Annotated in this window: 44 protein-coding genes (2 of these 44 cut by a window edge); 28 read left to right on the top strand and 16 right to left on the bottom strand. The window is 64.1% G+C overall.

Going from position 1 to position 57671, the window contains the following annotated elements:
- The 13 genes from FJ956_RS03880 to FJ956_RS03820 form a co-directional block, all read left to right on the top strand.
- On the top strand, positions 1 to 651 hold the 3' portion of the coding sequence (locus FJ956_RS03880) for an acetoacetate decarboxylase (protein WP_140677874.1). Its footprint begins 132 nt before the window's first position; 651 of the gene's 783 nt are visible here — the last part of the coding sequence; its start codon lies off the left edge, out of view; it ends in the stop codon at positions 649 to 651.
- Positions 651 to 1631, top strand: a complete 981-nt coding sequence (locus FJ956_RS03875; protein WP_140677876.1) for a C-terminal binding protein — start codon at positions 651 to 653, stop codon at positions 1629 to 1631. Before FJ956_RS03880 ends, FJ956_RS03875 begins: the two co-directional genes overlap by 1 nt.
- The gene (locus tag FJ956_RS03870; RefSeq protein WP_140677878.1) at positions 1628 to 2671 is read left to right on the top strand and encodes a Gfo/Idh/MocA family oxidoreductase; all 1044 of its coding nucleotides are present in this window, start codon (positions 1628 to 1630) and stop codon (positions 2669 to 2671) included. Before FJ956_RS03875 ends, FJ956_RS03870 begins: the two co-directional genes overlap by 4 nt.
- Complete coding sequence (locus FJ956_RS03865) at positions 2668 to 3486, top strand: sugar phosphate isomerase/epimerase family protein (RefSeq protein WP_140677881.1); 819 nt, start codon at positions 2668 to 2670, stop codon at positions 3484 to 3486. Before FJ956_RS03870 ends, FJ956_RS03865 begins: the two co-directional genes overlap by 4 nt.
- The gene (locus FJ956_RS03860; protein WP_140677883.1) at positions 3483 to 4295 is read left to right on the top strand and encodes an SDR family NAD(P)-dependent oxidoreductase; all 813 of its coding nucleotides are present in this window, start codon (positions 3483 to 3485) and stop codon (positions 4293 to 4295) included. The genes FJ956_RS03865 and FJ956_RS03860 overlap by 4 nt, the downstream gene beginning before the upstream one ends.
- Complete coding sequence (locus FJ956_RS03855) at positions 4292 to 5077, top strand: SDR family oxidoreductase (RefSeq protein WP_140677886.1); 786 nt, start codon at positions 4292 to 4294, stop codon at positions 5075 to 5077. The genes FJ956_RS03860 and FJ956_RS03855 overlap by 4 nt, the downstream gene beginning before the upstream one ends.
- Positions 5074 to 5820, top strand: coding sequence for an SDR family NAD(P)-dependent oxidoreductase (locus FJ956_RS03850; protein WP_140677888.1), 747 nt, complete (start codon positions 5074 to 5076; stop codon positions 5818 to 5820). The genes FJ956_RS03855 and FJ956_RS03850 overlap by 4 nt, the downstream gene beginning before the upstream one ends.
- 282 nt (positions 5821 to 6102) lie before the next feature.
- Positions 6103 to 7623: a trimethylamine methyltransferase family protein gene (locus FJ956_RS03845; RefSeq protein WP_140677890.1), complete on the top strand. Its 1521-nt coding sequence runs from the start codon at positions 6103 to 6105 to the stop codon at positions 7621 to 7623.
- A gap of 42 nt (positions 7624 to 7665) precedes the next feature.
- On the top strand, positions 7666 to 10083 hold the full coding sequence (locus tag FJ956_RS03840) for an FAD-dependent oxidoreductase (protein ID WP_140677892.1): 2418 nt from the start codon (positions 7666 to 7668) through the stop codon (positions 10081 to 10083).
- 103 nt (positions 10084 to 10186) lie between these two features.
- Positions 10187 to 11086 carry a LysR substrate-binding domain-containing protein gene (locus FJ956_RS03835; protein WP_181170213.1) on the top strand — a complete coding sequence of 300 codons (900 nt, stop codon included), beginning with the start codon at positions 10187 to 10189 and terminating at the stop codon, positions 11084 to 11086.
- 111 nt (positions 11087 to 11197) lie between these two features.
- The gene (locus FJ956_RS03830) at positions 11198 to 12874 is read left to right on the top strand and encodes a thiamine pyrophosphate-dependent enzyme (RefSeq protein ID WP_140677898.1); all 1677 of its coding nucleotides are present in this window, start codon (positions 11198 to 11200) and stop codon (positions 12872 to 12874) included.
- A gap of 19 nt (positions 12875 to 12893) precedes the next feature.
- Positions 12894 to 14252, top strand: coding sequence for an MmgE/PrpD family protein (locus FJ956_RS03825; protein ID WP_140677900.1), 1359 nt, complete (start codon positions 12894 to 12896; stop codon positions 14250 to 14252).
- Between the two features lie 157 nt (positions 14253 to 14409).
- Positions 14410 to 16062, top strand: coding sequence for an ABC transporter substrate-binding protein (locus tag FJ956_RS03820; protein WP_140677902.1), 1653 nt, complete (start codon positions 14410 to 14412; stop codon positions 16060 to 16062).
- Positions 16063 to 16172: 110 nt separating this feature from the next.
- On the opposite strand, the gene FJ956_RS03815 is transcribed toward FJ956_RS03820, so the two are convergent.
- On the bottom strand, positions 16173 to 17318 hold the full coding sequence (locus tag FJ956_RS03815; protein WP_181170214.1) for an ROK family transcriptional regulator: 1146 nt from the start codon (positions 17316 to 17318) through the stop codon (positions 16173 to 16175).
- Positions 17319 to 17523: 205 nt separating this feature from the next.
- Here FJ956_RS03815 and FJ956_RS03810 point away from each other — a divergent pair, with 205 nt between their 5' ends.
- The 7 genes from FJ956_RS03810 (at position 17524) to FJ956_RS03780 (ending at position 24452) form a co-directional block, all read left to right on the top strand.
- Complete coding sequence (locus FJ956_RS03810; RefSeq protein WP_140677909.1) at positions 17524 to 18789, top strand: ABC transporter substrate-binding protein; 1266 nt, start codon at positions 17524 to 17526, stop codon at positions 18787 to 18789.
- A gap of 65 nt (positions 18790 to 18854) precedes the next feature.
- A complete protein-coding gene (locus FJ956_RS03805; RefSeq protein WP_140677911.1) occupies positions 18855 to 19790 on the top strand; it encodes a sugar ABC transporter permease in 936 nt (311 codons plus the stop codon).
- Positions 19783 to 20688: a carbohydrate ABC transporter permease gene (locus FJ956_RS03800; RefSeq protein ID WP_140677913.1), complete on the top strand. Its 906-nt coding sequence runs from the start codon at positions 19783 to 19785 to the stop codon at positions 20686 to 20688. Before FJ956_RS03805 ends, FJ956_RS03800 begins: the two co-directional genes overlap by 8 nt.
- Positions 20689 to 20740: 52 nt before the next feature.
- Positions 20741 to 21847, top strand: a complete 1107-nt coding sequence (gene ugpC / locus FJ956_RS03795; protein ID WP_140677915.1) for a sn-glycerol-3-phosphate ABC transporter ATP-binding protein UgpC — start codon at positions 20741 to 20743, stop codon at positions 21845 to 21847.
- Between the two features lie 12 nt (positions 21848 to 21859).
- Positions 21860 to 22627 carry an SDR family oxidoreductase gene (locus FJ956_RS03790; RefSeq protein ID WP_140677917.1) on the top strand — a complete coding sequence of 256 codons (768 nt, stop codon included), beginning with the start codon at positions 21860 to 21862 and terminating at the stop codon, positions 22625 to 22627.
- Entirely contained in the window at positions 22624 to 23640 is a 1017-nt protein-coding gene (locus FJ956_RS03785) for a sugar phosphate isomerase/epimerase (RefSeq protein ID WP_246672075.1), read from the top strand. Before FJ956_RS03790 ends, FJ956_RS03785 begins: the two co-directional genes overlap by 4 nt.
- The gene (locus tag FJ956_RS03780) at positions 23640 to 24452 is read left to right on the top strand and encodes an SDR family oxidoreductase (protein ID WP_140677920.1); all 813 of its coding nucleotides are present in this window, start codon (positions 23640 to 23642) and stop codon (positions 24450 to 24452) included. Before FJ956_RS03785 ends, FJ956_RS03780 begins: the two co-directional genes overlap by 1 nt.
- Positions 24453 to 24844: 392 nt before the next feature.
- On the opposite strand, the gene FJ956_RS03775 is transcribed toward FJ956_RS03780, so the two are convergent.
- From FJ956_RS03775 to FJ956_RS03755, 6 genes are all read right to left on the bottom strand, one after another.
- Entirely contained in the window at positions 24845 to 25606 is a 762-nt protein-coding gene (locus tag FJ956_RS03775; protein WP_140677927.1) for an SDR family NAD(P)-dependent oxidoreductase, read from the bottom strand.
- A gap of 68 nt (positions 25607 to 25674) precedes the next feature.
- The gene (locus tag FJ956_RS03770) at positions 25675 to 26445 is read right to left on the bottom strand and encodes an SDR family NAD(P)-dependent oxidoreductase (protein ID WP_140677929.1); all 771 of its coding nucleotides are present in this window, start codon (positions 26443 to 26445) and stop codon (positions 25675 to 25677) included.
- A 110-nt stretch (positions 26446 to 26555) separates the two neighbouring features.
- Complete coding sequence (locus tag FJ956_RS03765) at positions 26556 to 27389, bottom strand: GNAT family N-acetyltransferase (protein WP_140677931.1); 834 nt, start codon at positions 27387 to 27389, stop codon at positions 26556 to 26558.
- A 106-nt stretch (positions 27390 to 27495) separates the two neighbouring features.
- A complete protein-coding gene (locus FJ956_RS30420; RefSeq protein WP_181170215.1) occupies positions 27496 to 27639 on the bottom strand; it encodes a hypothetical protein in 144 nt (47 codons plus the stop codon).
- Positions 27640 to 27648: 9 nt separating this feature from the next.
- Positions 27649 to 34029 (bottom strand): MBG domain-containing protein, encoded by a 6381-nt coding sequence (locus FJ956_RS03760; protein WP_181170216.1) that lies wholly within the window; start codon positions 34027 to 34029, stop codon positions 27649 to 27651.
- 8 nt (positions 34030 to 34037) lie between these two features.
- A complete protein-coding gene (locus FJ956_RS03755; protein WP_281405608.1) occupies positions 34038 to 35846 on the bottom strand; it encodes a ShlB/FhaC/HecB family hemolysin secretion/activation protein in 1809 nt (602 codons plus the stop codon).
- Between the two features lie 351 nt (positions 35847 to 36197).
- On the opposite strand from FJ956_RS03755, the gene FJ956_RS03750 reads away from it, so the two are divergent.
- Together FJ956_RS03750 and FJ956_RS03745 are read left to right on the top strand one after the other, a co-directional pair.
- A complete protein-coding gene (locus FJ956_RS03750; RefSeq protein ID WP_140678047.1) occupies positions 36198 to 37064 on the top strand; it encodes a hypothetical protein in 867 nt (288 codons plus the stop codon).
- Between the two features lie 84 nt (positions 37065 to 37148).
- Positions 37149 to 38042, top strand: coding sequence for a hypothetical protein (locus FJ956_RS03745; protein ID WP_140677941.1), 894 nt, complete (start codon positions 37149 to 37151; stop codon positions 38040 to 38042).
- A 6-nt stretch (positions 38043 to 38048) separates the two neighbouring features.
- Here the strand turns inward: FJ956_RS03745 and FJ956_RS03740 are convergent, their stop codons facing one another.
- Positions 38049 to 39251, bottom strand: coding sequence for an ROK family transcriptional regulator (locus FJ956_RS03740; RefSeq protein ID WP_140677943.1), 1203 nt, complete (start codon positions 39249 to 39251; stop codon positions 38049 to 38051).
- A gap of 224 nt (positions 39252 to 39475) precedes the next feature.
- Between FJ956_RS03740 and FJ956_RS03735 the strand changes: the two genes are divergently transcribed.
- From FJ956_RS03735 to ugpC (FJ956_RS03710), 6 genes are all read left to right on the top strand, one after another.
- The gene (locus FJ956_RS03735; RefSeq protein ID WP_140677945.1) at positions 39476 to 40714 is read left to right on the top strand and encodes an extracellular solute-binding protein; all 1239 of its coding nucleotides are present in this window, start codon (positions 39476 to 39478) and stop codon (positions 40712 to 40714) included.
- A gap of 186 nt (positions 40715 to 40900) precedes the next feature.
- Positions 40901 to 41785, top strand: a complete 885-nt coding sequence (locus tag FJ956_RS03730; protein ID WP_140677950.1) for a sugar ABC transporter permease — start codon at positions 40901 to 40903, stop codon at positions 41783 to 41785.
- Positions 41785 to 42630 carry a carbohydrate ABC transporter permease gene (locus tag FJ956_RS03725; RefSeq protein ID WP_140677952.1) on the top strand — a complete coding sequence of 282 codons (846 nt, stop codon included), beginning with the start codon at positions 41785 to 41787 and terminating at the stop codon, positions 42628 to 42630. Before FJ956_RS03730 ends, FJ956_RS03725 begins: the two co-directional genes overlap by 1 nt.
- Before the next feature lie 2 nt (positions 42631 to 42632).
- Complete coding sequence (locus FJ956_RS03720; RefSeq protein ID WP_140678050.1) at positions 42633 to 43649, top strand: SIS domain-containing protein; 1017 nt, start codon at positions 42633 to 42635, stop codon at positions 43647 to 43649.
- A complete protein-coding gene (locus FJ956_RS03715) occupies positions 43649 to 44584 on the top strand; it encodes a PfkB family carbohydrate kinase (RefSeq protein ID WP_140678052.1) in 936 nt (311 codons plus the stop codon). Before FJ956_RS03720 ends, FJ956_RS03715 begins: the two co-directional genes overlap by 1 nt.
- The gene (gene ugpC, locus FJ956_RS03710) at positions 44571 to 45647 is read left to right on the top strand and encodes a sn-glycerol-3-phosphate ABC transporter ATP-binding protein UgpC (protein WP_140677954.1); all 1077 of its coding nucleotides are present in this window, start codon (positions 44571 to 44573) and stop codon (positions 45645 to 45647) included. Before FJ956_RS03715 ends, ugpC (FJ956_RS03710) begins: the two co-directional genes overlap by 14 nt.
- Before the next feature lie 86 nt (positions 45648 to 45733).
- Here ugpC (FJ956_RS03710) and FJ956_RS03705 read toward each other — a convergent pair whose 3' ends face one another.
- The 8 genes from FJ956_RS03705 to FJ956_RS03670 all read right to left on the bottom strand — a co-directional run.
- A complete protein-coding gene (locus FJ956_RS03705) occupies positions 45734 to 47248 on the bottom strand; it encodes an aldehyde dehydrogenase family protein (protein WP_140677956.1) in 1515 nt (504 codons plus the stop codon).
- A 185-nt stretch (positions 47249 to 47433) separates the two neighbouring features.
- On the bottom strand, positions 47434 to 48708 hold the full coding sequence (locus FJ956_RS03700; protein WP_140677958.1) for an RNA polymerase sigma factor: 1275 nt from the start codon (positions 48706 to 48708) through the stop codon (positions 47434 to 47436).
- Entirely contained in the window at positions 48705 to 49079 is a 375-nt protein-coding gene (locus FJ956_RS03695) for a YciI family protein (RefSeq protein ID WP_140677961.1), read from the bottom strand. Before FJ956_RS03695 ends, FJ956_RS03700 begins: the two co-directional genes overlap by 4 nt.
- Positions 49080 to 49290: 211 nt before the next feature.
- Positions 49291 to 50382: a DNA topoisomerase IB gene (locus FJ956_RS03690; RefSeq protein WP_140677963.1), complete on the bottom strand. Its 1092-nt coding sequence runs from the start codon at positions 50380 to 50382 to the stop codon at positions 49291 to 49293.
- Positions 50383 to 50473: 91 nt separating this feature from the next.
- Positions 50474 to 51349 carry a transglutaminase family protein gene (locus tag FJ956_RS03685; protein ID WP_140677965.1) on the bottom strand — a complete coding sequence of 292 codons (876 nt, stop codon included), beginning with the start codon at positions 51347 to 51349 and terminating at the stop codon, positions 50474 to 50476.
- 124 nt (positions 51350 to 51473) lie between these two features.
- Positions 51474 to 53885, bottom strand: a complete 2412-nt coding sequence (locus FJ956_RS03680; protein WP_140677967.1) for a circularly permuted type 2 ATP-grasp protein — start codon at positions 53883 to 53885, stop codon at positions 51474 to 51476.
- Positions 53886 to 53891: 6 nt separating this feature from the next.
- Positions 53892 to 57251 (bottom strand): transglutaminase family protein, encoded by a 3360-nt coding sequence (locus tag FJ956_RS03675; RefSeq protein WP_140677969.1) that lies wholly within the window; start codon positions 57249 to 57251, stop codon positions 53892 to 53894.
- A gap of 104 nt (positions 57252 to 57355) precedes the next feature.
- Positions 57356 to 57671, bottom strand: partial view of an acyl-CoA dehydrogenase gene (locus tag FJ956_RS03670; protein WP_140677972.1) — the final stretch only. 881 nt of this gene lie beyond the right edge of the window; 316 of the gene's 1197 nt are visible here — the last part of the coding sequence; its start codon lies beyond the right edge, outside the window; it ends in the stop codon at positions 57356 to 57358.

The raw sequence follows: 57671 nt of genomic DNA, 5'->3' as shown, positions 1-57671 counted from the left end.
GTGTTCTGGCGCACCGATCCCTCGGCAATGCGCTTCCTCGCGCCGCCACCGGTGGAAGCCGTTGGCGACATCGTCTGCGTCCACATCTACCGGATGAATGACACGAGTTGGCTCGGCCCCTACGACGAAGCCAACGTCATGTTCGGCGCGAAGCTGCCGAACGGCAGAAGCGGCGCCTATTCGCCATATCTGTTTCTTGCCTCGGATGGCGGCGTCGCACACGGGCGCGAAGTGCACGGGCAGCCCAAGAAACTCGCCAGTCCCTTCTTCGATTTCCGCGGCGACCTGGTGGTTGGCGGCGTCGAGCGCAACGGCATCGACATCATCACGGTGACCACACCTTACAAACAGAGACCGGCCGACCCCACCGAGATGCGCCGGTATTTCGACTTCAGCACCAACCTGAACCTCAAGGCGATCGACCAGATCGACGGCACGCCGGCGATCCGGCAGATCACGTCGCGCAAGCTCACCGACGTGGTGGTGCACGAATGCTGGCGCGGGCCAGCGACCGTGGAGCTCAGGCCCAACGCCCAGGCTCCCGTGTTCCGGCTGCCGGTGATCGAACCCATCGAAGCCTTCCACTGGCGCGCCGACCTCACGCTAGTGCCAGGCGAGATCGTCCACGATTATCTCGAAGCGGGTGCCTGATGCGCGTCGTGGTGACCGACTACACATTCCCGGCGCTCGACGCGGAAGCCGACGCCGCCAGGGCCAGCGGCGCGGAATTTTATGCTTTCCAATGCAAGACCGCCGACGATGTGGTCGAAGCAGTCAGGGGTGCCGATGTCGCGGTGGTGCAGTTCGCGCCGCTCGGTCGCAAGGCGATCGACGCGCTGGCGCCGGGTGCCGCGGTGATCCGCTACGGCATCGGCTTCGACAACATCGACATCGAAGCCGCCAACGACCGCGCCATGCCGGCGGGCTATGTGCCCGACTACTGCCTCGATGAGGTAGCGGACCACACCACCGCGCTCATCCTGGCGCAATTGCGCAAACTGCGGCAGCTGGACTCAAGCGTGCGGCGCGACGAATGGGCGGCGGTCAAGGTTGCGGCGCCCCTGCCCGCCTATTGCGAAACGACGATCGGCTTCCTCGGCCTTGGCCATATCGGCCGTGCCGTGCTGAAGCGGCTGGCGCCTTCCGGATTTCGCTTCATCGTGGCCGATCCGATACTGGACCAGGACATGGCTGGCTCACTCGGCGTCGAGCGCGTTTCGGCAAACGAATTGGTGGAGCAGGCAGACGTGCTCAGCCTGCACGCACCGGCAACGCCGCAAACCATCGGCTTCGTCAATGCCGAGCGGCTTGCCCGCATGAAGCCGAACGCCGTGATCGTCAACACGGCACGCGGCACGCTCGTCGACGAAGCCGCGCTGGCGGCAGCGCTGAAGGCCGGCCGTATTGCAGGCGCAGCACTCGATGTCTTCGTCACCGAGCCGTTGCCGTTGGACTCGCCGCTTCGCGACGCGCCCAATCTGATCCTGACCCCGCACGCGGCGTGGTATTCCGGGCAAGCGATCACCCGGTTGCAGCAATTGGTGGCCGACGATATCGCGGCGCATCTGGCGGGCCGGCCGCTGCGAAAACCGGTGCCCGGATCGATCGCGGCCAAGGGAGGCAACCGGTGAAGATCAACATCGGTGTCATCGGCGCCGGCTGGTGGGCGGCGCTCGGCCACATCCCGGCGCTGCGCGACAATCCACATGTCGGCATCGTCGCGGTCAACCGGCCCGACCCCGACGGCATGGACAAACTGCTGGCGACGTTTCCCGGCGTAAAACCTTATTTCGATGCCGCAGAGATGCTGGCGGAGGAAAAGCTGCACGGCGTCGTGGTGGCGTCGCCGCATACTCTGCACGCCGAGCATGCCCGGCTCGCGCTCGCCAAGGGCCTGCATACGCTCATCGAAAAACCGATGGCAACCTCGGCCTCGGACGCACGGGCGCTGGTCGCCCTGGCGACAGCGAACGGCGCCGAGATTATTCTGCCTTACGGCTGGAACTTCAAACCTATCGTCGAAGAGGCCCATCGCCTCATCCGCGACGGATGGATCGGCGAGGTCCGGCACGTTGTGGCACAGATGGCCTCGGCGCTGGCCGATCTGTTCGGCGGCGAACCGATGATCGAGACCAAGGATCACCTGTTCCGCCCGCCCGTCTCCACCTGGGCCGACCCGAAGAAGTCGGGCGGCTATGGCTGGGGCCAGCTGACGCATGGGCTCGGCGCCCTGTTTCGCATGGTCGACCTCGATCCTGTCCGGGTCTTTGCCAAGACGGGTCTGTCGCCAGCCAGCGTCGACTATTACGACGCGGCGGTGGTCGAGTTTTCGAACGGCGCGACGATGGCGCTCTCCGGCGCCGCGACAGTACCAAAATCGCGCGGCTATCAGATCGACATCCGCATTTTCGGCACCGAGGGCATGCTTTTGTTCGACATCGAACGTGCCCGTATCGAAGCCATAAGGCACGACGGCAAGTCCCATATCGCCGACCTCGGCGCGAACGCGGGCGACTATGAGGTGGTGGCGCCGGTCAGCCTTCTGGTCGATCTCTGCCGGGGCGTCGAGGCGGCAAACCCGGCCGACGGCATCGTCGGAATGCGCTCGGCCGTGCTGCTCCACGCGATGTACCGTTCGGCGCGCAGCGGCCGGATGGAGGAGGTAGAATGAGGCTCAGTGTTACCAGCTGGTCGTTTCCGCAGCTCACGCTCGACGAAGTCGGCGGGCTTGCCAAGGTGCTTGGCATCGAAGCCATCGATGTTGGCTATTTCTATCGCTCGGCGCTCGACAAGGCACGGTTGCTCAAGAAACCGGAGGCTTATGGCGAAGAGATCCGCAAAGCCTCGCCGGTCGCCGTGTCGAACCTCTACCACCTCTTCGGCAATTCCGTCGCGGGGCGAAACCTCGCCAGTCCCGCGCATCGCCGGGAAAACCTCGCCGACTTCCAACAGGCGCTGAAATTCTGCGTCGCGGTCGGGTCGCCCACGGTGTTCATCCTGCCTGGCGTCATCAACGGCGCGCAAAGCCGCAAACAGGCGCTCGCGGAAACGGTGGAATCGCTGAAGCCTCTGCTCGATGCCGCGGCGCCGACCGGGGTGAGCGTCTGCGTCGAGCCACATGTCCACTCCTATCTCGAGAGCCCGTCGATTACAGCCGAACTGTGCGAACGGGCGGCGGGCGTGAAGCTCGCCATCGACTACGCGCATTTCGCCGTTTCCGGCTACCGGCAAGAAGAGATCGACGCGCTTGCGCCATGGTTCGGGCACGCGCATCTGCGCCAGGCGCGCCCTGGCGCGCTGCAGACCAAGCTCGAGGAAGGAACGCTCAACTTCCCGGCGATGTTCTCGACTTTTCGCGATGCCGGTTTCGGCGGCTGGCTGGCTTGCGAATATGTGCACCAGGGCTATTTCGATACCTTGCATGACGATGTTTTGACGGAAACCGTAAAGATGCGCGATCTGTTTCGTGCCTGGAGTGCCGCATGAGTTCGGGTGCCATCATCGTCACCGGCGGGGCCGGCGGCATCGGCCGTGCCATCGCGGCGCGGCTCTCCCTCGACGGTTATCGTGTCATCATCGCCGACCGTGACGGCACTGCCGCGGAAGCGGTCGCAAAAGCCATCGGCTGCGATTTCGAAGTCATCGACATCGGCGACGAGGCTTCGGTGGTAGCGGGCGTGAGGGCCGCCGCCGGCCGGCATGGCGGGCTCTTCGGCCTGGTCAACAATGCCGGTGTCCACATGCAGGCCCTGGTCGTCGAGACAGCCGTCGACGACTGGGACCGGATCTTCCGCATCAACAGCCGCGGCACCTTCCTGATGTGCCGCGAGGCCGCTCGCGTCATGGCGGCGCAAAAAGCTGGCCAGATCGTCAACATCGCCACCAAGCTCGGCTTCGGCAATCCGTTCTCGTCGGCCTACATTGCGTCGAAGAACGCGATCTGGGGGCTGACCCAGTGTCTCGCCATCGAGATGGCTTCCAGCGGCGTTCGCGTCAATGCGGTCGCGCCGGGGCATGTCGGGCCGGGAACCGGCATGGAAGCGCTGTTCCGGCAGAAAGCCGACAAGCTCGGCAAAAGCTGGGAGAATTTCGAGGCGGATGTGGTCGCGACCATCCCACTGCACCGCTGGTGCAAGCCGGAGGACGTGGCCGGCGCGGTGGCGTGGCTGATGGGGCCGGACGCTAGCTTCGTCACCGGCGAGCTGATCAACATCACCGGCGGCTTCCAGGCCTATGCCGCGACCCCCGCCAGTGAGGCGGTGCGCGAAGCCGGCTTGCGAGGGCCGTCGAAATGACCCGTTTGCTGGATGGCAAAGTAGCGCTCGTCACCGGCGCGCGAACGGGACTTGGCGCTGCGACAGTGGTCGCGCTCGCGAAGCTTGGCGCCACCGTCATCGCCTCCGGGCGCCACGCCGGAGATTGTGGCGCTGTCGTCGATGCGGTGACGGCGAACGGCGGCGTGGCGTCGGATTTCATGCTCGACGTCGCCGATCTGGATACGATCCCACATCGGGTCGCCGAGGCACTCAAACTGCACGGGCAGATCGACATTTTGGTCAACAACGCCGCGACCATTGCGCCGATGGCGCGCCTGGCCGAGCTTGACGCCGGGGCTTTCGACGCCGCGCTGACCCTCAATGTCAGCGGCCCGGCCGCTCTGACCGCGGCGCTCTGGCCCCACTTCGGCGGTGGCCGTATCGTGAATATAATCAGTGGCGCGGCAACCCGCGCCATGTCCGGCTGGGCCTCCTACTGCGCTTCCAAGGCGGCCTTGTTGATGTTGACCAAGTCGATCGCGCTCGAAGGCCAAGCCGCCGGTATTCGCGGATTCGCGCTCGCGCCAGGGCTCGTCGACACCGGCATGCAGGCCGCCATCCGCGACGCGAAGATCAATGCAATCTCTGACATTCCTCGCGAAAACCTAGATCCCCCAGAGCGTGCGGCGCAAACCATTGCTTGGATCGCAACCGGTTTGGCCGACGACCTTGCCGGCGACTACATCGACGTACGGCAAGCAGGACTGCAAGAGCGTGTCGCTGCGGACCTATCAAATACCGCCAGGAATGGAACGGAATGAACAGAATAGATCTTGAAGGACAGGTTGCCGTCGTGACCGGCGGAGCGCAGGGGTTGGGTCTGGCCTTTGCCAGGCGGATGATCGCATCCGGCGCAAAGGTGAGCCTGTGGGACATGAACCAGGCAGGGCTGGAAGCAGCGGTTGACGCGCTCGGGGATGCAGCCAGGGCCGTCGTGGTGGACATTACCGATCACGAGGAGGTGCTTGCCGCGCACGCCCGCACTGAAAGTGAAATCGGGGGCGTTTCGATCCTGGTTAACTCGGCGGGGATCGCCGGACCCAATCATACGCTCGACGAGTATCCACTCGACGCCTGGCGGCGCGTCATCGATATCAATCTCAACGGAACCTTTCATGTGAACCGCGCCGTCGTGCCCGCCATGAAGGCGCGCAATTACGGCCGCATCGTCAACATCGCCTCGATCGCCGGCAAAGAAGGCAATCCCAACGCTTCGGCCTACTCGGCATCCAAGGCAGGCGTCATCGGGCTGACCAAGTCGCTGGGCAAGGAGCTTGCCGGCTACGACATAGCGGTCAACTGCATCACGCCGGCGGCGGCGCGCACGCCGATCTTCGACCAGATGAAGCAGGAGCATATCGACTACATGCTGTCGAAGATCCCGCGCGCGCGGTTCCTGGAAGTGGACGAGGCGGCAAACATGGTCGCCTGGCTGGTCTCGAAGGAAAACAGTTTTACCACCGCTTCGGTCTTCGATCTGTCAGGCGGTCGCGCCACCTATTAGCTCTGAAGGAAGTTTGATATGAGGCAGCTACGTTATGGCGCTCGACTTCGGCCTGTGCGACTGCATCGCGCCGAGCTGAAGTTTCATAGGCTGATTTTGAAGGTCCGCTCCCTCTACTGAGATCCATCGCAGACCGTCCGTCTTACGACTGCACAAAGCGTCCTGCTGTCGCGAGGTCGCGTTGGCGAAATCGCCTCATCATCGAGTGAAGGGTTTTCAATTGCCCTGCACGCGCAAAGCCCATCAACTCCTCACCGACGATCGAACCTTTGTGGGGCGGGCATGCGAGCAACGGCCAGGGTGCGCAGGGTGCGCGACGGCAGGCTGGAATTCTCCAAGGAGTGGTTGCAACTGCGCAACCCGCATGCGCCGATCTCGGTTCTGGACGAGGATCAGGTCGAGCGAATTCACGACGCCTCCATGACGGTGCTCGAAGACGTTGGCATGCGCATCCAGGACGAAGAGGCGCGCAAGCTGTTTGCCAGCGCTGGCTTCACCGTCGACCATGCAAGCGAGCGCGTGCATTTCGATCGCGAAGGCCTGCTCGAGCTCGTCGCCAAGGCGCCGTCCATCGCGACGGTTCGCGGTCGCGATCCACTGAAGAAGCTGTCCATGGGCGAAGGACGTGTCGCCTTCACCGCAGTCAGCGGCCCGCCCTTCGTTTCAGATCTGGATCACGGTCGTCGCGCCGGCACATTTCGCGATCAGGAAAACTTCCTGAAGATGACGCATATGACTGACGTGCTGCAGATCGAAGGGGGCACCAGCGTCGAGGCCCAGGATCTGCCGGCGGACACCCGCTACCTGGATTTCTACCTTGCCTGCTGCAAGCTTTCGGACAAGCCGTGGAAGCCACTCACCATCGGCCGACACCGCGCCCGCGATGCCATCGAGATGGCCAAGATCTGGTATGGCGAGGACGAGGAAAGTCTCGCCGCAAATCCGGTGTTCTTCGTCAACACCAACACCAACACGCCACTCGTGCTCGACGGCGAGATCGCGCAAGGCGTCATCGAATATGCGCGGCTCGGGCAGGTCGTCTGCGTCACGCCGTTCGGCCTGGCAGGCGCCATGGCGCCTGCGACGGTGGCCGGGGCGTTGGCCATGCAGAATGCCGAGACGCTGGCCTGCTGCGCGCTGACCCAGATCATTCGTCCCGGTTGTCCGTATATCTATGGCGGCTTCATCTGCAACGCCGACATGAAGACGGGGTCGCCTGCATTCGGCACGCCCGAATTCACTCTGGGCGCTCAGGCGACCGGCCAGATGGCGCGGCGCTACGGTCTGCCCTGGCGCTCGTCCAACGTGAACGCGTCGAACGCGCCGGACGCCCAAGCTGCCTATGAATCGATGATGTCTCTCTGGGGGGCGCTGACCGGTCATGCCAGCGTCTTCAACCACGGCGCCGGCTGGCTGGAAGGCGGACTGGTCGGTTCTTACGAGAAATTCATCCTGGACATCGAGATGGTGCGCATGATGTGCGCCTGGATGACGCCGCTCACCGTCAATGACGACACCATCGGTCTCGACTCGATCAGGGAGGTCGGGCCCGGCGGCCATTTCTTCGGCACAGCGCACACGCTCGCCCGCTACGAGAACGCCTTCTACAAACCGCTGGTTTCCGACTGGTCGAATTTCGAGAACTGGCAAGACAAGGGCAGCCCGGATGCCGCCCGGCGCGCCAACGGCATCTGGAAGCAGATGGTCAACGAATACGAAGCGCCCCCGATCGACCCATCTGTGATCGAGGAGCTCGAGGACTATGTCGCGCGGCGCAAGATCGAGTTGGAAGCCCTGCGCTAGCAGCGGTCCGTGGAAAACCACCCAAGATGGAATAACGACCTGATGGATACAAATGCCCGCGTGGTGGTGATCGGCGGTGGGATAACAGGCTGCGCCATTCTCTATCATCTGGCCAAAAAGGGCTGGAGGGATGTCGTGCTGCTGGAACGGTCGGAACTGACATCCGGCTCGACCTGGCATGCGGCCGGCAATTTGTTCTCGCTGACGCGGCCCTCCAACGCCCAGCGGTTGCAGGTCTACACGATCAATCTCTATCCGGAGATCGAACGGGAAAGCGGACAATCCGTAGGCTACCATCCGACCGGCGGCATGCATCTGGCGGCATCGGACGACGAGGTGACGACGCTTGCCATTGCCCGCGCCCGCGCCCGGCGCAATGGTGTCGAGGCGGAATGGATCACCTTCGAAGAAGCAAAAGAGCGTGCGCCGGTTCTTCAAACTAAGAACCTCAAAGCGGTGCTATGGGAGCCGATCAAGGGGCATGTCGACCCGTCGTCGGCGACCAACGCCTTCGCTACCGCAGCCCGTAAACTCGGCGCAAGGATTCACCGCCACACACCGGTGATCGCGACGACGCCGCGCGCCGATGGCGGCTGGGACGTCGAGACGCCGGGCGGCACCATCCATGCTGATTTCGTCGTCAACGCAGCCGGCTTGTGGGCGCGCGAGGTTGCGACCCTGGCCGGGATCAAGCTCCCGCTGCTGCCGGTTGAACATCACTATCTCGTCACCGAGGCGATCCCGGAGATCGAGGCGATGGATCACGAACTGCCGACGATCGGTGAAAGCGAGGCCGGCTATTATTCGCGTCAGGAGGGCAAAGGCATCCTGCTTGGTGCCTATGAGACTACCTGCCATCACTGGTCGCTCGACGGCACGCCGCTCGATTTCGGCCATGAGCTCCTGCCCAACGACCTGTCGCGGATGGATCGCAATTTCGAAGTAGCGATGGACCGCATGCCGTGTCTTGGCGAAGCCGGCATCAAGCGTGTCATCAACGGGCCGATGATCTTTTCGCCCGACCTCGGCCCGCTGCTCGGGCCGCATCCGGAGTTGAAGAACTATTTCTGCGCCTGCGGCGTGATGAGCGGCCTCAATCAGGGCGCCGGCATCGGCAAGGTGATTTCGGAATGGATCGTCGATGGCGAGCCTGAAATGGATGTGAACTTCTGGGACGTGGCGCGCTTCGGGCGGTGGGCCGGCAAGCGCTTCACCTTTGAACGAACCAAATACTATTACGAGAACCGGCAGGAGCGGCCCTATCCGCATCTTGAATGCGCGGCCGGCCGCCCGGTGCGGACCTTTCCTGCCTATGCGGCGCAAAAGGCAAGGGGTGCGGTGTTCGGCTTCAACAATGGCTGGGAACAGCCGCTGTGGTTTGCCCGCGAGGGCGACGAACAGCACGACGTTTTCAGCTATGCCCGCCAGAACTGGTGGAAAACGGTCGGCGAGGAATGTTTGGCCGTGCGTGAAGCCGCCGGCCTGTTCGAGATATCGACATTCGCCAAATACAGGATTTCGGGAGACGGCGCGCCCGCGTGGCTGAGATGGCTGCTGGCAGGCCGCATTCCGGAAAAGCCGGGAAAAGTAGCGCTTTCGCCCATGCTGTCCGAAAAGGGCCGGCTCATCGGCGACCTGACTGTCTCGAAGCTCGATGACGAAAGCTACCTGCTGCTCGGTGCCGGAACCATGCAAGGCCAGCATATGAGCTGGTTCGACACCCACCAGACACCGGGCATAGCGGTCGAGAATCTTTCGGACGGCTGGACCGGCTTGATGCTTGCCGGGCCGAACGCGCGCCAGATTCTGGCCAAGGTCACCACTGGCGATGTGTCTGACGGCGCGTTGCCGTTTCTCTCGGTCCGCCGCATGGAGCTTGAGGGGGCGGCCGACACTATTGTGCTGCGGGTCTCATTTTCCGGCGAACTCGGCTACGAGATCTATACGCCTGCGATGTATCAGGCCGGCCTCTATGAGGCACTGTTTCGTGCTGGCGTCGATCTCGGCCTGGTGCCCGCCGGCAGCCGGGCGTTGACCAGCCTGCGTGTCGAAAAGGCCTTCAAGAGCTGGGGGCTCGAACTCGCATGCGATTATACGGTTATGGAAACCGGCATGGACCGTTTTGTCGACTGGAAACGCTCAGGCTTCATTGGCGAGAACGCAGCCCGAGAACACCGTGAGCAAGGCGCTGCGGAACGCTTCGTCACGCTAAGCGTAGACGCGGCCGAAGCCGATTGTTCGGGCGGTGAACCGGTGTTTCGCGATAATGTCTATGTCGGCTATGTCACCTCGGGCGCCTATGGCTATTCGACGAAAGAAAGCCTGGCGCTTGGCTATCTCGCGTCACATGTCACGGGGAACGGCGCTGGCTTCGAGGTCGAGATCAACGGCAAGCGCCGCGCCGCTTCGGTCTCTGGCGGTCCGCGCTATGACCCCAAAGGGCTTCGCATGCGGCTTTGATCGCGCCGATGCGGCCTGCAAACTTCCGTCGCTTGCCGAATGCGCCTATAGGTTCATAAGGCGTCGCGCCGACAGTCGCGTCCGGTGGGTAGGAGTTGCAGAAATGGCGAGGCGGTTACCTCCCTTTGCCGCGTTGCGGGCATTCGAGGCAGCCGCACGCGCCGGCAGCCTGGCCGATGCCGCTGAAGAATTGCTGATTTCGAGCTCGGCCGTCAGCCACCAGATCAAGTCGCTGGAGACTTTCGTCAGCGCCAGGCTTTTCCTGCGCGAACAGACCGGCCTGAAACTCACCGAGATCGGCGAGAAATATCTCGACGGTTTGGGCGATGCGCTCGACCGCATCGAGGCGAGCACGCTGTCGGTGATGCAGGACACCAAGAATGGCGGCCTGACCATCCATCTTTTCCAGTCGCTGGCGCAGATGTGGTTGATCCCTCAACTGGACGATTTCCTGTCCTCCAATCCGGAGATCAGCGTCAAGCTCGTGACCAAGCCGGATGAGATCGAGTTCTCCGGCTCCAGCATCGACATCGACATCCGCTACGCCATGGACGTACCTGCGGAGCACATGTGCGAGAAGTTGATCGACGAGATCATCGCACCTGTCGTCTCGCCAGACTATCTGCGCCACCACGGCCCCATCGAAACGCCGGAAGATTTGCTTGGACGGCGGCTGATCGGCTGCGAATACGTGCCGCATGAGTGGGATTTCTGGTTCGATAAGATGGGCGTGCAGGGCTCGAACCAGACACCAAAACTGATGTTCGATTCCCGCTCGCACGCTTTGCTTGCCGCCAGTGAGGGCATGGGCGTGGCGATGAACCGGCGGCCTTATGGCGACATCCTGTTGAAGCGAGGCTCGTTGATCTCACCCTTTACCGACGAGGTCGGAACCGGCGGCGCCTACTATTTCATTGCGCCCAAACGCTCGGCCAGCCTCGCTCGCGTCAAGCATTTCAAAGCCTGGCTGCAGTCGCTTTGTACGGGTCTTCGGGCCGAGTAAGACGCCACGCCGGGTCCGCCGCCCGCGCGAAATGAAATTCATCGGCGCCGAAATTTTATTCGATTGAGACGTTGAGGACGCGCCCCTACGGTCCCGCGAAAAGGCGGGGCGATGGTGCGAAACGGCGGTCGAATTCTGGTAAGCGCGCTCCTGCAAAACGGCTGCAAGGCTATCTTCGGTGTGCCGGGCGAAAGTTATCTGCCGGCGCTCGATGCGCTGTGGGAGGATGCCAACGCCATTCGCTACGTCACCTGTCGTCACGAAGGCGGCGCCAGCTTCATGGCCGCCGCCTATGCCGATGCGACCGGCGAGCCCGGTGTGTGCTTCGTCACCCGTGGGCCCGGGGCGATGAATGCATCGATCGGCCTGCACGCCGCCTACCAGGGATCGACGCCGCTCGTCCTTCTGGTCGGCCAGATCGCTTCCGCGCACCGCGACCGCGAGGCTTTTCAGGAACTCGACTATCGCCAGATCTTCGGGCCGATGACGAAATGGGTGGCGGAAATTGACCATCCTTCGCGCATTCCGGAATATGTTAACCGGGCCTGGCGAACCGCGATGACCGGCCGGCCTGGTCCGGTGGTGCTGGTGTTCCCGGAAGACGTGCTCAAAGTGGAGAGCGACGCCGCCGATCTGAAGCCGGCCATGTTGACGTCGGTCGCACCCATGGCGTCTGATATGGCTCGGATCGAGACAATGCTGGCGCGCTCGTCGCGGCCGCTGTTGCTGCTGGGCGGCGCCAACTGGACCCGTGCTGGCCATGCCGCCATCATCGAGGCAGCGGAGCGTCTCGCCATTCCCGTCGCGGTCGGCTTCCGTCGGCAAGGCTTGTTTCCGAACGACCACCCTAACTATATCGGCAACCTCGGTTTCGGGGGGACGCCAATGCCGAACGATTATTGCCGAGAGGCTGATCTCGTCATCGCCGTCGGCAGCCGGCTGGGCGACGGCACCACGCTGAAGTTCTCGCTGATCGCGCCGGTGCCGAATTGCGCGCTCATCCATGTGCATCCGGGCGCCGAAGAATTGGGCCGACTCTACCAGGCCGATCTTCTGGTGCAGGCCGATCCGAATGCGTTTGCGGCCGCACTCGCCGCCTTGCCTCCGCAGGGAGATCCCAGACACGTCGTGGCATGCGGCACAGCGCATCGCCGGCACGAAACGATGCTCGATCTGGTGCCGCAGCCGGGTCCTGTCGACATGGGGGCGGTCATGCGTTTTCTGAGCAAACGATTGCCGCCAAATGCCTTCATGACCACCGGCGGCGGCAACGCCTCGGACTGGCCTAACATCCATTTCCGATATCGGCGTTTTCGCGGCGGGCTTGCTCCGGTGTGCGGCGCCATGGGGTTTGGCGTGCCGGCGGCGGTAGCAGCCAAAATCGCTGATCCTGATGCTCCCGCCGTCTACATCGGCGGGGACGGCGACTTCCTGATGAACGGCCAGGAATTCGCGACCGCGATCCAATACGGGCTCGACCCGGTCTTCATCATCGTCGACAACCAGTCCTACGGCACGATCCGCATGCATCAGGAGCGTGCTTTCCCGGGCCGCAATTCCGGAACCGGCCTTACCAATCCGGATTTTGCCACCGTGGCGATCGGCTATGGTGGCCATGGCGAGACGGTGGAGACCACCGGTGATTTTGCGCCGGCCTTCGAACGAGCGTTGGTGAGCGGCAAGGCGGCGATCATTCACATCAAGGTCGGCTCCGACCATCTTGGACCAAACATGACGGTATCCGCCTTGAACAGCCGCCGAACCGTCAGGCAGCGCCTGTCAAATTGAACCTGCGGGAGGATATTGCGTGATCAGTTTCTCAAAGTTTGCCTGCACCTTGGCCTATGACGCCATTCCCGAGGAGGTCCGCGCTATCCTCAGGCGCAGTTTTGCCGACACGCTCGGCGTCGCGGCGGTGGGCTCGACCACCGAGATCGCGTCGATCACCAAAAAGATTGCCGATCGGCTGTGGCGTTCGTCACCCGAAATCGGCGCGGCGCGCATGATCTTCGACGGGCGGCCGGTCAGCCCGGCCGGTGCGGCCTTTGCCGGCGCCTTCACCATCGATTCCATCGACGGGCATGACACCACCAGCCCGTGCAAGGGCCATGCCGGTTCGGCGGTGTTTCCGGCGCTGCTCGCCGTTGCCGATTCGCTCCGGGCCTCGGGCGCCGCAATCTCCGGCAAGGAATTCATGGTTGCGCTGGCTATCGCGTATGAGATTTCCTATCGCGCCGGCCTGACGCTGCATGGCACCGTTTCCGACTATCACACCTCCGGAGCGTGGACCGCTGTCGGCGTGGCGGCCAGCGTTTCCCGGTTGCTGATGCTCAGCCAGGAGCAGACCCGCCATGCGGCGGGCATTGCCGAATATCACGGGCCCCGCAGCCAGATGATGCGTTGCATCGATTTCCCGACCATGCTGCGCGACGGCGTCGGCTGGGGCGCGCCGTCGGGCGTCATGGCGGCCTACATGGCTGAACTCGGCTTCACCGGCGCCCCAGCCATCACCGCCGAGGGCGAGGCCGCCGAGCCCTGGTGGCGCGACCTCGGACAGGCCTGGCGTGTCGCTGAAGACACCTCGTACAAACCCTATCCGGTCTGTCGCTGGGCGCATCCATCGATCGATGCCGCACGTGACCTGATGCGCGACAACGGACTTTCCAGCAAGGATATCGCGCGCGTCCGCATCCAGACATTCCACTATGCCGTCCGGCTTGCCGGCCACAATCCCAGGACGCTGGACGAAATGAGCTATTCGATCGCGTTCCCGGTCGCGACGATGATCGTGCGCGGCAAGATAGGGCCGCAGGAGCTTTTGCCGGAGGTTCTGCAGGACGAGGAAATCCGCCGCATTTCCAACGCCACCGAGCTGGTCGAAACCGAGCACTACACCCGCATCAGCGTCGGCAAGCGCTGGGCCGACGTGACGCTTTACCTCAGGGACGGCCGCGAACTCATGTCGGAGCCCCGCACACCGAAAGGCGACCTCGACAATCCGATGAGCGCGGAGGAGTTCCACAGCAAATACGTCAACTTCACCCATGGCCTAATCGGCAGGGACAAGGCCGATGACATGGAGGCGATGGCGCTGTCATTCGATGGACTGGACAGTAAAGCACTCGGCCGGCTGATCGACTTGATCGTTGCACCACTCGACAGCTGATCTGCGGTGTCCTCGATCTATCGGTCTGCCAGGAATTATTCTCAGCCGGCGGTGAATGCTTTTCGATCCCATCCCGCTGGCCAATGTCTACGATGACCCCAAGAGAGCCGCTGGAAGCAACAGCGCATCAGGGACTGAAACCCAATGGGAGAAATCAATGACGATGTCCAAGGACAATGGCGAGGGCGTTCCTGATTTTGTGACGGCGATGGCCGAGAGCGCCAAGGCTGGGGCGGTCGACCGTCGCGAGTTCCTTGCGATTGCAAGCACCTTCGGCGCCACGACCGTCGCCGCCTACGCAATGCTTGGCCTCGCCGCGCCGACGGTTGCGCGGGCCGACGAGCCGAAAAAAGGCGGTGTGTTGAAGGTCGCCACCAGCGTCAAGGAGCAGAAGGATCCAAGGACCTACGACTGGTCGGAGATGGCCAACGTGACCCGGCAGACGCTGGAGCCGCTGGTCAAATACACCAACGACTTCACCTTCAAGCCGATCCTGCTCGAGAGTTGGGAGATCAACGACGACGCCACCGAATGCACGCTGAAGGTTCGCCAGGGCGTCAAATGGAACAATGGCGACGACTTCAACGCCGATGACGTGGTCTTCAACCTGACGCGCTGGTGCGACAAGGCTGCCGAGGGCAATTCCATGGCGGCGCGGATGGGCGCGCTCATCGATGCCAAAACCGGCAAGCCGCGCGACGGCGCCATCACCAAGGTCGACGCCTATACCATCAAGCTGAAGATGCCGGAGTCCGACATTTCGATCATCGCCGGCTTCTCGGACTATCCGGCGCTGATCGTGCATCGCGATTACGAAAAGATGGGCAGCAATTTCATCGCTCATCCGATCGGCACCGGGCCTTTCGAACTGGTGTCCTACGATGTCGGCTCCAAAGTCGTGCTGAAGCGGCGGGTGAACGGCAAATGGTGGGGCGGCGAAGCCCATCTCGACGGCATCGAATTCATCGACTACGGCACGGATTCGAACGCCATGATCAGCGCTTTCGAATCCGGCGAGGTCAACACCAACTACGAAACCACCGCGGATTATGTCGACATTCTCGACAAGATGGGGTTGGTCAAGCACGAGGTGGTCACGGCCAACACCATCGTGGCGCGCACCAATGTCGGCCACAAGCCTTATGACGACCAGCGGGTGCGCCAGGCGATCCAGATGGCCGTCGACAATGCCGTGGTGCTCAAGCTCGGCTATGGCGACGCCGGCATCCTTGGCGAGAACCACCATGTCTGCAAGATCCATCCCGAATATGCCGAACTGCCGAAGGTCAACCGCGACACAGTCAAGGCAAAGGCACTGATGACCGACGCGGGGCAGATGGAATTCGAGCATGAACTGATCGGTCTTGACCAGGACTGGCACAAGAACACCGCCGATTCCATCGCCGCGCAGCTTCGCGAGGCCGGCTTCAAGGTCAAGCGCACGGTGCTGCCCGGTTCGACATTCTGGAACGATTGGACGAAGTATCCTTTCTCGATGACCAACTGGAACATGCGGCCACTGGGCGTGCAGGTCATTGCGCTGGCCTATCGCACCGGCGAATCGTGGAACGAGTCCGCCTATGCCAACAAGGAACTCGACGAGAAGATCGGCAAGGCGCTGACCGTTGCCGATGTCGGCAAGCGGCGCGAACTCATGGTCGACACCGAGAAGATCCTGCAGGGCTCGGGTGTCATCATCCAGCCCTACTGGCGCAAGATCTTCAACCACTCGACCAAGTCGGTGAAGAACTACGGCATTCATCCGACCTTCGAGCAGAATTTCGAGGACGTCTGGCTGGACGACGCCTGATTGCCAAGCAGTCGCGAGGCGGCTCCGGGGCCGGCAGCACTCGGTCCGCTCGTGGTCAAGGAAGAACAATAGCGGACCTTCAACCTCCGAGGTCCGATGTCGCGAGGCGATCAGCCGAGCGACAGCCCCTTCGTCTGGTGTCTCAAAACGAGACCGACCGCGCCCAGCAAGGCGTCGTTCTCGGTGTGCTTGCCAATGATTATCCGCGTGCGCAGGGCCGGAGCGATATCGCGGGATTTGATGAGCGTGTGGCGTTCATAGGACGCGATCAGCGGCGTCAACAGAATGTCGCCCGCCAAAGCCATCTGGCCGCCGATGATGATCAGCGGCGGATTGAGCACCGAGCCGATCAGGCCGAGGCCCCGGCCGGCGATCTCGGCGGTATCCTCGATCATCCGCAACGCCCTGACGTCGCCCTGCTCGGCCATCACGATGACATCGTCCATGGTCACCTGCCGCCCCACGACACGCGAAATCTGTTCCAGCGGCCGGGCAAAGCTCGCATAGAGCTCCAGGCATCCGCGATTCCCGCACCGACAAAGATCGCCGCCGGGATCGATGCTGATATGCCCGAATTCGCCGGCGCCGCCAGCGATGCCAGTCACCAGCCGGCCATGCTGGACAATGGCCCCACCGACACCCAGATCGATCTTGAACAGCACGAAATCGTCATGGCCGACGGCCGCACCCCACATCAGCTCCGCAATGGCCGAGCAGTTGCTCTCGTTGTCGGCGAAGATCGGCTGTTCCAGGACGGGTCCGAACACATCGCGTATGTTGACGCCGGCCCATGTTGGAACCATGCTCGCGCGCAGCACCACTCCATCGCGGCTGACAGGGCCGGAGACGGAAACCCCAACACCCAGGAGCCCCGCCACCGGCAAACCGTTTTCCGCGTAAGATTGGGCAATTGCCGATTTGACCATCTGGGCCGCCTGTTGCGGCTGGTAGTCCAGAGGCATTGATATAGTTTGTTCGGCAATGACGGAATGCGAGACATCGGCGACGATGAGCCGTATCTGCTGAAGAGCCAGGTGAATTCCGACGCAGGTGCCTGCTGTCGGATTGAGCGTAACGGCCGCGGCTGGCCTGCCAATACCTCTGATGCCATCGCTGCTGCTCGGGGCTTCGATCACCATCCCCGACTTTCTCAAGCCATTGAGCGCGGTTGAGACCGTCGAGCGTGCCAGACCGGTGACGCGTGCGATCTGCGATGCCGAGAGTACGCCGCGCTCGCTCAGGCAGCGCACGATCATGCTCTCCGGCGACGCGGACGGTCGGTCGATCAGCCAGGTTCTAAGCGAAGGTTTTGTCATGGATCAACATAAACATCGTTGACTGATAGCTCCAATATGTCATCTTGGAAAGAACTCGAGATTAACGCATCTCGCCGGCAGCGGCTTCAAACCGCGGCCATAAGCGGTCGATACGAACCGTGCAACTGCATATGGGAGTGAAACAATGAAGTCCGTTATGACCGCGCTTGCGGCCGCTGCTGCGTGCACCCTTGTCGCCGGGGCTGCCTTTGCCGAACCCAAGACGAACCTTTTGCACCAATGGGCGACCGGATCGGACGCGCAGGCGATCGCAAAGCTCGGCGAGATGTTCACCGCCAAGGGCGGCAAATGGGAACAAACCTCGATCGCCGGTCACACGGCCAATACTCTGGCCAAGCTGCGTGCCGACGTGATAGCCGGCAATGCCCCGCCTGCCGTGCAGCTCAAAGGCCCGGAAATCGCCGAGTGGAACGAGACCGGCATGACCGCCGATCTCGACGAGCTGGCAGCCTCGGAAGGATGGGAGAAAGTAGTCGCGCCGGAATTGCTTCCGGTGATGAAGCCGACCGGCAAATGGGTCGCCGCGCCCATGAACATCCACCGTATCAACTGGCTCTGGGCCTCGCCGAAGGTCATGCAGGCCGCCGGCGTGGCGGAAATGCCCAAGACCTGGGCCGAGTTCAATGCGGCCTGCGACAAGATCGTTGCCTCAGGCAAGATCTGCATCTCGCATTCGACCGCCGACTGGACGGATTCGACGGTGTTCGAGGTCGTGCTCTACGGCCAGGACATCGATCTCTATCGCAAGGCCTTCGTCGAAGGCGATGTCGAATCCATGCGCAGCCCGGGGATGGTCAAGGCCTTCGAGCAGATGCGGCTGATGACGAGCAAGTACATGGATCCGGGCATGGTCGGCCGCGACTGGGATTCGATGTCGGCGCTCGTCGGCAAGGGCGACGCGGCGTTCCACATCATGGGCGACTGGACGATCGGCCTTTTGACCGCCGCCGGCTTCAAGGAAGGCACCGACTATGTCTGCGCCCAGGCGCCGACCGATTGGGGCAAACCCGGCTTCATCCTCAACTCGGACTCGGTGGTGTTCTTCAAGCAGAAGGACCAGGATTACATCGACGGCCAGAAGCTGCTTGCCAGCCTGATCCTGTCGCCCGACTTCCAGACGGTCTTCAACCAGGCCAAGGGCTCGATCCCGGCACGCCTGGATATCGATCTGTCGAAGGGCTTCAATCCGTGCCAGCAACTCTCGCAGAAGGATTTGCAGGCTTCGATCAAGGACGGCACGCTGGTGCGCTCGATGGCGCACAATATGACCATCCCGCAGAAGATGCGCGGCGCGATCATGGACTCCATCACCGAGTTCGTGGCCACGCCGGACATGTCGGCCGAGGACGGCGCCAATGCGATGGCCGACGCGGCCGAAGCACAGAAGTAGACGGGAAACGGCCGGGCGCAATGTCTCCGCACCCGGCCTTCCTCCATTCCAGTTCCGCGCCCTGAATGTCAAATCACGACCTGATCCTGTCGGTCCCGGCCCCCGCCAGCCCCTGGCGGGAGCGGCTGGGCTCCGCAATGCCCTTGCTGGTGCTCGGCCCTTCCCTGGTGGCGAGCTTCGTCTACGTCTTCGTCTTCACCGGCTGGACGCTCTACATCTCGCTCTCGAACTCCTCGCTGCTGCCGACCTACGGCTTCGTCGGCCTGGACAACTACGCGTCGCTGTGGGCGAACCGACGCTGGAACATCGCCTACAACAACTTGTTCTTGTTCAGCGGTTTCTACATTGTCGGCTCGATGGCCGTGGGATTGCTGCTGGCGATCCTGATCGACCAGCGCGTGCGCGGCGAAGCGGCCTGGCGCACGATCTTCCTCTATCCGCTGGCCGTCTCCTTCATCGTCACCGGCACGGTCTGGAGCTGGCTCTACAACCCGGTCGACGGCATCCAGGCGCTGGTGCGTGGTTTCGGCTGGACGAGCTTCAGTTTCGCACTCGCCAGCGACCGGCACTATGCGATCTACGCGGTGATCATCACCGGCGTCTGGCAGGCCTCGGGCTTTGCCATGGCGCTCTTCCTGGCTGGTCTGCGCTCAGTGGACCAGGATCTCGTCAAGGCGGCGCAGATCGACGGTGCATCGACGTTCCGCATCTATCGCAAAGTGCTTCTGCCAACGATTGCGCCGATCTTCCTGGCGGTCGCCGTCATCCAGATCCAGTTCGCCATCAAGACCTTCGACCTCGTGGCGGCCCTCACCAAAGGCGGTCCGGGGATATCAACCACCTTCCCCGCCATCTACGTCTATGACCTGATGTTCCAGCGCGGCCAGATCGGCGAAGGTGCAGCTGCCGCCATCATGATGCTTGCCGCTCTTGCCGTGGTGCTGGTGCCCTATTCGTTCTGGGTGGTCTGGCGGCGGCGAAAGGAAGCCGGGCATGGCTGACGCAGCGCTGGACCAGTCGCTCGATCATCGCGCTGCCACGGTTGCGGCGCGCAGGCATTTCCTCACCCGTTTCGTCATCTATGGGCTGCTAGTCATCTTCGCGGCGATCTACCTGATCCCGCTGCTGGTCGTGGTGCTGAATTCATTCCGCGATCAGCAGGAGATCGCGCGCAACGGGCTGATCTCGCTGCCGCGCAGCTTCCGCCTCGACGCCTGGGGCCAGGCCTGGAGCACCTATTGCATCGGCGGCACCTGCGAGGGCATGCAGCGCAACTTCTACAACTCTCTGAAAATGACCATCCCGGCAACATTCATCTCGACGTTGGTCGGCGCGATGAACGGTTACATCCTGTCGAAATGGCGCTTCAGGGGTTCGGAAGCGCTGTTCACCTGCATGCTGCTCGGCGTCTTCATTCCGGGCCAGATTTCGTTGATGCCGTGGGCGTTCATCCTCGGCAATCTAGGCCTCAGCAATTCGGTCTACGGGCTCGTCCTCATCCACGTCATCCAGGGCATTTCGTTCACCACTTTGTTCTGCCGCAACTACTATGTCAGCATCCCCGATGACCTGATCAAGGCGGCGCGCATCGACGGCGCAGGCTTCTGGCGCATCTTCCGCAAGATCATTCTCCCGCTCTCCTCACCGATCCTGATCGTCACGGTGATCTGGCAGTTCACCGGCATCTGGAACGAATACCTGTTCGGTGTCGTCTTCACCTCCGGGCAGCAACAGCCGATCACGGCCGCACTCGTCGCGCTGACGGCAAGCGGCACGAATGTCCGCGCCTACGATGTCATGAGCGCCGCCGTGCTGATCGGCGCGCTGCCGCCGCTGCTGATCTATCTCTTCGGCGGCAAGTATTTCGTCCGCGGCCTGACCCAGGGTGCGATCAAGTGAGCGGAGCCTGTCCGCTATCGCCGATCGTCCCGTCCGCCAAGAAGGGCATTGCATGTCGACATTGACCATCCGATCGCTGCGCAAGAACTTCGGTGCGGTCGAGGTGCTGAAGGGCATCGATCTCGAGGCGCAGAACGGCGAGTTCATCGCGCTGGTCGGGCCGTCCGGCTGCGGCAAATCCACCCTGCTGGCGATGATTGCCGGGCTGGAATCTGTTACCTCCGGCGAGATCTGCATCGACGGCCGGCTGGTCAATTCGGTTGCGCCGAAGGACCGCGACATCGCCATGGTGTTCCAATCCTACGCGCTTTACCCGACGATGACGGTGCGCGAGAACATCACCTTCGGCATGGAAAGCCGCCGCGTACCGAAGCCGCAGCAGGACGAGGCGGTCAAGCGGGTTGCCGCTTTCCTGCAGATCGAACCGCTGCTTGGGCGCAAGCCCGGACAGCTCTCGGGCGGCCAGCGCCAGCGCGTCGCGATGGGCCGGGCGCTGGTGCGCGATCCGAAACTGTTCCTGTTCGACGAGCCGCTCTCCAATCTCGACGCCAAATTGCGCGTCGACATGCGTACCGAAATCAAGAAGCTGCATCACCGCGTCGGCAAGACGACGGTCTACGTCACCCACGATCAGGTCGAGGCGATGACGCTGGCCTCGCGCATCGCCGTGATGCATCAGGGCGAGGTCCAGCAATTCGATGAGCCGGCCACGATCTACAACCGTCCGGCCAACATGTTCGTCGCGGGCTTCATGGGCTCGCCGGCCATGAACTTCCTGCCGGCCGAACTGAGCGAAGAAGGCGGTCGCCCCGCCGTCGCCTTGCAGGCCGCTGACGGCAAGACGGCCAGCCTGCCGATCGTACAGACGCTTGCCTCCGATACGCCGCGGAAGCTCGTGCTCGGCATCCGGCCGGAGCACATCTACCGCTTCGATCCCGATCTTGCGCGCCGCAAGCCAGGCATCGCGCAAATCGATGCCATGGTCGAACTGGTCGAGCCGACAGGTGCTGAGACCATGGCCGTTCTGCGCCTAGGCGGCAAGGAGATCACCGGTCGTTTCGATCCCGACGGCACGCCACTGATGGGGGAGACGGTGACGCTCGGCATCGACATGGCGCGTGCCTGCCTGTTCGACCCGACGACCCAACGCCTGATCTGAAAGAGTTTCGCCTTGTCCTTTGCCACCTATCCGAGCCTGGCCGAGCGTGTCGTGCTGATCACCGGCGGCGCGTCGGGCATCGGCGCCGACACGGTCCGCGCCTTCGCCGCCAATGGCGCGCGCGTCGCGTTTCTCGATCTGCAGCAGGAGGCTGGCGAGGCGCTGGCACGCGAACTCGCCTCTGCGGCATCGCACGCGCCGCTTTTCATGCGCTGCGACGTGACCGACATCCCTGCCCTCCAGGCCGCGATCGGCACGGTGCGCGACCGCCTCGGACCTGTCGCGGTGCTGGTCAACAACGCCGCCGACGACAATCGCCACCCGGTCGCCGAGGTGACGCAGGAATACTGGGACCACGCCCAGGACGTGAACCTGCGGCACCACTTCTTTGCCTCCCAGGCCGTGCATCCGCACATGAAGGAATTGGGCTTTGGTTCGATCGTCAATTTTTCCTCGATCGCCTGGCGTTTCGGCGCGGCGGACATGGCGGCCTATGCGACGGCCAAGGCTGGCGTGATCGGGCTGACATTCGCGCTGGCGCGGGCGTTCGGGCCCGACAACATCCGCGTCAACGCCATCGAACCAGGCGCCGTCATCACCGACCGGCAACGGCAGCTTTGGTACAAGACGCAGTCGTCGGTCGACCAGGTCGTGCAGCGCCAGCTGATCCGCCGGGTTCTGCTGGGCGAGGAGATCGCGCGTACGGTGCTGTTCCTCGCCGCCGACGACAGCCGCATGATCACCAAGCAGTCGATCACCGTGGATGCCGGCCTGCGATGACCGAACCGAAGGATCGCTTCATGCTCGAGGTTGGCCTGAACCCCTACGGCCTGACCTATCATCTCGGCCTCCAGGGCCGCGGCACGCCACGCGCCAATCCCAAGCCGGCGGGGCTCGAAGGTTTCATCGCGCTCGCGACCGAACTTGGCGCGCGTGTGCTGGAGATCTGGGTGCCATGGCTGAACGAGCTTTCCGACGACGCGGTGATCGCGCTGCGCAAAAGGCTCGCCGGCCTTGGGATCACGCCGATCGTCAGCGGCGGCCTCCTGGTCGGCGAACCGCTCGACGACGCATTTCGGGCTGCACGCCTGCTGAAGGCCAACATCATCCGCACGGCGCTGACGCCGGTTCTGTGTGGCGACCGCAACGCTGCCGGCGAAAAATGGAGCGAGTACGCCGGCATCATTCGAGAGAGATTGCAGGAATGGGGTCCGCGAGCGAATGCCGAACGCTATGTCCTCGCGATCGAGAATCACCAGGATTTCACCAGCCAGGAACTCGTCGATTTCTGCGCGCTCGGCGGCGAAAGTGTCGGCGTCACCTTCGACACCGGCAACACATTCCCGGTCGGCGAAGCGCCACTCGATTTTACACGGCGGATCGCACCTTATGTCCGCCATGTCCACCTCAAGGATTACCGCGTGCAGTTCACGAGCGAAGGCTACCGGCTGATCCGTTGTGCCATCGGCGATGGCGCGGTGCCGTTTGCCGAGCTGATTGCAATTCTCGGCCAATACCATGACCGCATGACCGCCGTTCTCGAGCCGGGCGCATTGGAGGCGCGGCATGTCCGCTTTCTCAACGGCGACTGGTGGCACGGCTATCCGCCGAAGACGGCGCGCGAATTTGCGGCCTGCCTGCGGGCCGCGCAGCGCAATCGGCTACCCGACGATGCCGACTACCGCACCCCTTGGGAGCGCGAAGACGACGCTTCCCTGGTTTCCTATGAGCTCGACATGATCCGCCGCAGCGCCGCCAACATGCGCAACCTTGGTTTGATGGAGAATATCTGATGACGACACGTGAACTCGACGGTTTGACCGCCTTCGTAACCGGCTCCGGCCGTGGCCTCGGTCGCGTGATGGCCGAGCGCCTGGCCGAACTCGGCGCCAATGTCGCGATCCATGACATGGACGAAACAGCGCCGGCCAAATACGGCGAGTTCGCCAATCTCGCAGAGGTGGCCGAGCGCCTGAAGCGTCATGGCACGAAGGTCACGTCGGTGACCGGCAACATTGGCGACCAGAAAGCGGTGGCCGAGATGAAGCGTAAGATCGAGGCCGATCTCGGCGACGTGCATGTGCTGGTCAATTGTGCCGGCGGCGACATCGGCGCCAAGGGCGGCAAGCCGAACCCGAACAACGCGCTGGACATCGAACTGGACGACATCCGCGTGCTCACCGAGAACAATCTGATCGGCACGATGCTGGTCTGCCAGGCCTTCGTGCCGCCCATGAAGCAGCGCGGCGGCGGCTCCGTCATCAACATCGCGTCGGCGGCAGCACACCTCGGCTGCTCGCCCGAGGTCGTCTACTCGACGTTGAAGGCCGCGGTCGTGCATTACACGCGCTGCCTCGCCAAGGAGCTGATCGACGACGGCGTGCGAATCAATGCGGTCAGCCCCGGCGCCACCAAGACGGCTCGGTTCCAGGCAACTCGAGTGGTCGATCCCAACCGCATGGATTCAGCTAAGAAATCGCTGAACCGCTATGCGGAACCGGAAGAGATTGCCGAGGCGGTGGCCTTTCTCGCCGGTCCGCGCGCGCGCTTCATCAATGGGCAGGTCATCCGCGTCGACGGCGGTTTTACGATCTTTCCGGGGTGAATGCCCGCCATTTGGCGATGTCCGCTTTTGGTGAATGTACGCGACCGGATAACAACGGGATGAAGTAGGGATAGCGCCTACAGGTTTAAAGATATTTCGCGAGGAAATCGTAAAAGTATTTCCAACGTTTTCGCTATTTCGAAAACACTGGCTCTAGAATTGGCAAGAGCGCGAAATCGCGCTCTTGACGGGTCAGAACCGTCAGCTCCCGAGCCGACCCAATGCCGCATCTGGAAACCAACAACATAATTTTCGACCTCTTGAGGCTCGACCGCGATTGCTATCATGCTGCATGCCGGCGATAGCAAAAGAACGCCCCCTCGATAGTGGGTCTTGCTATGTAGCGCTCTCCCGCTACCATCTCCCAAAATTTTTGGCTTTCGCGCACGCGGTCAGCCCTTGCGTTCCTGCAGGATGTTGCCGCCGTCCACGACGAGAACGGCGCCGTTGACGTAGCTGGCTGCGTCGGATGCCAGGAACAGCACGGCGGCTGCTACTTCCGCGGGGCTGCCGGCGCGGCCTGGCGGCGTGTTCCGCGCGGCGACCAGTTCCTCCGGCGTCGAGGCGCCCGTCGCGATCCACCCCGGCGCCACGGCATTGACGGTGACGCCGCTGCGGCCGACCTCCAGGGCAAGCGCATGCGTCAGGCCGACCATGCCGGCCTTGGCAGCGGAATAGGCGGCCTCGCCTTCATTGGATACGTAAGGCCCCGTCACCGAGGCCATGTTGACGACGCGCCCATGGCCGCGCTGCACCATGCCGGCCAAAAATCCGCGCGTGCTCAAAAAGGCGGTTTTCAGGCTGACATCGATGCCACGGTCCCATTCGCTTTCGCTGAGATCGAGAAACCGCCGCTGCAACGCCGGCTGGGCGACGGTGCCCATCCCGGCATTGTTGACGAGGATGTCGATTTCGCCGGTTTCGGCACGTAACCGCTCGACATCGCCGGAGAGAGTCAGGTCGGCCATGAAAGCGCTTATATCGAGCCCATCCGCCCGCAGTTCCGCCGCCCGTTGCTCGACGCGTGCGGACGAAGCGGTGATGGTGACCGAAAGGCCGGCCGCGCCCAGCGCCCGCGCGATCGCCATGCCGATGCCGTCGGCGGCGCCCGCTCCGGTCACCAGCGCCTTGCGGGATTTGCGAAACACGATCATTTGCTCTCCAGAGTGCGGATGCCGGCATGCCGGCACGGGCAATCGTAGCCGCGATGAACCGTACCGGTTCAATAACCGGCGCTGACGCCGAAATCGATCGAAAGCGCGGCCCCGGTGATCGGCGCCGCGCCCGGCTGGCAAAGATAGTGGATGAAGGAAGCAATCTCCTCCACCTGGATGAACCTTGCTCTGTCCCCTTGCGGATAGTGCCCCAGCAGCCGGCGCTTGTAGCCGTCGGGGTCGTCTGCACCATAGGTTTTGGCCTGATATTCGATCATCGGCGTTGCCGTGTCGCCGGGACAGACGGCATTGACCCTGATGCCGTGCGGGGCGAGCTCCAGCGCGAGAGCCTTGGTCAAAAGCACCAGCCCGCCCTTCGAGGCGCAATAGACGGCCGCCCCATTGTTGCCGACGATGCCGGCGTCGGAGGCAATGTTGACGATCACGCCTTGCGCGGCCGACAGATGCGGAATGGCGGCCGAGATCAGGAAGAACGCGCCCTTGAGATTGACGTCCAGCACCAGGTCCCACTGCTCCTCCTCGACCTCGCTTGCCGGCCCCTCGAGCCAGACTCCTGCGGCGTTGACGAGAATATCGATCGCACCGCCCCATTCCCTGGCCTTGCCCACCACGTCGCGGCACGCGGCGACGGAGCGGATGTCGAGCGGCAAGCCGATCGCGTCCGCCCCGGTCGCGGCAATCTTTGCCACGGCGGCGTCGAGCTTGGGGCCGGCAAGATCGGCGAGCGCGATCCGCTCGCCGTCAGCGGCGAAGCGCAGTCCGGTCGCCAGACCCATTCCCCCAGCGCCGCCGGCGATCAGGACCGTCCTTCCAGCCATTCGATAACCTCCGCGAAACGCAAGCCCGGCAAAGGCAACTACGTCATCGGGCCATGGCGCATGGACCAGCCAGACAAAACAATGATCTCAGTGCGCCGTGCCGCCCGCCATCATCCCAGCTCGAGCGTCGTGACGCCGAAAACCGTCGAGGGGGCGTTGCCGGGCTTGCCGCCCTTGTACATGCGTGTCGTTGTAAAGCCGGCAACCATGCCGGCGGCTTGAAGCATGGCGGTGAATTGAACCTGGCCGGCCGGCACGTCGATATGCAATTCCTCGCCGGCAGTTGCGTCCGAGAGGTCCGCCACCATTGCCAAGGCCACGTCCGTCGCGTCGGCGAACAGCGGCCCGACCTTGAAACCCTCCCGGCACCGGCGCGCCACGCCGTAGCCGGCAATGCCGCTCGATCCGGCTGAGAGCAGCGCAATCCGCGGCTGCCGCAGCCACTCGCCAAGGAAGGCCTCGCGCGGCGCCGGGAAGCACTGTCGATCGTAGACGTGTATCTCAGCCATGTCGCCGGCCGTCACGGGCCTTGTCTTGCCGCCCTCGGGCAAACCGGCGGGGCGGCCGCTGTAGCGGACGGTCTCATAGGCTGGCACGAAGCCCATGCGCTGGTAGTTGGCCCGCTGCTCGGCCACCCCGTCGAGACCGATGATGCGGCTGCCAAGGCGCGCCATGCCCGCGTCCCAGACCGCCTTGCCGTGACCTTCGCCACGCCGGTCGGGCCGGCAGATATAGAGGCCGATGAAGCCGAAGCCCGAGCCATACGCGACAGCCGAAATGCCGGCCACCATCTCGCCCCCGACGAAGGCGCCGATGAAACCATCCCGATCGGCCGCCCGAAACGCCGTGGCATCGTCTACGCCTGGATTCCAGCCCTCCCTCGCCGCCCAGTCGACAAGCGTTTCCACTTCGCTGGCGGTCAGGGTCCGGATCGTTCTCGGCATCGTTTCACTTTGTGGCATGGGCTGCGCCATGGTCGGCCATCAACCGTCACGATAGGCCGCCAGCCGCGGGCTGCAAAGGCCGCGCGGAACCCTTGTAGCCGGTACATTATCGACCGGCGCCGGCCCGCTCGACCAGTTCCTGCGCCTTCGCAGGCGTGAAGCCGACAAGCGCAGTCGATGCCAGCATCAGCGCCGTCAGCGGCAGGCCTGTGCGATTGCGGGATCGCGAAGAGCGGAGCCGGATGTCCACCCTCGCCGCCTACTGGATCAGCGCCGAGGCGCAGACGGACGCAGCCTCCGCCATGCGCTGACAGAAGGCAGCGCTGTCAAAGCGAGGATCCACGACCAGCGTTTGCGTGTCGCCTTCCGCAGGCAGGCCGGTGAAGAAGACAGGGGCTGGCTGTCCGCTGCCATGGGCGCCGGCATTGAAGGCAACGATGCTGGCGGTGTCGATCGTCGGCATCGCATTGGCCGGCTGCACCACCAGGTTCGCGCCGACATAGGTCAGCTCATAATTGGCCGAGGCGCTGAGGCTGCCTTGCTCGATGGCATAGGTTCCAGGCGCACTTGCCGTCGCAGCGTCGGTGGCGAGCGCGCCGGTGAGCGTATCGCCGCTGGCCAGGCCAAGTCCGCCGATCGTGTAGGTGAGCGGCGGATTGGCCATGCCCGACGGACGACTCTGCGCGTCCGCCGTGACCGTGATCGCCCGCTTGCCGATGCTGAAGTCGGCGCCGGCGAAGGTGATATCGTAGTTGGAGTTCGCAGCATCCGTCAGCGTGCCCTGGCCGATGGCGTAGCTGCCAACAGTCTCACCCGCCGCGCGGTCGAGATCGCCGACCAGCGCTTCGCCGCTGCCGAGGTCGGTGTGGCTGTAGCCGAGCGCCGGATCGGCATTGCCGTAGATCTTGCTCTGTCCCGCGCCGGCCGTCACCATGACGGCGCGCTTGCCTATGCTGAAATCGGCGCCGACGAACGTGATGTCGTAGTTCGAATTGTTGGCGCCGGTCAGAGTGCCCTGGCCGATGGCGTAGCTGCCGACGTTCTCGCCCGAGGCGCGGTCGAGCGCCCCGGCCAGCGCCGTGCCGCTGCCGAGATCGGTGTGGCTATAGTCCAGCGCCGGATCCGCGTCGCCATAAGTCTTGTGCTGGCCGGCGCCGGCCGTCACCGTCACAGCCCGCCTGGTGATGTCAAAATCCTTGCTGACGAAAGTGATGTCGTAGTTCGAATTGTTGTCATCGGTCAGCGTGCCCTGACCGATGGCGTAATTGCCGGCATTCTCGCCCGCCACGCGGTCGAGCGCACCGGCCAGGACGGCGCCGTTGCCGAGATCGCTGTAGGTGTAGCTGTAGGAAGACGGATCGGCGTCGCCGTAGATCTTGCCTTGGCTGGCATCGACGGTGACCGTCACCGCGCGTTTGCCGATGGCGAAATCGGCGCCATCTTGAAACGTGATATCGTAATTGGCGTTGTTGGCATTGGTCAGCGACCCCTGGCCGATGGCATAGCTGCCGACATCCTCGCCGACGGCCCGGTCGAGCGAACCGATGAGCGCTTCGCCGCTGCCGAGATCGGAAACCGAGTAGGTCAGGGCCGGATCGGCATCGCCATAGGTCTTGCCCTGATTGGCATTGGCAGTGACCGTCACCGCGCGTTTGCCGATGGTAAAGTCGGCGCCGACATAGGCGATCTCGTAGTTCGAATTGTTGGTGTCGGTGAGCGAACCCTGGCCAATGGCATAGTCTCCGACATTCTCGCCCGCCGCGCGCTCGAGTGAACCGACAAGCGCGACGCCGCTGCCGAGATCACTGTGGCTGTAACCGAGCGTGGGACCGGCATTGCCATAGATCTTGCCCTGGCCGGCTGCCGCCGTCACCGTCACGGAGCGCTTGCCGATGCTGAAATCCGCCCCGGCGAAAGTGATGTCGTAGTTCAAATTGTTGGCATCGGTCAGGGTACCCCGCCTGATCGCATAATCGCCGACATCTTCGCCGGCTGCGCGATCGAGCGTGCCGACAAGCGCCGCCCCACTGCCGAGGTCGGAATAGGTGTAGCTGTAGGACGACGGATCGGCATTGCCGTAGGTCTTGGCCTGACCGGCCGTCGCGGTCACCGTCACCGAGCGTTTGCCGATGCTGAAACTGCCGCCCTCGAAAATGAGGTCGTAGTTGGAGTTGTTCGCATCGGTCAGCGTACCTTGGCCGATGGCGTAGCTGCCGGCATTCTCGCCGGCTGCGCGGTCGAGCGCGCCGACCAAAGCGACGCCGTTCCCGAGGCCGCTGTAGGTGTAGCCGTAGGACGACGGATCGCTATCGCCATAAGTCTTGCCCTGCCCGGCATTCGCCGTCACCGTCACGACCCGCTTGGCGATATCGAAGTCGGTGCCACCTTCAAACGTGATGTCGTAGTTCGAGTTGTTGGCGTTGGTCAGCGTGCCTTGAGCGATGGCATAGCTGCCAACATTCTCACCGGAAGCCCGAGCGAGCGAGCCGACAAGCGCCTCGCCGCTGCCAAGGTCGGAAACCGAATAGATCAGGGTCGGATCGGCATCGCCATAGGCCTTGCCCTGATTGGCATTGGCCGTGACGGTGATAGCCCGCTTGCCGATGGTGAAATCGGCGCCGACATAGGTGATGTCGTAGTTGACGTTATTGGCATCGGTCAGCGAACCTTGGCCGATGCTGTAGGTGCCGACGTCCTCGCCGGCTTCCCGGCTGAGCGAACCCACCAGCGCGACACCGCTGCCGATATCCGAAACCGAATAGGTGAATGCGGCGTCCGCGTCGCCATAGGTCTTGTGCTGATCGGCATCGGCCGTCACCGAGACCGCGCGCCTGGCCACGGTGAACAAGCCGGAGCTGTCGAAGGCGAGCCCATAGCCGTTCAAGACAGTGATATCGCCGGCACCGACGGTAATCGTGTAAGTCCCAGCTCCGAGTTGCTGGGTTGCAAGCGGATTGGGGGTGGAGAGCGACGGCGCGCCGGTGAAAGTGGTGCCGGCGTTGTCGCCGAGATAGGCGTTGGCCACCCCTGCCTGATAGCCCGACACCGTGTAGGCCAATGTCGGCATGACGTTGTCGCCGTAGGTCTTCAAAGCATTTTGGGAGGTGAAGGTCAGCGTCGGCTGGTAGGCAAAGACGTAGCGATTGCCGCTCGCGCTTACCGCGGCGCCGGCAGCCGTGTTCCAGATCGCGGTGTTGTTGCTGTTGAGATTGCCGAATGTGTTGCCGGTCGGCGCGGCCGCGTAGACCAGCCAGCGCCCGCTGGTGGCGGTGACGGCATCGCTGCCGCGGCTGTTGATGAACTTGCCGCCTGCCGCCAGCACAGGATCGGTTCCACTGACCTTGGCGGCCGCGGCGATCGTCAGGTCGCCGGTCGTCTGAAGCTGGACCTGCCCCATCGTGTTGGCGCCGGTCGTGGCCACGCCGCGCGCGCTGCCGGCGCTGCCGATGACGAGCCCGCCTAGATCCGCAAGGTTGACCGATCCGGCCTTGGCGGCGACCGTGCCGACCTGGTTGCCGGCATTGGTCAGGTTGAAAGCGCCCGTGCCACCAAGCCACAGCGAACCCGCGCTCAGGCTGCTTGTCTGCGTGACCGTGCCGTTCGACGACAGCGCCAACGTGCCGCTGCCGATCGATATTGCCTGGTCGAGCGCGAAGGTGGTCGCCGCCGTCTCGATCTGCCAATTGGCGAAGGATAGGCCGCCGACATAGGTCGACCCGACGGTCGTTGCGGCGATGTCCTGCAGCGCCGACAGCGACGCGATCGAGCTGTCGACCTCGTCGAGACGCCAGTTGCCGTAGACGTTGAGATTGGAGACATTGCCGCCCGACAGGCCTGTCCGCAGCGTCACCGCGTTCTGCGCGCCGGCGGCATCGGGGCCACCGTCCTGCACGGTATAGACCAGCACGCTGCTGCCGATCGTGCCGGTCGGCGTCGCGATGTAGTAGTAGCCGTTGACGCCGGTGGATACCGTGCCGAGGTCGACGCCATTGGCGACCGCCGTGACCAGTCCGGGATTCTTCACATAGTAGGGCTGGCGCGTGCCTGACGACAACGGGGTGACGCCGCTGTCTTTGTAGGCAATGCCGGAGATCGCCTGCACGCCGTTCGGGTAGAAGCTTTTCAGATAAGGGTAGAGGCCGCCCGAGCCGCCGCCGAAGGCGGCGCTCAAACCGTTGGCGGCGCCATTCTGGAAGTCGGCGGTGGTAAGACCGATTACGCTGCCCGCGTTGCTGCCGCTGCCAAAGGCGTTGCTCAAGCCCGACGTCGTCATGTCGAAGGCGCCATTGGTGACGCTGCCCAAATTGTAGCCGACCAGCCCGCCGATCCTTATGTCGCCATTGGTCCCGCTGGCCGGGCCGGTTGAATAGGCATCGCTGATCGATCCCATATTGAGGCCGACAAGCCCGCCGACATAACTCGATCCTAGAACCCAGCCATATGCGTACGACTGGCTGATCGTGCCGCTCGACGTGTTGGCGCCGACAAGCCCGCCAACCGTATTGTTGTCACGCGCGTTCACCCCCACGGTCGAGAACGATCGGGTGATCGAGCCGTCGTTCTGGCCGACCAGGCCGCCTGTAGAGCCGGCGCCATGGATCTGCCCGCTTGCCCACACGCCGGAGATGGACCCCTTGTTCCAGCCGGCAATCGCTCCCGTTTCGTAGGAGGCCATGACCGAGGCATCGACAAGCCCGACATTGCGCACCGCGCCCCCACCGCCGATAAAGCCGAACAGGCCGGCATAGTTGGCCCCGCCCGGTGTCGACCGCAGGTAGTCGATGGTATTGCCGAGGCCGTCGAATGTGCCGTTGAAGCCGTTGCCGCCGTTCAGGATGTTTGTGTTGCCGTCGGTGCCGAGCGGTATGAAGCCCTTGACGCCGTTCCAGTTGTAGGTGGCGCTGGCGTCGATGGTGTTGGCGAGCGCATAACGGCCGCTGAGGCCATTGTTGATCGCCTGCAACCCGTTTACGTCGTAGATCAGCGTATAGCTCTGACCATTGATCGACAGCGCCTGCGCCCCTTGCGTGCCGGTAAAAGTCACGGAGGCGCCTAGCGCATAGGACATGACGCCGCCGGTGCCGCCATGATTGGTGATCAGCGTCAGTCCGCCGACACCGCCGATCGTGGCGCCGGCATTGAAGACGATCGAATGGTAGGCGTCGAGCGTCAGCGTGTTGGCGCCCCAGTTGATCGGCGCGGCAATCGTGATGTCGCCGGCCTGCGAACCGCCGCTTCCTGTCGAAATCGTTACATTGGCAAGCGCCAGCTGGTTTTGCAGCGTGTTGACATTGATGACGCTGTCATTTGAGTTGGCGGTGAAGCCGCCGGTATCGGCATCACTCGAGATGATGACATTGTAAGGATCGAGCAGAAGATCGCCGGTGTCGCCCAAGCGGGCACGGAGATCGGCCGAGCCGCTGAAGTCGAGGCGCTGCTTGCCGGAGACTTCGACGAAGCCGCCGTCACCGCCGTTGTCGCCGCCACGCGCCGAAAGCTTGCCGGCAAAGCCGGTCCACTCGTCGGACCAGACGATGATCGTGCCGCCGTCGCCGGTGCCGGTCGCATCGGCGCCGATCTTGCTGTCCGTGTCGATCTCGGTCGTTTCGGCTCGCTGCAGCGTGCCGGAGCCCTGCTTGTCGCCGCCGATCCTGACCGTGCCGCCGCCATTCTTGCCCGAGGCATCGACGGTGGCGCCCTTGAGCTTCAGCTTGCGGCCGGTGACCGTCACCTTGCCGCCTTGACCGCCCGCCTTGGCCGAAGCGTCGAGCGTGCCGGAGATCTCGACGGATCCCTGGTCGCCGCCGAGCACGATCTCGCCGGATTGGCCCGACACGGTGCGCGCTTCGACAAGGCCCGACATGTTGACGGCCTGCCGCGCCGCCTCCTTGGCGGCAGCGGCCTTTATCTCGATCCGGCCGCCATCGGCGCTGATCACGCCCGAATTGCCGACCAGCGCGCCGGAGCCATCCGCCTCGGTCGGCACCGCCACCTGGAGAAAACCGTCGCCGGAGAGATCGAGTGTCGCCTTTTCGCCCGAACCCAGCCCGACCTTGCCGAGCGGCACGCTGATGGTGCCGGAATTGTCGACGCTGCCGCCGATCAGCGCCGCATAGCCGCCGCTGCCGATCGAGATGGAACCTTCGTTGGAGACCGAGGCGGAAGCGCCCTTGCCCTTGAATGTCAGCTTCCCGGCCTTGAAGTCCTGATCGTCGATGTCGAGCGAGGAGCCGACGAAGCCGGCCGCGCTCACCTTGCCGGTCTTGGAAATGGCGATGCCGTTCGGGTTGACCAGGAACACCTGGCCATTGGCATTGAGCTGACCGGCAATGGTCGACTTGGTGCTGCCGGTGACGCGGTTGAGCATCACCGACGATGAATTCGGCTGGTCGATATCGACGCCGGCGCCGGCGCCGATGGAAAAACTCTGCCAGTTGACGATGGCCGAATTGGTCGACTGCTTGATCGCAAGCTGCGAGGCCGATGGCTGGGAGATCGTCACGCCGCCTGAGGCGACACTGCCGCCCGTCGGCAGTTCCTGCGCATTGGCCGAACTGAAGCCGACAAGCGCCGTCGAGGCCAGCAGCAGCGCCGTCAGCGGCAGGTTCACGGTGCGAAAAAGGGGAAATGTGTCGCGCATGGCTGGCTCTAGAACTGGATGGCGCCGCTCAACGAGAAGCGGTCGCTGATGGACTGATGATCGTCGCGGTGCCGGCGACCCCATTCGAGGGTCAGGCTGGCGTTGGTGGGATCGCTTGCGAAGGCCGTGCCGAGCTTGACGCCAAGCCCGTACGAGGCGCCGACGATGCTGGCGCTCTCGAGCGCCGTCGGCATTTCCAGGCGGACTTCGCCGACGGCTCCGAAGACGTAAGGCGAAACTTGGATCACGCCGCCGGTGAAGGGCACGTACCAGGGCGATGACAATTCGCCGCGAACCACGTAGCCGGAATCGCCCTGCAGCGCGCCGGCATCGAAGCTCGACAGGCCGGTCGCGCCGGTAAGGCCGACCTGCTCCGACTGCAGAAGCGGTTTGCCGAAGGAGGTCTGCGCGCGGGCAAGAAGGTCGAGCCCGACATGCTCGGCAAGTGCCTGGCTGTAGCTTGCCGAGAGCTCCAGCTTCTGGAAATCGGCGTCGGCGCCCTGGCGTGACAGCGGCAGGAGCGGCGTGGCGTCGGCGGCCATGCGCGCGCCGAGGCTATCGATGCCGAACGATGCCATGACATTGCCGACGAACACGCCGCCGAGCGGCGTGAACCAGGTAGCGTCGGTGCCGAACCGGATGATGCGCAGCCGGTCCTCGGCGATCGGCAACGAGACCGGCGTGACGGCGTTGAGATAGTCGTTCTGCGCGTCGAAGGAGAGCTCGCTGCTTACCGTCAGCGCGCGGCTGCGGATCCAGGGATAACGCAGGCTTGCGGAGTAGCGCTCGAATTCGCTGCCGAAGCCCAACGAACCGGGTTCGGCGTCTGGATTGGCGCGCGTGCGGCTGACCTCGAGATTGAGCGTCAGCCCGTCATGACCGATCGGGACAACGATGCCGGCGGCGTAGTTGCGGTTGCGCGGATCATCGCTGAACAGGCCCTGGTCGCCGCCATCGGGATATCCGCCGGCCCGCAGGTAGACGAGTTCGCCGAGACCAAGCAATGAATTGAAATCGACGCCGACGCCGGTCGACCAGCGCTGCAGCGAAGGCGACAGTGAATTGTCGACCGTGACCTGGCCGCCGATCGGCCGGTATTTGCCGTCGATGACCAGCACACTGGCGCCCTTGGCCGAGCCCGCCTTCAGCGTCGAGCGCAGCCTGGCGCCCGGCGTGTCGCCGGCCAGCAGCAGCTTGCGTTCGATGGCGGACAGCCTGATGCCTTTTTTCCCGACCAGCGGCGCCAGCGTTGCCTCGACCCTACCCCTTATCCGTTCCGGCAGATTGCCGGTGTCGATCCTTTCGAGGAAGCCATCGACGACGATCAGCCGCAACGTCGCGCCATTGGTCAGTTTCTGCGCCGGAAGCACCACCCGCGCCAGCACATAGCCGGCGCGCGCGTATTCGGCCTCCAACTGGCGCGCCGCGGCGAAGATTTCGGCTGCCGTGACCGTCCGGCGGGAAAGTCCGGCGGTGACCTTGCGCGTTGCATCAGCCATATCGGCAAAACCGCCCTCGATATGCACACCGGCAAGCCTGACCTTCAGCTTCTCCGCGCCGGCGGGTGCCTCCAGCCCCTTGCTTTCGGGGATGGAGACACCTGCCGTGTCCGGCCCGGGTGGTGGCCGAAAGGTGGGCGGGGTGATCTGGCTTGCGGTCTGCGCGAAAGCGCCGGATGAAAGCCAAAGGCAGGCAGAAGCGGCGACAACCGCCAGTTTGATGCCGCTATGGCCACACCATCCGGCCGCGCCAGGCCGGGGCCGGGCGCCGTGTCGAATGTTGCGGTTTTCATCGGCATGGAAGCCGGTTCCGCACATATGGCTCACGCAGTCACTCTTGATCCGGGACGGAAATCCGGGCGCAAAGCGTTGCCACCGCCGATGCCGCGCATCGGGCGCCAGACCCTGTCCTTGTTTCTTTTTTCCCGGGAAAGCGCTCCCCGCAGCCCCGATGGCGCGGAACCTATGCTTGCCTGTCGGGACTCGTCAACTCGACGCAGGGCTGCGGGTTCGACTATTATTGGGACGGGTTTTCCGAACCGATGCAAAGAGTTAGCAACGAATTCGCCGCCTGATCGTTCGTTGTTCCAATGGGCAACTGGACACGACCGGCGAAGACTGGGAATCTTCATTTGTCGTTGCTTGGAATCGCATGGAGTACCGCAGGAAATGCCGCTGAATGCCGCAGAGATCGCCCGTCATCCGGCAGCGCTTCGCGGCGTCCAGGAGCAATCCAAGGCGCTCATCCATATTTATCAAACGAGCCCGCGGCTGGCCGCCGTGTTTGCCACCCAGCAGCGCTGGCTGCTCGCTCATGTCGGCCTGGCGCTGCATTTCCGGCGCGATCCCAACGACCGCCGCACCGAAATGACGATGGCACGTTTCATCGAGGTCGTACGACGCAATTCGGTGGCCAGCCGCAACACCGCCGAGGCGTTCGTCAAGGAGATGCTGCACTACAACATCGCCGAATATATTTCGGCCAGCGGCGATGGCCGCGCCCACCCCATGCGGGTCACGGCGGGTACCATCGAGACCTTCACCGGCTGGATTTACGCGCATCTGACGACGCTCGACCGTATAGATGGCGGAACCCGGCTGGCAACCTTCCTCGATCGACCCGAAATGCTGCCTGTCTTGCAGCCGCTGATCGCCGATGGATTGCTGGCCAGCGACAGCGTGCGGGAGCCTGGGCAGACTTTTTCATTATTTATCTGGCTAAATAACGGCGGTATCGTCATGGACTGGCTGATGTCCGGCATCGATCCGGAGGACGTCCATCTCGACAAGATACCGACCGGCGTCATCTCGGTCAGCGAATTCGCGCACTGGCTGAAGCTCTCACGCACGCATCTGGCGCGGAAGCTATATGATGCCGAGGCGCTCGGCAGCATCGGCTGGGTCGGCCAGCGCGGCCATTCCGTGATGTGGGTCTCGAGGGCTTTCTTCGACGAGTACATGGCCGTCCAGGCAGCCAAGCTCGCCGTCGTCGACGCGGCCTTCGAAGCCTGTATCTCGGCCCCGCAAGGGCGCTGACAGCCGGGGATCGGCGCAACTCGCGCAAAACCGGCCCGCACGCTGGCGGGCGCCAGCCAAAGCTGCTATCCGCAACTTGCGAGCATGACAGCATCTTTGGGTGGAAGCTGGGAGGGTGCGTTGACCTATGAAGACATTGCCGGTCACCCGGCATTGCCCGCTTGCGTGCGCGCGCAAGCCATGGCGATGCAGCAGGCCTATCAAGGAAACCCGCGAGCCTCCTCGGTCTTTGCCACCCAGCAACGCTGGCTGATGGCGCATATCGGTCTTGCCCTGCATTTCCGCAGGGATTCCAGCGACTATCGAAAGGAACTGACCGCAGCGCGTTTTGCCGACGTCACCGTTCAGCATGCGGTGGCAAGCCGAAACACGGCTCATGCCTTCATCAAGGAAATGCAGCACTATAATTTCCTCGAGGCCGGGCCGACGGCCGATGACGGCCGCATTCGCCCCCTGCAACTGCCCGCCATGACCCTGGAGCCGCTGATCGGCTGGATTCAAATGCATCTGAACACACTTGATGCTCTTGACGGCGGGAACCGGCTGGAAACATTCCAGGCAAGGCCGCAAATGCTGGCGCATCTGCAGCCGCTGATCGCCGACGGGCTGCTCTCTTCCGTGCCGGTGCGCGAGCCGAAACAGACCTTCTCGCTGTTCACCTGGCTCAACAATGGCGGCGTCGTCATGGACTGGCTGATCTCCGGCGTCGACCCCGACAATGCCGGCCAGGAGCGGATCCCGACCGGCGTGCTGTCGATCGGCGACTTCGCCAAATGGCTGAAGCTGTCGCGCACCCACCTTGCGCGCAAGTTGCGCGACGCCGAGGCACTCGGCAGCGTCGGCTGGCTCGGGCAGCGCGGCCATTCCGTCATGTGGATCTCGAACGAATTCTACGGCGAATACCTCACCGCGCAGGCGGTCAAGCTCGCCATCATCGACGCGGCTTTCGCCGCCACCGCGACGCAAAGGATGGGCTGACCGCTTCTATCCGGCCTTCAGGATGGCGGAAAAACGCGGATCGAAGGCCCGGCTGATCGGCTCTGCTGCGGCGCCCACTGCGATCGCCCAGGGATCGGTGGTGCCGAGTTGCAGTCGAGGCAGGCGCCGGACGGGACGATCCGCGATCGACGGCAGCAGCGGATGCATGGCCTGAAGCAGAAGCCGGGCCAGCGCCTCGGGCGCGCTGCTGGTGAGGATGACGGTTTGCGGATCGAAGATCGTTTCGATCAGATGCACGCTCCAGCGCAGGTCGGACGCGGCTTTTTCGACCCAGCCCATGACTCGCGGATCCCGCGCAAGCGCCAGCGCGCCGAGCGTCTCGTAGAGACCCCTCTCGGTGGGGTCGAGGCCGAGATGCTGGTAGAGCGAGGCCAGCGATGCACGGTGTTCGAGCGGCGTGGAACCGGAGCCGGCCGGCGCAAGCAACGCCATGCCGATCTCGCCCGCATTGCCGTTGCCGCCGCTATAGAGCTCGCCGTTGAGGATCAGCCCGGCGGCTATGCCGTAGCCGACATAAAGGCAGACGGCGTGATCGACGCCGTGCGCCGCGCCGACGATCCGTTCCGCCGTCGCGCAGGCCGCCGCATCGTTCTGCAGGCCGACATCGAGCCCGGTACCGGCGGCAAGCGCCTCCACCAGCGGAAATTGTTGCCAGGCGGGCATCATCCATTTGTTGTCGGGGTTCTTCAACCCGAACGGTCCCGGCATGGCGACGCCCAATCCGACCAGCCGCCGCTCGGACTGGGCAAACAAGGAAGCCAGCTTACGCCTGACGCCGTCGACCAGGCCGAGGATGATCCTTACGCCCGCCGAAGGCTCGTCGAACGGCAGCCCCGCCTCGGCGCGCGCGATCACCTTGCCGACAAGGTCGACCACCACCACGCGCGTCAGATGCCGGTCGATCTGCAGCCCGATGGCGAAGGCTCCCTCGGGAACCAGCCGGTAAGGCGTGAAGGGCTGCCCCCTGCCCTTGCGCACCGCATCCAGCGCGACAACCAGCCTGTCGCGCTCGAGATCCTCGATGATGTTGGAAACCGCCTGCTTGGTAAGCTGCGTCGCCCGCGCCAAGTCGGCGCGCGATAGCGCGCCGTTGAGCCGCAGCGCCTCGATCATGACGCGGCGGTTATGCGCGCTGGTACCTTCCTGGTTGGTGCCGCTTTTGGCACGGATCGGGCTGATATCGTGCACCGTCGTTTCCCCTCTTGACTCCATTAAAGGATTGATCGACTAATTAAGTCAAGCGAATTGACTTAATAGGTGAGACCCCGAGCGGTTCTACAAAAAGACGGCAAAAGCCTTCGGGCTTAGCCGCACGCCGTTGGGGACGGATCCAGTCAGGCGCGATGCGAATTTGGGGAAGCGGCGCAGTCCTGGCCGCCCACTCGCAGTTGTCGAAAATGGGAGAAAGACAAATGCTGAAATCGATCGGTAAGACAGTTCTGGGCGCGGTGTTCGTCGGCGGGCTGCTCGTCCCGCACGCCTTCGCTGAAACCACCTTGAACGCGCTCTTCATGGCGCAGGCCGCCTATAGCGAGGCCGACGTGCGCTCGATGACGGAGGCCTTCACCAAGGCCAATCCGGACATCAAGGTCAATCTCGAATTCGTCCCCTATGAAGGCCTGCACGACAAGACCGTGCTCGCCCAAGGATCCGGCGGCGGCTATGACGTGGTGCTGTTCGACGTCATCTGGCCGGCCGAATATGCGACCAACAAGGTGCTGGTCGACGTATCGTCGAAGATCACCGACGACATGAAGAAGGGCGTGCTGCCCGGCGCCTGGACCACCGTCCAGTATGACGGCAAGTACTATGGCATGCCGTGGATCCTCGACACCAAATACCTCTTCTACAACAAGGAAATCCTGGAAAAGGCGGGCATCAAGGCGCCGCCGAAGACCTGGGAAGAGCTTGGCCAGCAGGCCAAGATCATCCAGGATAAAGGTTTGCTGAAGACGCCGATCGCCTGGAGCTGGTCGCAGGCCGAAGCCGCCATCTGCGACTACACCACGCTGGTCAGCGCCTATGGCGGCGACTTCCTCAAGGACGGCAAGCCCGACTTCCAGAACGGCGGCGGCCTCTCGGCGCTGAAATACATGGTGGACAGCTACAAGTCGGGCCTCACCAATCCGAATTCCAAGGAATTCCTGGAAGAGGACGTCCGCAAGGTGTTCGAGAACGGCGATGCCGCCTTCGCGCTGAACTGGACCTACATGTACAACATGGCCAACGATCCGAAGGACTCCAAGGTCGTGGGCAAGGTCGGCGTCGTGCCGGCGCCGGGCGTTGCCGGCACCAGCGAGGTCTCGGCCGTCAACGGCTCGATGGGCCTTGGCATCACCGCGGTGTCGAAGCACCAGGACGAAGCCTGGAAATATATCGAGTTCATGACCTCGCAGGCGACGCAGAACCAATATGCCAAGCTCTCGCTGCCGATCTGGGCCTCGTCCTATGACGATCCCGCCGTCACCAAGGGCCAGGAAGAGCTGATCGCCGCCGCCAAGCTCGGTCTTGCCGCGATGTATCCGCGGCCGACCACGCCGAAATATCAGCAACTGTCGACGGCGCTGCAGCAGGCGATCCAGGAATCGCTGCTCGGCCAGGCGGCGCCGGAAGACGCGCTCAAGACCGCTGCCGAAAACAGCGGCCTCTGATCTGGCGTTCCCCGACGGGCGGGCGGCCTCAAATACGAGTGCCGCCCGCGCTATTTCTAGAGCAATTCCAGGAGTGTGAAGCGGTTTTCCGTCCGGAATTGCGCCAAAACAAAGGGATAGAGCGGTTCGCCGTTTTCGTGAAACGGTGAACCGCTCTAGTCGGATGAAGGAAGAGAGGCGCCTCCGATGTCAGGCACCTGGATGACGACTCGCGCGTGGCTGTTGATGCTGCCGCTTCTGGTGATCATGGTCGCCGTCATCGGCTGGCCGTTGGTCGATACGGTCAGGCTCTCCTTCACCGACGCCCAGCTGGTCGGCACGGCGGGCAATTACGTCGGCTTCGAAAACTACACCAAGATGCTGACGAGCTCGAATTTCAGCCGCACGCTCACGACCACCACCTGGTTCGCGGTCGTCTCGGTCGCCGCCGAGATGGTGATCGGCGTGCTTGCGGCACTTCTGCTCAATCAGGAATTCCGCGGCCGCGCCGTCTTGCGCGGGCTGATGATCCTGCCATGGGCGCTGCCCACCGTCGTCAACGCGACGCTCTGGCGGCTTATCTACAATCCCGAATATGGCGCGCTGAACGCGGCGCTGACGCAACTCCATCTCCTCGATGACTATCGCTCCTGGCTGGGTGAGCCCGGCACGGCGCTCGCGGCGCTGATCGTCGCCGACTGCTGGAAGAATTTTCCTCTTGTCGCGCTGATCGCGCTCGCCGCCCTGCAAGCGGTGCCGCGCGACATCACCGCCGCAGCGCTTGTCGACGGGGCCGGCCCGTTCAATCGCTTTCGTTTCGTCATCCTGCCCTATCTCGCCGGTCCGCTGATGGTGGCGCTGGTGCTGCGCACCATCGAGGCCTTCAAGGTCTTCGACATCATCTGGGTCATGACCCGCGGCGGCCCGGCCAACAGCACGCGCTCGCTGTCGATCCTCGTCTATCAGGAGGCCTTCTCCTTCCAGCGCGCCGGCTCCGGCGCATCGCTGGCGCTGATCGTCACCTTGCTCGTCACCGTGCTCGCCGTCGCCTATGCGACGCTGGTCAGAAAGACCGCGGGGAGTGCCGCCTGATGGAACGCAAGAGCCCGGTCTTCACCGCCTTCGTCTATGTCTGCGCCATCCTGCTCGCCGCCGTGATCCTGGCGCCGCTCGCCTGGCTCTTCGTCATGAGCATATCGCCGGCGGCCGATCTTGCCGCCAAGCCGCTGCGCTGGTGGCCGCGGGTGGCCGACTTCTCCCGTTACGCGCAGCTTCTGTCGACGGCCGAAAACAGCGCCGGCGCCGCCTTCACCGCCTCGTTGCGCAACAGCCTGGAGGTCGCCGGCATGGCGACGCTCGCCGCTGTTGTCCTTGCCGTGCCGGCCGGCTGGGCCGTTTCGCGCACGCCTTCGGTCGGCTGGTCGCTGTCGATGGTGATCGCCACCTATATGCTGCCGCCGGTGGCGCTCTCCGTGCCGCTTTACATGGGTCTCTCCCATCTCGGCCTGCTCAACAACGTCTTCGGCCTGGCGCTGATCTATCTGACGATCCTCGCGCCCTTCACCACCTGGCTGATGAAATCGGGTTTCGATTCCATCCCGCGCGAGATCGAGGCCGCGGCGATGATTGACGGGGCCGGGCTGCTCCAGACGTGGCGCATCATCACCTTGCCGCTGGCGGCGCCTGTTGTGGCGACATCGGCGCTGTTTGCCGTGCTGCTTGCCTGGGACGAGTTCTTCTACGCCCTGCTTTTCACCTCCGACCAGCGGGCAAAGACCCTGACGGTCGCCATCGCCGATCTCGCCGGCGGCCGCGTTTCCGACTACGGACTGATCGCCACCGCCGGCGTGCTCGCGGCCTTGCCGCCAGTGCTGATCGGCCTCGTCATGCAACGCGCGCTGATCTCGGGCCTCACCAGCGGCGGAGTGAAAGGATAATGATGACTGCGGAGAAGAAACGCCCGGCAGGGCTTGTCGCGATCGACCGCGAGATGGCGCGTCAGCATGAGGATGCGCTTGCCTCGTTCGAGAGCAATCGAGAGGCCGCCGCCGAGGTCGCCGCCTCGATCAGGAAGACCGGCAGGCTCGTCCTGCTCGGCATGGGCGCCTCGCATGCCGTCGCGCGTGCCGTCGAGCCGCTCTATCGCGCGCACGGCATCGACGCCATCGCGCTGCCGCTGTCGGAGCAGCTTGGCCAGCCGCTGCCGCTTGACCGCAAGACGGTGATCGTGACTTCGCAGTCGGGCGAGAGCGCCGAGGTGCTGCGCTGGTTTGCCGAGACCGGCGATCGCACGGCGACCTTCGGCCTGACGCTGGAGGCCGGTTCCTCCCTCGGCCGTACGGTGCCTTGCCTGGTCGGTGCCGGCGGCACCGAGCTTGCCTTTGCCGCGACCCGCAGCCTCACCGTGACCTTCGCCCTGCATCTAGCGATCCTGGCAGCGCTGGGCGAAGATCCTTCTGCGGCACTTGCCGCGCTCAAGACGCCCGTATCTGTCGAAATCGATGCCGCGCTCGCGGCGCTGAGCGCGATCTCGACCATCGTCACTTCCGGCCGCAAGCTTCAAGGCGTGGCCGAAGCGCTTGCGCTCGGCTTCACCGAACTGTCGCGCCTAGCTTGCTTTTCGCTCGAAGGCGGCCAGCTGCGCCATGGGCCGATGGAGATGCTCGGCGAAAAAATCGGCATCGTCCTTTTCCGCGGTGACGACCCGACCGCCGATCTTGTCACCGCCATGGCGCTGTCCGTTGTCGAAGCGGGCGCGCCGCTGATCGTCTTCGACGCTTCGGGCAGGCCGCCGGTCGCAGGTGCCGTCACGTTGAGGTTCAAGCCTGCCTCCGGGCTGGCGGCGATCTTTGCCATGCTGCCGGTGGCGCAACGCCTGATGATCGCCTTCGCCGATTCCCGCGTCGAGAATGCCGGAACGCCGGTGCGCACCACCAAGATCACCCGGAGCGAATGATGCGGCCGCTCGCGGTGATCGGCAACGTCAATGTCGACCTGATCGTCGGCCCGGTCGCGCCATGGCCGAAGGCCGGCACGGAGACCGTCGTCGACCACGACGACCTGCGCGTCGGCGGCCAGGCCGGCAACACCGCGCTTGCCTGGCAGGCGCTGGGCATCGACTTCGAGATCGCCGCCAATATCGGTGACGACCAGTTCGGGCGCTGGCTGCGCGAAGCCTTCGGACGCCGCGCGCGGAAATGGTCGGTTCGTCCCGAAGGCACGACATTGTCGGTCGGCATGACCCATCCCGATGGCGAGCGCACCTTCTTCACCACGCGCGGCCACTTGCCCCGCTTCAGCCTGGCTGACGTGCTCTCCGTGCTGGACGGCAATCGGCTTGCTGGCGGCTACGCGCTGCTCTGCGGCTCTTTCCTCACCGACGACCTGACGCGCGATTACGATGCCTTCTTCGACTGGGCCGAGGCGCATGGCATCGCCGTTGCGCTCGACACAGGCTGGCCGATCGACGGTTGGACGCAAGCGAACTGCACCGCCGCGCGCGGCTGGCTGTCGCGCTGCGCACTGGCCCTCTTCAACGAGGTCGAGACGACCACGCTAGCCAGCCTGGCAAGTCCATCGGAAGCCGCGCGCAAGATCCGCGACGGCATGCAGGACGGAGCGACGGTCGTCGTCAAGCGCGGACCGGACGGCGCGCTCGCCATCGGCGCCGACGGTGAGCTCATTGAAGTGCCAGCACCTCGAGTCGCGGTCGTCGACACGATCGGCGCCGGCGATGTCTTCAACGCCGCCTTCCTGGCGGCACTGGCACAGGGGCAATCGTTGGTGAAGTGCCTTTCCGCCGCCATCAAGGTGGCCTCGCGCGCCATCTCAACCTTGCCCCGCGATTATGGCGGGCCGATCCAGTTCGAGGATGTTCATGAGCGCGCTTGAAATTCGCGATGTCCGCAAGAATTACGGCAGCGTCGAGACTCTGAAAGGCATCGACATCGCGCTCGAAAACGGCGAGTTCCTGGTGCTGCTCGGTTCCTCTGGCTGCGGCAAGTCGACCTTGCTCAACATCATCGCCGGCCTTGCCGAGGCAACCAGCGGCGATGTGCTGATCGGCGGCCGCTCGGTGCTTGGCGTGCATCCGAAGAACCGCGACATCGCCATGGTCTTCCAGTCCTACGCGCTCTATCCGAACCTCACCGTCAGCCGCAACATCGGCTTCGGCCTTGAAATGCGCAAAGTCCCCGCCGCCGAGCGCGACAAGGCGGTGCGCGAGGCCGCAAGATTGCTGCAGATCGAGAACCTGCTCGACCGCAAGCCCGGCCAACTCTCCGGCGGCCAGCGCCAGCGCGTCGCCATCGGCCGCGCTTTAGTGCGCAAGCCGCAGGTCTTCCTGTTCGACGAGCCGCTCTCCAATCTTGACGCCAAGCTGCGGCTGGAAATGCGCACCGAGCTGAAGCGCCTGCATGAAATGCTGCGCACCACGGTCGTCTACGTCACCCATGACCAGATCGAGGCGATGACGCTGGCGACCCGCATCGCCGTCATGCGCGACGGCCGCATCGAACAGCTGGGCACGCCGGAAGAGATCTACAACCATCCGGCGACGCTCTATGTCGCGGGCTTCGTCGGCGCGCCGTCGATGAACATGCTGGAAGCGACCGTCGAGAATGGCAAGCTGGCGATTGCAGGCACCGATGCGCGGCTGGCGATTCCGGCTCGCTACGCCGACGCGGCCCGCAACAGTGCTTCAGTTGTGGTCGGCATCAGGCCGGAAGCGCTCCGCCTTGGACCGGGCAGCGGTGCCGAACTGTCGCTGCCGGTCGAGATCGACGTCGTCGAACTGACCGGCCCCGAACAGGTCACCACCGCCCGGGTCGGCGCGCAAAGGCTGACGGCGACCTTGCCGCCGCAAGCCCGCGTCGCCAAGGGCCAGCCCTGCGTGTTCGTCTTCGATGCGGACGCGCTCCGCCTCTTCGATCCGGCCACCGGCAAAGCTTTCTGAGCAATCGCCCCGCCTCCGCCTGCATGGCCTGATCGACAGCCAGGCCGGGTCAGCTCGAGGGTGAGGGCTGACCCGTCGTTTCGTCCTCAATCGATGTCGAACGACACGCCTTGCGCGAGCGGCAGCGCCTTGGAATAGTTCACCGTGTTGGTGGCCCGGCGCATATAAGCCTTCCAGGCGTCCGAGCCGCTCTCGCGGCCGCCGCCTGTCTCCTTCTCGCCGCCGAACGCGCCGCCGATCTCCGCGCCCGACGTGCCGATGTTGACGTTGGCGATGCCGCAATCCGAGCCGTCTACGCCGAGGAACCGCTCCGATTCCTGCAGGTCGCGGGTGAAGATCGACGACGACAGGCCAGCGCCGACCGCGTTATGCTGCTCGAGCGCCTCGTCGAAATCGGTGTACCTCATCACATAGAGGATCGGCGCGAAGGTCTCTTCCGTCACCGGCGAAACCTGCTTCGGCATCTCGACCAGTGCCGGATGCACGTAATAGGCGTCCGGATGGCCGTTCTCGACGCGCGTGCCGCCGGTCACCTTGCCGCCATGCGCCTCGGCTTCCTTCAGCGCCTTCTGCATACCGTCGAAGGCCGCCTTGTCGATCAGCGGGCCGACCAGCGCCTTGCCTTCCAGCGGATTGCCGACCGAGACGGACTGATAGGCCTTCTTCAGCCGCGGCAAGAGCGCGTCATAGACGCTGTCATGCACGAACAGGCGCCTGAGCGTCGTGCAGCGCTGGCCAGCCGTGCCCATGGCGCCGAAGGCGATGGCGCGCAGCGCCATGTCGAGATCGGCGGTGGGCGTCACGATGCCGGCATTGTTGCCGCCGAGCTCCAGCACGGCGCGGGCAAAACGCTTGGCGAGCCTGGGACCGACCTCCCGGCCCATGCGCGTCGAGCCGGTGGCCGAGACCAGCGGCACCTTCGGATGGTCGACCAGCACCTCGCCGGCGACGCGGTCGCCGATCAGCACCTGCAGCAGCCCTGCCGGCGCATCCTTGCCGAAACGCTTGACGGCGCGCTTGAAGATCGCCTCGCAGGCAAGCGCGGTCAGCGGCGTCTTTTCCGACGGCTTCCACACCACGGCGTCGCCGCAGACGAGGGCAAGGGCTGCATTCCACGACCACACCGCAACCGGGAAATTGAAGGCCGAGATCACGCCGACGACGCCGAGCGGATGCCAGGTCTCCATCATACGATGTCCGGGGCGCTCGGTGGCGATCGTCAGGCCATAGAGTTGCCGGGAGAGACCGACGGCGAAATCGCAGATGTCGATCATTTCCTGGACTTCGCCCAGCCCCTCGGACGGGATCTTGCCGACCTCGATCGACACCAGCCGGCCGAGTTCGTCCTTATGCGCGCGCAACTCCTCGCCGAGCAGGCGCACCAGCTCGCCCCGCTTCGGGCCCGGCACCAGCCGCCAGGACTGGAAGGCCTTGTGCGCGGCATCGATGGCCTTGCCGGCATCGGCGGCCGAGATCGACTTCAGCGCCGCGATCTGTTCGCCCGTCACCGGGCTGCGCACGACAAGGTCGCCTCCGACAAGCGCCTCCCTGGCGACACCCAGTTTCTCGAGAAGTGAAGCGGTTTCCTTCGCTAACGTCATTTTTGTCCCTTTCATATCCCGCCTCTCTTGGGACGGGTGTGGAAGCCATGCGCCATGTCGCGGTCCGTGCCGTCGGGCGCAGCCGGGCGCTTTCATGGCGTGGCATTACGCGTTTCGGGGGAAAACCGCTACCCCGGCATGGTCCAAGGCCGGATTGCGAAATTGGGCCAGACGACGAAGCCGGATCAGCGCGCTTTTTGGAAGGAGGACTTCTCTGCGCTCTCCTTGATCAGCCGGTCGATATGCATGCGGATATGCGCCGCCTCGGCGGCGGTATTGGCCAAAGCGATGGCGCGGTCGAAGGCAACGCGCGCCTCCTCGTTGCGGCCAAGCTGCATCAGCAGCCCGCCCCTGAGGCCGAAGAAGTGGAAATAGCCCGACAGCCTGTCTTCCAGCGGCTCGATCATGGCGAGCGCAGCGTCCGGACCTTTCACTTTGCTGACCGCGACCGCGCGGTTCAGCGTCACAACGGGCGAAGGCTGCATCTGCTCCAGCAGACCGTAGAGCAGGTCGATCTCGGTCCAGTCTGTATCTTCCGCCGTCGCCGCCCGCGCATGCAGCGCCGCGATCGCCGCCTGCACCTGATAAGGACCGGGCTTGCGGTGGCGCAGCGCCTTGTCGACCAGCGCCAGGCCCTCGTCGATCATCTTGCGGCTCCACAGCGAGCGGTCCTGGTCCTCGAGCAGGACGATCTCGCCATTCTCGTCGAAACGCGCCGGCGCCCGCGCATGCTGCAGCAGAAGCAGCGCGGTCAGCCCCATGATCTCCGGCTCGGCCTGGAAGAGCCTGAGCAGCAGACGGGCAAGCCGGATCGCCTCCTCGCAGAGCGGCGCGCGGGCCGGCGCCTCGCCGTCATTGGTCGAATAGCCTTCGTTGAAGATCAGATAAACCATCGCGGCGACGGCGGCGAGCCGCTCCGAGCGCTCGACCGCGCCCGGCGTTTCGAACGGCACGCCGGCATCGGCGATGCGCGCCTTGGCGCGGGTGATGCGCTGTTCCATGGCGCTCTCGCCAACCAGAAACGCGCGCGCGATCTGCTTGACGGTGAGGCCGGAGACGATGCGCAACGCCACCGCGATCTGCTGCGTCGGCGGCAGGTCGGGATGGCAGCAGATGAACAGCAGCCGCAAGATGTCGTCGCGATAATGCGCGCCGTCCAGCCGCTCGGCGATGTCGCTCTCGGCGTCTTCGAGATCGGAGACCTGGTCCTCTTCCGGCATCGGCGCCTGCTTGGCGCGCTTGCGCACCGCGTCGATGCCACTGTTGCGGCCGACGAAGATCAGCCAGGCCGCGGGATCGCGCGGCGGCCCGTTCTTCGGCCAGTTGTTGAGCGCCCTCAGGCACGCGTCCTGGAAAGCCTCTTCCGCGGCGTCGAGGTCGCGGAAGTAGCGCAGCAGCGCGCCCATCGCCTGCGGACGGGCGTTGCCGATCGCCGTGCTTATCCAGGCAAGGTCGGTCATACCGCGGCCTTTGTCGGGTTGAAGACCGAAACCGGCCGGATCTCGTAGGAACCGCCGCTCGGATTGACCTCGGAGAGTTCGCGCGCGAATGCGACCGCTTCGTCGAGATCGTCGCATTCGAGCGTGTAGAAGCCGAGGAACTGTTCCTTGGTTTCGGCGAACGGCCCGTCCAGCACGACCGCCTCGCCCTTGACCTTTCGCAGCGTGGTCGCCGCGGTCGTCGGCAAAAGGCGCGCCACGGGGCCGAGCCGGCCCGCCTTGGCGTATTTGTCCTGCACGTTGAGGAGCTTTGCCATGACCTCGTCGTCCTGTTCCTTGCTCCAGGAGCAGACGACGTCTTCGGAGGCGTAGCAGAGGATGGCGTAAAGCATGGCAGGTCCTTTCCGTATCAAAGGACGCGACACTAGGACCCTTCCCGACACCAGGTCGATAAAAAAATTTCCCCAGAGCAATTCCAGGAAAAGTGTGAGCGGTTTTCTGTCCGGAATTGCGTCAAAACAAAGAGATAGAGCGGTTCGCCGTTTCTGTGAAACGGTGAAACGCTCTAGGGATCCCGGACTTGGCTGCCTTCGCGACCGCCTATCAGGCGCCGCGCGCCTGCAGCCATCTGAGCACCAGCGTTTCTTCCTCGTCGAGGCCGGATATCCGGCGTTTGCGCTTGTTGGCCCCGGCCATTTCGTCAAGCAGGCACCCTTCGGACCATGCCTCGAACACCAGCGGATGGATGTAGCATTTGCGGCAGACGGCACGGGTATTGCCCAACCGCTCGGCGACCTTGTCGACGACACTGTTGATCATCCGTTTTTGCTGCGTCTTGCTTTCCGGCAGCTCGGTCCCGACAAACAGCGACGCCGCATGGATCGTGCCGCCCCAGGTGCGGAAATGCTTTGAGCTGAAATCGGCGCCGGATGCCTCGCGAATGTAGCGGTTGACGTCCTCCGAGCGCACCGGCCACCGGTCGCCATCCTCGTCGAGATATTGGAACAGCTTCTGCCCGGGCAGGTCCTGGGCGCCGCGCACGATCTTGGCGATGCGGTGATCGACCAGCTTCAGCTTCCATTCCTTGCCCGACTTGCCCTTGAAGGCGAAGCGCAGGCTGGAGCCCGTGATCTCGACATGGCGGTCGCGCAGCGTGGTCAGCCCGAAACTCTTGTTGTCCCGCGCATAGGCGGCGTTGCCGATGCGGATAAGAGTGTTGTCGAGCAACCAGACCACCGAGGCGACGACGCGCTCCATGGGCAGACCGTGGCGGCGCAGGTCCGCATCGATCCGCAGCCGCAGCGCGGGCAGGCTTTCGGCGAAAGCGACGAGGCTGGAATATTTGACGCCGTCGCGCTCCTCGGTCCATTGCGGGTGATAACGGTACTGTTTGCGGCCGCGTTGATCCCGGCCTGTCGCCTGGATATGGCCGTCCGGATCGGGCGAGATCCACACATCCGTCCAGGCCGGCGGAATGACGATCGCCTTGATGCGGGCAAGGGTCTGCGTGCTGACCGCGCATCCGTTCGGACCGACATAGGAAAATCCCTTGCCTTTTCTCAATCGTCGGATGCCGGGATCGGCATCGCTCACATAACTGAGCGACGCGCGCTCGGCCGAATCTTGCGCACCGTTCCTTTGGGTTTCCTCGTTCCGCGTTGAACGGACCGAGGACAATTGCGAATGCTGCAACATGCCGGCTCCGCGAAATTATCCGTAGATAAAGCCGCTCGCCGATGACTGGTTCCGGATGCAAACGGCGGTGCGCATCATCGACGCCGTTGCGTCAGGCTGCCACCGGGATGACGTCGACCGCCTGCTCGCCGACCTGACCGCCCGTCGTCTTCAGCACGCCGACGATCGGCGCCACGTCGGAATAGTCGCGGCCGTAGCCGACGGTGATATGGTCGTTGCTCGCCCGCATGCCGTTGGTCGGGTCGAACTCCTGCCAGCCGGCGTCGCGTCCGCACCAGACCTTGACCCAGGCATGCATGGCATCCGCGCCTTCGAGCCGGGGCTTGCCCTTCGGCGGGATCGTGCGCAGGAAGCCGCTGACATAGCCGGCCGGAATGCCAAGCCCGCGCAGGCCGGCGATCATGATATGCGAGAAATCCTGGCAGACGCCGCGTTTCAGCGCAAAGGCGTCGCTTGCCCGCGTCTGCACCGTGGTTGCCTTGCCGTCATAAGTGAAATCGCGATGGATGCGGTTGCACAGATCAACCGCCGTGGCGACGGTTGACCCCGGCAAACTATCCCGCGCATAGGCCGTGATCGCCGCGTCGATGCCTACATGATCGCTGGCGGCGAGGAAATGATGCGGCGCGGACGGCGAGAGTGACCGCACCAGATCGAGCTCCGACCTCAGCCCGTTTATATCGGGCGAGACATCGAGACCCGGCTCGGGCCGCGAGACCGAAACGCGCGCGCTCATTCGGATGTCGAGCGTCTCATGCGCGTCGCGAAAGGCGATCGATGTGACGTTGTTGCCGAAGAAATCGGAAAAATCGGCACGTTCGGCGGGCGACGGCTGGAAGGACAGCGAGGCCGCGATCACGCGCTGCACGCCGGCGATCGTCTGCGGCATGACGCGCACCTGGTGCCGTCCGCCGCCGGCGGCGGCGGCATAGTCGTAGTGCAGATGGAGTTTGATGTCGTAGAGCATTAGAGCAATTCCAGCAAAAGTGCGTAGCGGTCGGGCTCGGCGACTTCGCCGTAGCCTTGCGTCCGAAATTGCGCAAAAACAAAGAGATAGAGCATTGGAGGCGACCCTTTTCGCTGGAAATGCTCTACCCGAAATAGGCTCTTGCGAGGCTGTTGTAGAGATCGCCGATCTGGCCGGCGAAGTCGTCGAGCACTTTGGCGCTCATATCCGACGGCTCCATGACGGCGATTGCCGTGTTGAGCTGCAGGATTTCCTTGGCGGCGGGCGACATATGTCCCTCGCCGCCGATCGAAGGCAGCATGCCGATCTCGGCCTTCAGCCGCTCGAGCTGGAAGAGGATCGAGCGCGGGTTGAGCGGGTCGAGCGCGAGCAGGTCGATCACCGTGCGCCGCCCGGCCTGCACCGGATACTGCCGGCGATGGGTCATGACGCTGTCGCCGATCTCCAGCATCATGTCGAGCGCCCCTTCCGGCGCCCCGTTCCTTGTCAGCTGGCTGAGCGTACGGGCGATCTGGATGCCGCGTTCCAGCCTGCGGCCGATCTCCAGGAAGCGCCAGCCGGTGAAGCGGTACATGTTCTCGTGCAGCAGGCCGGAAAAGCCGGCGAGCTTGCGCAGCATCACCGTCATTGCCCGCGTCGCGTCGTCTCCGGGCGCCACGGTGCCGGCAAATCTATGGATGGTCTTCGACAGATCCTTCAGCGCCAGCCAGCCATCTGGCGAGAAGCGGTCACGGATTTGCCCTGCGCTGTAGACTGCGCTGTCCAAAGTGTCGATCAGCCCTGACGGGATCGCCGACTCGACCTCGATGCCGAACGGCTCCAGATAGTCCCTGATGTCGGCAAGCAGCGGCATCTCGGGGTCGGACGTCTCCGCCAGCCTGACGTGATAGGCGCGCAGCACCCGCACTGTGTCTTCAGAGCGCTCGATATAGCGGCCGAGCCAGGTCAGGTTCTCCGCCGCGCGGCTGGGCAGGCTGCCCGGCATGGTGCGGGTGAATCCGTCATGCTCCTGCGGCAAGAGCGTCTCGCGCTCGACCGGCCTGTCGCTGACCACCCAGACATCCGCCGCCTGGCCGCCGCGCTGCATGGCGATCGCCGTCGGGTCGAGCGAGAAGCCGACACGGGCGAAGCCGCCGGGCATTACGCTCCAGCCTTCTTGCGTTCGCGCCAGATAGACACGCAAACTGGCTGGCCTAGGCTCAAGCCGGCCGTCGACAAACACCGGCGTGGTCGAGAGTGTCACCGCTTCCTGGCCGACAAAGCCGGCGCCGTCGGCTTCGATCCGCGCGACAAGCTCCGCCCGTTCCCCCGCCGAAAGCGCCGAACCGAGCCTGGTCGCGCCATCGTCCTCGAAGGCGAGCCGCGTCGACAGCGCCGGGCCGACCACCATATGGTCGATATTGGCAAGCACGTGGTCGCGTTCGTTCTGCTGCCCGCACCACCAAGTGGCAACGTTCGGCAACGACAGATCTTCACCTTGCAGTTCCCGCGCGATCCTGGGCAGGAAGGAAAGCAAGGCCCGCGTTTCCACCAGGCCGGAACCCAGCGCATTGACGGCCGAAACGGAGCCGCGCCGGATCGCCTCGACCAGCCCCGGCGTGCCGATCTGCGAGTCCGGCCTGAGCTCCAGCGGATCGGCGAAGGCCGCGTCGAGCCGCCGCCACAGGACGCCGATCGGCAGCAGGCCTGAAACCGTTCGCACCATCAGCCTGCCGCCGGAAACGGTCAGGTCCTCGCCCTCGAGCAGCATGATGCCGAGATAGCGGGCGATATAGGCGTGCTCGTAGTAGGTTTCGTTGAGCGGTCCCGGCGTCAGGATGGCGACACGGCCGCCCGATTCCCTCGCCATGCCGTTCAGCGCATCGCGGAAACGACGGAAGAAGCCGGCCAGCCGATGCACATGCATCTCGCCATAGATATCCGACAGCGCGCGCGTGGTGGCGACGCGGTTTTCCAGCGCGAAGCCGGCGCCGGACGGCGCCTGGGCGCGATCGCCCAGCACCCACCAGCGCCCGTCCGGGCCACGGCCGAGCTCGAAGGCGACCATATGCAGGAAATGCCCGTTCGCCGGCCGGACGCCTGCGACGGGGCGCAGATATTCGGAGCTCGCCGCGATCAGCCCGGCAGGCAGGATCCCCTTCTCGATCAGCCGGTTCGGCCCATAGATGTCGGCCAGGATGGCCTCGAACAGGTCGGCGCGCTGGACGAGGCCGGCACTGATCTCGGCCCATTCCTTCTCGTCGATCAGCAGCGGGACATGCGCGAGCGGCCATTCCCGCTCATTGGCCCCGGCCTGCTCATAGACGCGGTAATAGACGCCGGCGTCGCGCAGATACTGGTCGGCGCGGGCAAACCGCTGTCCAAGCCGTTCCGCACCCAGATCGTCGAGCGCGTCGATGAAGAAGCGCCAGGCCGGACGCGGGCTGCCCAACGCGTCGACCATCTCGTCGACGACGCCTTCGATCGGCCGGTAGCGTTCCAGCAGGCCCTGCGCCCGCGCCCTGCCGCCTGCCCGTCTCTGATTCCCCTTGGCCATTGTCGATCAGAGTCTCGCCGGCCGCCTGAGGTCAAGGGTCATGGGAAACTCTTCAGAGGCTTCTTCGTCACGCAATACATAGCCGCCCGGCGTATGGCCGCGCGGTTCGAACCGGGCAAGCCGTCGCGCCTCGGCCTCGTTGCCGTTGACCGGGAAGGTATCGTAGCTGCGACCGCCCGGATGCGCGACATGGTAGACACAGCCGCCGACCGAGCGCCCCGACCAGCGGTCATAAATGTCGAAGACCAGCGGCGTGTTGACCGGCAGGGCCGGATGCAGGCCGGAGGCCGGCTGCCAGGCCTTGAAGCGCACGCCGGCCACCGCGACCTCGCGGTTGTCGGTGACCTTCATCGGCACCAGACGGCCGTTGCAGACGATGGCGTGGCGCTCCGGATTGAACCCTTCGGTCCGCACCTGCAATCGCTCCACGGAAGAATCGACGAAGCGGACGGTGCCGCCGATCGCGCCCTGCTCGCCCATCACGTGCCAGGGCTCCAGCGCCTGCCGCAACTCCAGCTTGACGCCGGCATGTTGCACCTCGCCACAGAACGGGAAGCGGAATTCGAGCTGGGCGGCGAACCATTCGGGACGGAAGTCGAAGCCGTTCAGCTTCAGATCCTCCAGCACGTCGAGGAAATCCGCCCAGACATGATGCGGCAGCATGAACCGGTCGTGCAGCGACGTGCCCCAGCGCACGAAACGGCCGTCGAGCGGGTTCTTCCAGGCCCGGGCGATGATGGCGCGGACCAGAAGCTGCTGCGCCAGGCTCATACGCGCATTGGGCGGCATCTCGAAACCGCGGAACTCGACCAGCCCCAGCCGCCCGGTAGGCCCATCCGGCGAGAACAATTTGTCGATGCAGATTTCCGAACGATGCGTGTTGCCGGTGACATCGGTCAAAAGGTTGCGGAACAGCCGGTCGACCAGCCACGGCAAGGGCGCCGCGCCCTTGTCGGGATACGGCACCTGCGCCAACGCGATTTCCAGCTCATAAAGTGAATCGTGCCGCGCCTCATCGAAGCGCGGCGCCTGGCTGGTCGGGCCGATGAACAGGCCCGAAAACAGATACGACAGCGACGGATGCCGCTGCCATTGCAGCACCAGGCTCTTCAACAGGTCCGGCCGGCGCAGAAACGGACTGTCATTCGGCGTTGCGCCGCCAACCACGACATGGTTGCCGCCGCCGGTGCCAGTGTGGCGGCCGTCGATCATGAACTTGTCGGTGCCGAGCCGCGATTGCCTTGCTTCCTCGTAGATCGCGGTGGTGGTGGCGACGCATTCCCGCCAGTTGGCGGCAGGATGGATATTCACCTCGATGACACCCGGATCCGGCGCGACACGGATGACGTTGAGGCGCGGATCCTGCGGCGGAGCGTAACCCTCGATATGCACCGGCAGGCCGATGGCCTTGGCCGCGTTCTCGGCCGCCGCCACCAGTTCGAGATAGTCTTCCAGCGCCTCGACCGGCGGCATGAACACGCACAGCCGCCCATCGCGCGGCTCGACCGAAAGCGCGGTGCGCACCGCGCCACCGATCTCGGTGATCTCCTGCTCGACGCGATCCTGCTGGCCGGTCGCCGCGGTGAAGGACGCGGCCTGCTGGCGGCGCGCCATTTCGTCGGCGCCTTCAGGCTCCGCCGTGCCGACCCCCGGCAAGATAGCCTCGCGCGCCGGCAGCGGCCCACGCGGCAGCGACGGATCGACCGGCACGATATAGGGGAACTGCGCCGGCGGCACGTAAGGCAGCGTGCCGAGCGGCAGGCGATAGCCGACCGGGGAATCGCCCGGCACCAGGAACAGGCGGCCGCGCCGCGTCTTCCATTTTTCCGAGCGCCAGCGATGTCCAGCGGCCTGGCTGTTCCAGCGCTGCACGGGCAGCACATAGCCTGATGGCTTGGTCAGGCCGCGCTCGAAGACGCGCGCCATGCGGCTGCGCTCTTCCGGGTCTTCCAGCTTCGAATTGGACGGATCGACATTGTCCGGCAGCTTGCCTTCCTTGAGCAGCCATTCGCCAGGATCCTCATAGGCCTCGCTGACCATCGCCTTGTCGATGCCGAGCTCGCCGGCGATAGCCGTCAGCAGGCTCTCGGCCTGCTGCGGCCCGACCTTCGCGTCACTCTTTTCGCGTGCGATCAGCGACGGGTCGCTCCATACCGGCTCGCCGTCGGCGCGCCAGTAGAGCGAGAAGGTCCAGCGCGGCAGGCTCTCGCCCGGATACCACTTGCCCTGGCCGTAATGCAGGAAGCCGCCCGGCGCGAAGCGCTCGCGCAGCCGGCGGATGAGCTGGTCCGCCTTGTCGCGCTTGGTTGGACCGACGGCCGCCGTGTTCCATTCGGCGGATTCGAAATCGTCGATCGACACGAAGGTCGGCTCGCCGCCCATGGTGAGCCGCACGTCGCCGTCTTTCAGCACCGCGTCGACCTTTTCGCCCAATCGATCGAGCGCCTGCCAGCTTTCGTCCGAGAATGGCTTGGTGATGCGCGGATGCTCGGCGATGCGGTCGACCCGCATGTCGAAGCCGAAATCGACATTGGCGAAGCTCGCCATGCCGGAGATCGGCGCGGCATTGCGGAAATGCGGCGTTGCGGCGAGCGGCACATGGCTTTCGCCGGTGAGCAGGCCGGAAGTCGGGTCGAAACCGATCCAGCCGGCGCCCGGAATATAAACCTCGCACCAGGCATGCAGGTCGGTGAAGTCGACAGCGGTTCCCGGCGGTCCGTCGAGCGAGACGAGATCGGGCTTCAACTGGATCAGATAGCCGGAGACGAAGCGTGCGGCGACACCCAGATTGCGCAGGATCTGCACCAAGAGCCAGCTCGAATCCCGGCACGAGCCCTTGCCGGCGGCCAGCGTCTCCTCCGGCGAGAACACGCCCGTCTCCATGCGCACGATATAGGCGATCTCGCGCTGCAGCCGCGCATTGAGGTCGACCAGAAAATTGACGGTGTTTGTCGGGCTGCGGTCGATCGTCCGAAGGAATGCTGTCAACAGCGGCCCGGGCGGCTCCGGCGCGCGGTAGATGGCGAGGTCTTCCCTGATCTCTTCGGGATAGTCGAACGGAAAGGTCTCGGCGCTCTCCTCGACGAAGAAGTCGAACGGGTTGTAGACCGTCATGTCGGCGACGAGGTCGACCTCGATTTTCAGTTCCGTCACCGGCTCGGGAAAGACGAAGCGGGCGAGGAAGTTGCCGTAGGGATCCTGCTGCAGGTTGACGAAGTGGTTTGCCGGCTCGACCTTCAGCGAGTAGCTGAGCACCTTGGTACGCGAATGCGGCGCCGGCTGCAGCCTGATCACCTGGGGACCGAGCACCACCGGCCGGTCATATTTGTAATGGGTCAGGTGATGGACGGCTGCCAGAATTGCCATGGTGCCCCGGGTTCGGCGTTTCAGTCGCCGAACCCTGACATAAATGCTGGTCATTCTCCAAGCAGAGATGTTGCGCTGCACCTAATTTAAGCAGCGTTGCCAGCTTAGAAAAACGCCTGGATACCCGTCTGCGCCCGTCCCAGGATCAGCGCATGCACATCATGCGTGCCTTCGTATGTGTTGACCGTCTCCAGATTCTGCGCGTGGCGCATGACGTGGTAGCCGATCTGGATGCCGTTGCCGCCATGCATGTCGCGGGCCTGGCGGGCGATGTCGAGCGCCTTGCCGCAATTGTTGCGCTTGACGATCGAGATCATCTCCGGCGCCATCTTGCCTTCGTCCATCAGCCGGCCGACGCGCAACGAGCCTTGCAGGCCGAGCGCGATCTCGGTCTGCATGTCGGCGAGTTTCTTCTGGAAC

The sequence above is a fragment of the Mesorhizobium sp. B2-4-3 genome, assembly GCF_006442815.1.
Lineage (GTDB): Bacteria > Pseudomonadota > Alphaproteobacteria > Rhizobiales > Rhizobiaceae > Mesorhizobium.
Note: the sequence above shows the minus strand (reverse complement) of the source record. Positions and strands in the feature narration are given on the sequence as shown.

Excerpts from the sequence above, each read along its gene's own strand:
- FJ956_RS03865 (WP_140677881.1), top strand. The coding sequence starts at position 2,668 with ATGAGGCTCAGTGTTACCAGCTGGTCGTTTCCGCAGCTCACGCTCGAC.
- FJ956_RS03855 (WP_140677886.1), top strand. The coding sequence starts at position 4,292 with ATGACCCGTTTGCTGGATGGCAAAGTAGCGCTCGTCACCGGCGCGCGA.
- ugpC (WP_140677954.1), top strand. The coding sequence starts at position 44,571 with ATGAGCGCGCTTGAAATTCGCGATGTCCGCAAGAATTACGGCAGCGTC.
- FJ956_RS03730 (WP_140677950.1), top strand. The coding sequence starts at position 40,901 with ATGTCAGGCACCTGGATGACGACTCGCGCGTGGCTGTTGATGCTGCCG.
- FJ956_RS03765 (WP_140677931.1), bottom strand. The coding sequence starts at position 27,389 with ATGCCGAGAACGATCCGGACCCTGACCGCCAGCGAAGTGGAAACGCTT.
- FJ956_RS03840 (WP_140677892.1), top strand. The coding sequence starts at position 7,666 with ATGGATACAAATGCCCGCGTGGTGGTGATCGGCGGTGGGATAACAGGC.
- FJ956_RS03845 (WP_140677890.1), top strand. The coding sequence starts at position 6,103 with ATGCGAGCAACGGCCAGGGTGCGCAGGGTGCGCGACGGCAGGCTGGAA.
- FJ956_RS03725 (WP_140677952.1), top strand. The coding sequence starts at position 41,785 with ATGGAACGCAAGAGCCCGGTCTTCACCGCCTTCGTCTATGTCTGCGCC.
- FJ956_RS03735 (WP_140677945.1), top strand. The coding sequence starts at position 39,476 with ATGCTGAAATCGATCGGTAAGACAGTTCTGGGCGCGGTGTTCGTCGGC.
- FJ956_RS03775 (WP_140677927.1), bottom strand. The coding sequence starts at position 25,606 with ATGATCGTGTTTCGCAAATCCCGCAAGGCGCTGGTGACCGGAGCGGGC.
- FJ956_RS03785 (WP_246672075.1), top strand. The coding sequence starts at position 22,624 with ATGACCGAACCGAAGGATCGCTTCATGCTCGAGGTTGGCCTGAACCCC.
- FJ956_RS03815 (WP_181170214.1), bottom strand. The coding sequence starts at position 17,318 with ATGATCGTGCGCTGCCTGAGCGAGCGCGGCGTACTCTCGGCATCGCAG.
- FJ956_RS03770 (WP_140677929.1), bottom strand. The coding sequence starts at position 26,445 with ATGGCTGGAAGGACGGTCCTGATCGCCGGCGGCGCTGGGGGAATGGGT.
- FJ956_RS03860 (WP_140677883.1), top strand. The coding sequence starts at position 3,483 with ATGAGTTCGGGTGCCATCATCGTCACCGGCGGGGCCGGCGGCATCGGC.
- FJ956_RS03715 (WP_140678052.1), top strand. The coding sequence starts at position 43,649 with ATGCGGCCGCTCGCGGTGATCGGCAACGTCAATGTCGACCTGATCGTC.
- FJ956_RS03700 (WP_140677958.1), bottom strand. The coding sequence starts at position 48,708 with ATGACCGACCTTGCCTGGATAAGCACGGCGATCGGCAACGCCCGTCCG.
- FJ956_RS03745 (WP_140677941.1), top strand. The coding sequence starts at position 37,149 with ATGACAGCATCTTTGGGTGGAAGCTGGGAGGGTGCGTTGACCTATGAA.
- FJ956_RS03830 (WP_140677898.1), top strand. The coding sequence starts at position 11,198 with ATGGTGCGAAACGGCGGTCGAATTCTGGTAAGCGCGCTCCTGCAAAAC.
- FJ956_RS03820 (WP_140677902.1), top strand. The coding sequence starts at position 14,410 with ATGACGATGTCCAAGGACAATGGCGAGGGCGTTCCTGATTTTGTGACG.
- FJ956_RS03835 (WP_181170213.1), top strand. The coding sequence starts at position 10,187 with ATGGCGAGGCGGTTACCTCCCTTTGCCGCGTTGCGGGCATTCGAGGCA.
- FJ956_RS03760 (WP_181170216.1), bottom strand. The coding sequence starts at position 34,029 with ATGCGCGACACATTTCCCCTTTTTCGCACCGTGAACCTGCCGCTGACG.
- FJ956_RS03850 (WP_140677888.1), top strand. The coding sequence starts at position 5,074 with ATGAACAGAATAGATCTTGAAGGACAGGTTGCCGTCGTGACCGGCGGA.
- FJ956_RS03810 (WP_140677909.1), top strand. The coding sequence starts at position 17,524 with ATGAAGTCCGTTATGACCGCGCTTGCGGCCGCTGCTGCGTGCACCCTT.
- ugpC (WP_140677915.1), top strand. The coding sequence starts at position 20,741 with ATGTCGACATTGACCATCCGATCGCTGCGCAAGAACTTCGGTGCGGTC.
- FJ956_RS03800 (WP_140677913.1), top strand. The coding sequence starts at position 19,783 with ATGGCTGACGCAGCGCTGGACCAGTCGCTCGATCATCGCGCTGCCACG.
- FJ956_RS03750 (WP_140678047.1), top strand. The coding sequence starts at position 36,198 with ATGCCGCTGAATGCCGCAGAGATCGCCCGTCATCCGGCAGCGCTTCGC.
- FJ956_RS03755 (WP_281405608.1), bottom strand. The coding sequence starts at position 35,846 with ATGTGCGGAACCGGCTTCCATGCCGATGAAAACCGCAACATTCGACAC.
- FJ956_RS03695 (WP_140677961.1), bottom strand. The coding sequence starts at position 49,079 with ATGCTTTACGCCATCCTCTGCTACGCCTCCGAAGACGTCGTCTGCTCC.
- FJ956_RS03690 (WP_140677963.1), bottom strand. The coding sequence starts at position 50,382 with ATGTTGCAGCATTCGCAATTGTCCTCGGTCCGTTCAACGCGGAACGAG.
- FJ956_RS03780 (WP_140677920.1), top strand. The coding sequence starts at position 23,640 with ATGACGACACGTGAACTCGACGGTTTGACCGCCTTCGTAACCGGCTCC.
- FJ956_RS03675 (WP_140677969.1), bottom strand. The coding sequence starts at position 57,251 with ATGGCAATTCTGGCAGCCGTCCATCACCTGACCCATTACAAATATGAC.
- FJ956_RS03705 (WP_140677956.1), bottom strand. The coding sequence starts at position 47,248 with ATGACGTTAGCGAAGGAAACCGCTTCACTTCTCGAGAAACTGGGTGTC.
- FJ956_RS03720 (WP_140678050.1), top strand. The coding sequence starts at position 42,633 with ATGACTGCGGAGAAGAAACGCCCGGCAGGGCTTGTCGCGATCGACCGC.
- FJ956_RS03805 (WP_140677911.1), top strand. The coding sequence starts at position 18,855 with ATGTCAAATCACGACCTGATCCTGTCGGTCCCGGCCCCCGCCAGCCCC.
- FJ956_RS03875 (WP_140677876.1), top strand. The coding sequence starts at position 651 with ATGCGCGTCGTGGTGACCGACTACACATTCCCGGCGCTCGACGCGGAA.
- FJ956_RS03680 (WP_140677967.1), bottom strand. The coding sequence starts at position 53,885 with ATGGCCAAGGGGAATCAGAGACGGGCAGGCGGCAGGGCGCGGGCGCAG.
- FJ956_RS03685 (WP_140677965.1), bottom strand. The coding sequence starts at position 51,349 with ATGCTCTACGACATCAAACTCCATCTGCACTACGACTATGCCGCCGCC.